Origin of the sequence: Herbaspirillum chlorophenolicum, from assembly GCF_001189955.1 — a bacterium.
Classification (GTDB): Bacteria; Pseudomonadota; Gammaproteobacteria; order Burkholderiales; family Burkholderiaceae_D; genus Herbaspirillum; species Herbaspirillum chlorophenolicum.
Genome location: NZ_LFLT01000032.1, coordinates 1 through 48,887, shown reverse-complemented (window position 1 = coordinate 48,887; position 48,887 = coordinate 1). Strand labels below are relative to the sequence as shown.

The window sequence follows — 48,887 nt, the reverse complement described above, 5'->3', positions numbered from 1 at the left end:
GGGCGGATGCGCTGGAGGCGTGAAGCGCCGGAGGTTGGCGCGCCTGCATCGGCCGTTGTACGACGCTGAGTCCTGACTTGCGTCAGGACGACAGTGTGACGAGGGAATGTTCGCCTCAGGCAAAATCCTTGATCGTCTCCGGTTCGATCAGCACCATGTTCTCATTGGCGCCCAGCCACACCTGGCCGTCCTGGATCGTGCATTGCAATTGCATCGAACGCTGCGCCAGCGCCGCCAGCGCCTGGCTGGCTTCAGCCGGGATATTCACCACCTTGAGGTTCTTGGCGCGCTCGACGCGGCTGCCGGTCTGGTTCCACCAGATGCTGGAAACGCTGCTGTAGCTGTATACCAGTACGCGTCCGGAACGGCCGCAAGCCTTGAGGATGGCGCGGTCGTCGGGCTGGCCGACTTCAATCCACAGTTCGATGGCGCCGGTCAGGTCCTTCTGCCACAGGTCGGGCTCGTCGGTATCGGACAGGCCCTTGCCAAAGGCCAGCGCTTCGCTGGCGTTGAGGGCGAAGGCCAGCACCCGGATCATCATGCGTTCATCGGTTTCGGACGGATGGCGCGCAATGGTCAGCGTATGGTTTTCGTAATAGTGCCGATCCATGTCGGAAATCTGCAGGTCGGCTTTGAAGATGGTGGATTTGAGCGCCATGAGGGAAATCTTGATGTATACGGATACGGATGGTGCAGCGGCCGCAATCGCCGCCGCCGAAGGTTGGCAAGCATAGCCCATCCGCGCCGCGAATGGGCGGCGACTTTCGCGCCACGGCGGCCATGCGACAATATCGTATGGACACCCCACCTTCCCCGCGCAGCGACGAAGACGTCGTCGCCCTCACCCAGGCCTGGCTGGAACAGGCCGTGATCGGCCTGAACCTGTGCCCGTTCGCCAAGGCCGTGCATGTCAAGCAACAGATCCGCTACAAGGTCAGCCACGCCACCGAATGGGATGCCTTATCCCTGGAGTTGGAGCAGGAACTTGAGTTGCTGGCCCAGGCCGATCCCGAACAGGTCGATACCACGCTGCTGATCATCCCACTCGCATTAACCGATTTTCTGGAGTACAACGACTTCCTGGATTGGGCCGACCGCATCCTGGAGCGCCTGGAGCTTGATGGAGAACTGCAGATCGCCAGTTTCCACCCGGCATACCAGTTTGCCGATGCACAGCCGGACGATATCGAGAACTACAGCAACCGCTCGCCTTTTCCCATCCTGCATCTGTTGCGAGAAAGCAGCATCGACCGCGCAGTCGCCGCTTACCCCGATGCCAGTGCAATTTTCGAGAAAAACATGACTACCTTGCACAAACTGGGCCTATCTGGCTGGAATGCGCTGCCGTTTGTCGTGTCAGATAAACAACACTAACAAATCCCGAAAAAATCCTGTTAATATCTGTTACAAATTCGAAATGAGTTTCTGCAACTATTGTGGAATAGTATTTTCTGACCTCATGAAATTTGTGCAATTATTTCTATATAGACATAGAATTAGTTCTATGACTGATAGGGATTAAATGCACCGGTCAGAGAACTCAATGCCCAGTATTGAAGTCGTTCTTTGATAAGACTAGTCTTTTATCTTGCAGAAAAAAGGTCCAAAGCCTTGGCCTCAGATAGAGTTAGTCGCGTTTTGCAGTTTTACCAACAATTAATGCTTAGGCGGTCAAGCCTTCACAAACATCTGCATAATGGAACGTCCCGATCATGACTACAACTACCGATACTGCTGAAACCAATTCTGTTTCCGACAACGTCAACTACGACCCGAACCATCTGCTGGATGCGTTGATCGAAAAGCTGCACCTCAAGAACGATGCTGCGTTGTCGCGCGCTCTGGAAGTGGCGCCGCCGGTCATCAGCAAGATCCGTCACCGCCGTCTGCCGGTGGGCGCTTCGCTGCTGATCCGCATGCACGAAGTCAGTGAACTGTCGATCCGCGAACTGCGTGAACTGATGGGCGACCGCCGCGAGAAATTCCGCATCAGCGACAAGCAATTCAAACCGAAGCCGGGTGCCTCTGCCCCGGTTTCCGGCGGCGCTGAATAAAACGCGCAGCTCTTAATCAAAATGCCGTTCAGTGTAGAACTGAACGGCATTTTTGTTTATACGAAGAAATTCTGGATCCATTCTCGCAATGCGGATCACATTGGTGAACGAGTGAGCTCGCCAGGCAATTGATATCAAATTTTGATACCATATTGCACATGAAAAGCGCGCATCAAAAAACACTAACCGCCATCTTCGCCAATCCGGTTCCGTCATCGATGGAGTGGCGCAAGATCGAAACGCTGTTCATGGCGCTGGGAGCCGACACCATCGAAGGCGATGGCTCCCGTGTACGTTTCATTCTCAATGGCGAAATCGGCACGTTTCACCGGCCACATCCGCACAAAGAAGCGAAGCCGTATCAGGTGCGCGATGCAAGGACTTTTCTGCAGAATGCCGGCATTGACCCGGGAAAGGAATAAGGGAATGGGAACAATGACTTACAAGGGCTATGCAGCCCGTATCGAATACAGCGATGAAGACGAAAGCTTCATCGGCCACATCGCCAGCATCCGTGACGTGGTTGGCTTTCACGGCGACTCCGTGGCCGAACTCAAGGCCGCGTTCGAAGAGGCGGTAGACGACTATCTTGCCGCCTGCAAGAAAGTCGGCAAAGCGCCGCAAAAGCCCTACTCTGGCAAATTCATGCTGCGGGTAGCCCCCGAAGTGCATGCGCATGCGGCGACGATGGCCGAAGCCCGCGGCCTCAGTCTGAACGCCTGGGCCGCAGAGGCTTTAGTGCATTATCGCTGATGTTTCTCCATCAAGCCGGGAACACGCCAGTCGACAGGTAGCGGTCGCCGCGGTCGCACACCACGAACACGATGGTGGCGTTCTCCACCTGGTGCGACAAGCGCACCGCCACCTCGCAAGCGCCGGCTGCCGATATTCCGCAGAACAGCCCTTCTGTCACCGCCAGCTTGCGCGCCATGTTCTCGGCGTCGGCCTGGCTGACCGATTCGGTCTGGTCCACGCGCGACTTGTCGAAGATCTTGGGGAGATAAGCTTCCGGCCATTTTCGGATACCGGGAATGGAAGAGCCTTCCGCCGGCTGCGCGCCAATGACTTGCACGCCGGAATTCTGCTCCTTCAGGTATTGCGACACCCCCATGATGGTGCCCGTCGTGCCCATGGCGCTGACGAAATGGGTGATCTTGCCCTGGGTATCGCGCCAGATTTCAGGACCGGTAGTTTCATAATGCGCCAACGGATTGTCCGGGTTGGCAAACTGGTCGAGGATCAGGCCCTGGCCCTCCTTCTCCATTTGCTCCGCCAGGTCGCGCGCGTATTCCATCCCGCCGCTCTTGGGCGTGAGCACGATCTTCGCGCCGTAGGCGGCCATGCTCTGGCGGCGTTCTTCGGAAAGGTTTTCCGGCATCAGCAGCACCATCTTGTAGCCGCGCATGGCAGCCACCATCGCCAGCGCGATGCCGGTGTTGCCGCTGGTGGCTTCGATCAGGGTGTCGCCCGGCTTGATCTGGCCGCGCGCCTCGGCGCGGGTGATCATCGAATAGGCGGCGCGATCCTTGACCGAACCGGCCGGGTTGTTGCCTTCCAGCTTGCCGAGGATGATGTTGTTGCGGCGCTTGGCTTCCTCGCCGCCGATACGCGGCAGCTGGATCAGCGGCGTATTGCCGATGGTGGACTCGATGGTCGGATAAGACATCTGCTTGGCTTTCCTTACGCGATCCCGGTGGGATCGGCCTTGGGTCGAAAGACTCATTTTAATATGACTCTTTATCATGTGCCGGCAAGCGAACCCAACAAGATGCTTATATAGATATAGCCAATTCATTTAAGCCCACGGGCCGCCTCCCACATGGCCTACACTGCGCAAAGGGATGCCCCGCAAACAAAAACGGCAAAAGGGACCCTCGGCCAACGACAAGAGATGAGGCACGGAGACAGCATGCACACCCACGAAATCGTCAACCAGGTCCCCGACCTGACGGATTACAACCTCTACACCACCGACGCTGCCTTAAGCGAAGGCGTCAGGCGCGAGGGTGCAGGCTGGCACGCCTTCGCCCTCACCAGCCACGGCGCCGAACTGGGCAGTGCCGAAGTGCTGGAACTGGCTGCACTGGCCAACCGCCACACGCCGGAACTGCAGACCCACGACCGCATCGGCCGCCGCATCGACGTGGTGAACTTCCATCCTTCCTGGCATGCGCTGCTGGAACTGCTGCGCCGTGCCGGCTTGCATGCCCTGCCCTGGATCCAGCCCGGCGATGGCGCCCATGTGGCGCGCGCCGCCGGCTACTTCATGCATGCGCAGGTGGAGGCCGGATCGCTCTGCCCCACCACCATGACCTTCGCCGCCATTCCGGTGCTGCAGCAGGAACCCGTGCTGTTCGAACAATTGCGCGCGCAGCTCCTGGCGCGCGAGCATGACGGACGCGACCTGCCCATCCGGCAAAAGCGCTCGATCCTGATCGGCATGGGCATGACCGAAAAACAGGGCGGCTCCGATGTGCGCAGCAATGCCTCGACCGCCATGCCGATGGACATGCAGGCACAAGGACGCGGCGCGTCTTACCTGCTGTCCGGCCACAAGTGGTTCTTCTCGGCGCCCATGTGCGATGCCCACATGATGCTGGCGCGCACCGAGAACGGCCTGTCCTGCTTCTTCGTGCCGCGCTGGCTGCCTGACGGCGGCAAGAACCCGATCCTGATCCAGCGCCTGAAAGACAAGCTGGGCAATCGCTCCAACTCCAGCAGCGAAGTCGAGTTCAACGAGGCGCTGGGCATCATGGTCGGCGACGAAGGACGCGGCATCCCCACCATCATCGAGATGGCCAATCACACGCGCCTGGATTGCGTCATCGGCAGCGCCGCGCTGATGCGCCAGGCGCTAGTGCAAGCCCTGCACCACGCGCGCCACCGCCGCGCCTTCGACCGCCACCTGGCGGAACAGCCGCTGATGCGCAACGTACTGGCCGACCTGGCGCTGGAAAGCGAAGCGGCCACACTGCTGATGCTCAAGCTGGCGCACGCCTTCGACGCGCCGGACGATCCGCTGGCGCGCGCCTGGAAACGCATCGTCACGCCCGCCGCCAAATTCTGGATCTGCAAGCGCGCACTCGAATTCACCGGCGAATGCATGGAGGTCTGGGGCGGCAACGGCTACGTCGAAACCGGCCCGATGGCACGCCTGTACCGAGAAGCGCCGGTCAACTCGATCTGGGAAGGATCGGGCAACGTGATGTGCCTGGACGTGCTGCGCGCCGTTGCGCGCGAAGCCCTGGGGTTTTCCCTGCTGATGGACAGCCTGGAACAAGCCGCCATCGGACATGCGCTGCTGCAAGAACGCGTGCATGCGTTAAAGGCGATGCTCTCGGCCCCGCCGGCACAACGGGAAGCCCTGGCGCGCCGCTTCGTGCAACAACTGGTGCTGGCGCTGCAAGGCATGCTGATGCTCCAGCACGCGCCCGCAGCCAGCGCCGACGCGTTCCTTGCCGGACGCGGCGAGGCCGATGGCGGCCGGGTGTACGGCACCCTGGGCGCATCGACGGTGGCAGCGCAGGAAGGCATCTTGCTGCGGGCATGGCCGCTGCCATAGCAAGCAGCGTTCAGCCGCTTCCCTTGGCCAGCAATTCGAACAAATCCGCCGTTCCCATCTGCCCGCCTTTCAGCATCAGCTCGATGCCGTCGAGATGGGCGGCATCGGCATGCGCGCGGCACAGCGCCACGCCCGCAGACAAATTGCCCAGATACGACAGCCCCCAGATATCGAGCGCCTTCAAGGCATAGCTGGACGTATCCCCGCCCGCCACCCCCACCCGCCCCAGCGGAGCAGCCAGCAACAGGCGGCGCAGCAATTCGCCGCAAGCCTGCGCCAGGCGCTGCGATGCCCCGGCATCGGCCAGCAGTTGCCGGTCGCCCTGATGTGCGGCGGTGCAGGCCAGCAGGTTGCGGCCTTCACGCAAACTGCCGGCGATACGCGCGACGGTCGTCTCCAGGTAGTGCGTGTCGCCTTCGAACAAACGCTGCGAATCGAGCAGCAGCTTGTCGTAGGAATGCGCCGCGCCGACCTGCAGCGCAGTCACCGGCGAGAGGCTGCCGGCCAGCACAAAGACCGGACCGGCTGCCGCTCCGATCCGCGCAGCATCGACCGGCGTCGCCGGCGGCAGCCATCCCTGGCTGCGCCACCATGCGGCGAGGCTTTGCACCACGCTGCTGGCGCCGATGGCCAGCAATTCCTGCTGCAAGGCGCGGCGCCAGATCACACTGCCGATCACGGCCAGGTCGCTCTCGCCCGCGACGTCGAACAGCAAGGCGTCGGCGCCGCCTGCAAGCGCGGCATCGACATGCACATCGAGCTTGTCTCCCTCGGCGTAGAGCGGATAGTGCAGCCCTGCCACATCCAACGCCTGCAACCCGAGATGGCTGCGCATGTCCGCCTCATGCATCGGCGTAACCGGATGGCGGCACATGGTTGGATGGCGGTCGATGCGCACCACCTCGCCACCGGCCTTCTCCGCGGCGTAGAGCTGGCTGAACAGGCAGAACCGCCTCAGGTTCGGCTGGCCGCCGACGACCGGTACAAAACGATTGGGAATACGCTGGCGCCAGATGCGCAAGGCGGCGCCGATGCTGCCGATGTGCGGCGCACTGTCGAAGGTGGAGCAGATCTTGTAATGCGTCACCGGCACGCGCAGTCCGCTGAAGAACGCGGCCACCGGTTCCAGTTCGGCGCGCATCTGCCTGGGGTCCATGGAACGCGCAGCGCCGGCGATACCCAGGCAGTCCAGTTCCCCCGCCGCACGCAACTGTGCGGCGCCCGGCACGCGCAAGAACAGCAGGCTGCGCAAGCCGGCCAGCGATGCCGTGGCCAGCGTGTCGGTGGCGCCGGTGAAATCGTCGCCGTAGAACGCGATCTTGGGCCGGCCGTCGAGGAAACGCATATTCACATCACGTCACTTCAGTTTCGCGCCGTAGAAGGCAATGGCGCGCCGCAGCTCCGGCGCATCCTTGGCGTACTCATCCAAGGCGATGCCGGCGCGCGCTGCCGCCCATGCCTGGCGCAGGCTGGCCACGCCGGCGGCGGCGCCGTCCGGATGCGCAAGGATGCCGCCGCCGGAAAGGAAGATCACATCGCTGCTGCCGATGGCATCGAAGGTGGGCCGCACGGTACCGGCCCATTGCCCGTTGGAGAACACCGGCATGACGGCATCGTCGCCGGCCATCGGCGCCAGGCAGGCGCGGGCCGATTCGATCACTTCATCATTGAACTCGGAGAACTTGCCGTTCAAGCCATGCACGTGCAGATGGTCGACGCCGGCCAGTCGCCACATCGCCTGATAGGCAGCAAACGACATGCCCAGCAGCGGCTCGCGCGACATCATGCCGAAGCCGTTGCGGTGCCCATGCAGCGCCAGCGGCGTACTGCGGCGCAGGCTTTGCACGGCGGAGAAGCCGCACCAGTTCAGGCCCACCATCACGCAGCTTCCGCCCTCGCGTTCGACCAGCTCGGCGTGGCGGCGCATGGCGTCCAGCTCGTCGGTGATGTTGAAGGCGACCATCACGCGGCGGCCGCTCTTGTCCTGGTAATCGCGCACACGGCGCATGACCGCACGCACCCGTTGCTCCAGCGGAGCATGGCTGGGGTTGGCACACACCTCATCATCCTTGATGAAATCGACGCCGGCTTCGCACAAGCGGCCTACCAGGGCAGCCGTTTCATCCACAGAGAGGCCGACGTTGGGCTTGATGATCGTGCCCAGCAGCGGCGCATCGGCGATGCCGGTCAGCCGGCGCGTGCCGGCGACACCATGCTTCGGCATGTCGAACTGGCGGCGGTAAGCGGCAGGCAATGCCACATCCAGCAAACGCAGGCCCGTCACCTCGCCCAGATCGAAAAGATTGCCGGCGACGGTGGCGGCCAAGGTCGGCAGGTTGGGGCCGACGTTTTCCACCGGGAAGGCAATGCGCACGCGCGCACGGTGATAAGGGCCGGCGATCTTCTGGCGCTGCTGCCACGCATTGGGCAGGCTGGGTTCGCCAACCGATTCCAGCACATCGATCCCCGTCACCACGGCGCGCGCACGTTCGCGCAACTGGTCGGTCTCGCCTTCGACGCGCACGAAGGTGCCGCAGGACTGCTCGCCCGCCATCACCTCCGCCACTTGCGCCGGATCCAGCGGCGTCTCGATCAGGTAGTCGGCGATGAAGCGACTGCCGTCGGCCGGCAGCGCCAGTTTTGCGGGGCCCATCGTCACATCTTGCTCAGGTCGGGGAAGGCGCGCACGGGTTCGCTGCCGTCCCAATGCTCGGCCGCCTCGCGGATGATGCGAAATACCTTGCCCTTGGGGCCGGCCACTTCCGACAGTTCGATCACGGTGCCGGGATGGAATTCGGTCTCGAAGTAGACGAAGCGGCCGCGCTCCCCCACTTCGCCGCTCATGCCGACCTTCCATCCCTTGTCGAGCAGGCTTTGCAGGTCGCGGTCGAAGTCTTCGGTCCAATACGCCAGGTGCTGCAGGCCGGTGCGCCCGCCCTGCATGAAATCGCGGTACATCGAGGGCGTATTGCTGCGCTGCTGGATCAGCTCGACCTGCACGCCGCCGGAGTTGGCCAGCGCCACCGAGTTGTGGATGTCGTAGGCCTGGCCCTTGTAGCGGTAGTTCTTCAGCGGCACGCGCTCCATGTAATAGAACGGCCCGACGCCCAGCGTCCCGGTCCAGTATTTCATCGCGGCCTCGATGTCTTCCACCACGTAGCCAAGCTGTTTGATCTCTCCGAGAAATCGGCTCATGTTTTTCCTTTTCCGTCTGGTTGGTGTTCAGCGCATCAAGCCAGTTTGCCGGTGTATTTTTCCAGCAGGCCCCAGGCCTCTTCGCCGAACTTCTTGTGCCACTCGGCATAGAAACCGGCGCTGCGCAGCTTGGCGCGGAAGGCGTCGTTATCGATGTTGTTGAACTGCAGCCCCTTGGCCTTCATGTCCGCCACCAGCGAATCGTTGAGCGCCTTGACATCGATACGCTGCTTCAGGCCCGCCTCATTGATGTTGCGCGCGACGATTTCCTGCAGCTCCTTGGGCATGCGCTCGAACGACTTCTTGTTGCCCATGAACCAGAAGCCGCTCCAGACATGGTTGGTCATCGAACAGAACTTCTGCACTTCATAGAACTTCACGGTGGAAATCACCGCCAGCGGGTTCTCCTGCCCCTCGACAATCTTGGTCTGCAGCGCCGAATACACCTCGGCAAAGTTGATGCTGGTTGGCGACGCGTCAAAGCCGCGGAACAGCGAGGTCGCCAGCGGGCTGGGCGGCACGCGCAGTTTCATTCCCTTGAAATCTTCCGGCCTGGCGATCGGTCGGGTGCTGGTGGTGACCTGGCGGTAGCCGTTGTCCCAGCACTTCTCGAAAGCGAACAGCGAGGTCTTGGCAGCCAGTTCGCGGCGTACATACGCGCCCAGGTCGCCGTCCATCGCGGCCCATACCTGGCTGTAGTCCCTGAAAGCGAAGCCGACGCCGCTGATCTGCCCGGCCGACACCAGCGTCCCCAGGACTTCGGGCGAAATGGTGAAGAAATCGATGGCGCCGGAACGCACCTGCGACAGCATGTCGGTATCGGTACCGAGCTGGCCGTTGGAGTAGACCTGCAAATCCACCCTGCCCTTCGACTCGGCGGCAATCTTTTCGGCCATCTCCTTGGCGCGCACATTCATCGGATGCGTCATCGGCAGGTTGTTGCCGTACTTCAGCGTGAACTCGGCGGCATGCGCCGACGTAGCGTACAAGCCGGTAGCCATGGCCGCGGAGGCGACCGAAGCGTGCTTCAGAAAATCGCGGCGGCTGGAACGGAAGTTCTCCTCGGGATTGCTCATCGTCGTCTCCTTGGTGTTGTGTACGGCGCATGGCCTTCCGCCGCTTGTTTTGATGATGTTTTTTGATTCGATTTGATTTAGACTTTCCTGCACGCCACTTTCAAAAAATCCTGTTGAATCAAGGCATGGTGAAGAATATCGCCGTCGAATCCAAGCGGTCAAAGCCGTTCTTTGATGGTTTTTGATGTAACCGAAAATTCCCAGGCAAACCATGTCCGACAAAACCCGCAGCACCTCATCGAACGCTACCCGCGCGCGCGTGACCGATATCGCTGCCGCTGCCGGCGTCTCCACCGCTACGGTCGACCGCGTGCTGAACCAGCGCCCCGGCGTGCGTGCGGCGACCATGCAAAAGGTCATGAAGGCCGCCGCCGCGCTCGACTACCTGCCCGAGTCCGACCTCTACAAGGTCATGCGGCCGCGTCCCATGCAACTGGTGTTCCTGCTGCCGCCCCGCAGCAACCGCTACATGCAGATGCTGGGCGACTACATCGGCTTCGCCGAAGACCATCTCGCGCCCTTCAACGTACGCTGCAAATGCCATCACATCGAAGGTTTCAACCCGCGCGTGCTGGCACAACGCCTGCTGCATTACGGACGGCAAGCCGATGGCGTGGCCTTCATGGCACTGGAACATCCGCTGGTGCGCGAAGCCGTCAACACGCTTGCCGGAGAAGGCGTACCTATCGTGACGCTGATTTCCGACCTCTCCAATTCGCGCCGCGCCGCCTATGTCGGCATGGACAACCGCGCGGCCGGCCGCACCGCCGGCTACCTGCTGGCGCGGTTCCTGAACCGGGACGTCACCCACCCGGGCAGCGGGCGCAAACCCGGCAAGATCGCCATGATTGCCGGCAGCCTCAGCTATCGCGGCCACGAGGAAAGGGAGATGGGATTCCAGCACGTGCTGGAAGAGATGTGCCCGCAAGTGCAGGTAGTCGGCCTGCGCGAAGGCCATGACGACGCCGACACCAACTACAAGCAGGCGCGTATCCTGCTGGAGCAGTATCCGGACCTGGCCGGCATGTATAACATCGGCGGCGCCTCCGATGGCGTAGGACGCGCATTGAAGGAATGCGGGCGCGACCAGAAGGTAGTGTTCATCGGCCACGGCCTCACACCCGACACCCGCGGCCTGCTGATCGACGGCACCATGGATGCGGTACTGACGCAGCATCCGCAAAACATGGTGATGAATTGCGTGCGCATCTTCACCAACCTGCGTGAGCGGCGCGATGCGCTGGCCGGCGTTGAGGCAGTGCGTATCAGCGTGATTCTGCGCGAGAACCTGCCATAAGAACCTGAAACTCAGGGAAACAACGGCGGCATCGAAGGACTGCGCTCACCCCATGCCACAAACAGTTTGCGGCGGCGCGGACGTATGCGGTGCTTGCGCAGGCGGGAATAAACCAGTTCGGAGAGTATGCGCTGCTCGACATCGCTCATCTTGAGCGAGAAGCGATACATCCTCAGCAGCATCAGTGCATTGTTCAAGAACGCCAGATCGGCCGCCTCGCTGCGCGCAAGGGAAACCAATTGCGCAGCCAATGCCAGCACGCGTGCGCCGATCGCATTATCGGACGACGGCGCGGCGGCCTTCAGTTCCGGCGATTCCTGCATATCCTGCAGGCTGATCCGATACAGCGCGTAGCGGTAGTCCGCTTCGAGCGACGCTTCGTCGCCGGCCCGTTCCCCGATGCTCACGCCGGCCAGGCCGGCAAGCAATTTTTCCAGCGCGGAGAACCCGACCGCGTGGCCGCTATCTTCCCCGGAACGCCATCCGCCGCCGCGCGGACTGAGCAGCCAGGCGATGAAGGAATGATCCAGCTTCGTCTCCCGCGCAGCCTGGCTGGCCAGAATGCGCTGGGCCAGCACCATGTCATCGCCGCTCATGCGGTAGTACTGCGGGCTACCGGCGCCGTTGGCAGGCGCTCCCGTATTCGTTTGCCCATCGCCACCATTGGCGCGGGAAAAACGATAGGTGGCCAAGTCGTCGGCCAGCGCGTCCACTTCTTCCAAGGCCAGCCCATTGGCCGCGGCGTAAGCATAGGCATCCGCCAGATAACGCCGGTCGCCGAAGGAGAGAAATTCGCGGTTCTGCATCGACAAGCCGGTGGTCCGCGCGACCGTCGGTTCGTCCTCGCGCCGGACCACGCCGAACACCCGCTGCAACAGCATCCGATAGGCATCGTCCTGCACTGCGCGCACGATGCTCGATACCGGCAGGATGTCCACCAGCTTGGGGGCTGCGGCGATCAGCGCCATGGCCGACGGCGTGACGCGCGGCAGCACCAGTCCACGGACGACTCCACCGGCCAGCGCCAGCGGGCCGGACGGCAGCACCAGCGATTCCAGCATGCGCACCAGGTCGGCTTGCTGCTGCGGCGGCAACGGCGCCCCGGGCCTGAGGCTGTCCAGCGCCAGGTATTGCTGCATCAGTTGTACGTAATTGGGCGGATACGCGGTGCGCTCCAGCAGCGACAGGCTGGCGTAGAACGCCAACCCGGCCTCGAGCACCGGACGCCAGTCGCCGGTCGTCATGGCGCGCTGGAATACCGGCGCCCAGAAGCGGTTGTCGAGTTCGGTACGCTGGTTGGCCGCGGCATAGCGCTCGTTGACGGTATAGGCGCCGCTTTCGTCGTAGATGATGGCGGAGAGTTCGGCACGGCTGCGGCCGGCGAAGGGATTGGCGGCGCGGCCATACAGCGACTCGGTCGCTTGTTCGGCTTGCTTGAGGCGAACCGGATCAGAAGAGTCCGGACGTTCGCGGTCGGCCTGCGCAATGGCATCGGCGCCGCGGCGTGCGGCCACCAGGCGCGCCTCGATCGCATAGAGCGTGGCGCGCGTGATGGGGAGCGGGTCGGAGGATGATGCGGCTTGCGCGTCCTGTGCCGGCTGTGCTGCCGGCGCCACGTCGGCGCGCGCGGCTGCCGCTGCGGCATCTAGCACACTGGCAAAAGCTGCCAGCAGGCGGCCCTGGGCCGACAGCGTCAGCGTGACGCCATCTTCCGGCGCCGCTTGCTCCGCGCTTGCGCCATTGCCGGGGCTGCCTCCACCGTTGTTCAGCGATGCTTGCGATGTAAAACGCGGCAACGCCTCTTGCGCCGCTACTGCTATATCCGTTTCGATAGCCATGTCATTTCCCTGATCGGGATTCTCATGACTTGATTACGGACGATGGCAAGCAATCTTTACAGTTGAAGAGATCGTGTGGAAAAAATATTAATGATTTTTCCAAAGGATGTTTCCCGCATGCATGTTCGATCCGTTACGTATCGGCACCAGACGTATCGGAACGCTGCGTTCAACGCGTGAATCAGTGCGAAAGAATCTTGGAAAGGAATTGCCGGCTGCGTTCCGAATGCCCGCTGCCGCCGCCGAAGAAATCTTCCTTGCTGCGGTCTTCCACGATGCTGCCCTGGTCCATGAAGATCACTCGGTTGGCGACCTTGCGGGCAAAACCCATCTCGTGCGTGACGCAAACCATGGTCATCCCTTCCTGCGCCAGCTCCACCATCACATCCAGCACCTCGTTGACCATCTCCGGGTCGAGCGCCGAAGTCGGTTCGTCGAACAGCATGCAGATGGGGTCCATGGCCAATGCCCGGGCAATCGCCACGCGCTGCTGCTGGCCGCCGGAAAGCTGGCCGGGGTGCTTCGCGGCATGCGCCTTGAGACCGACCCGCTCCAGGTATTTCATGCCGTGCTGGTGCGCCTGCTCCTTGCTGCGCCCCAGCACCCGGACCTGGGCCAGCGCCAGGTTCTCGGCAATGGTCAGGTGCGGGAACAGCTCGAAATGCTGGAACACCATGCCCACCCGCGAACGCAGCCTGGGCAGGTTGGTGCCGCGGTCGTTGACCTTGATGCCGTCGACGGTGATGCTGCCTTCCTGGATCGGCTCCAGCGCATTGATGGTCTTGATCAGCGTGGACTTGCCCGAGCCCGACGGGCCGCAGACCACCACCACTTCACCTTTTGCGATCGAGGCGCTGCAATTGGACAGCACCTTGAAACTGCCGTAGTACTTGGAGACGTTTTCCAGCAAGATCATGCTGCCACTTTCCTTCTATAGCGCTTCACCATGAGCGACATGGAAAAGCAGATGATGAAATACACCGCACCGGCCACGAACAGCAGCTCGATGATGCGGCCGTTACGCTCGCCAATGCTGTAGGCGCGCCCGAAGAAATCGGCCAGCGCGCTGACGTACACCAGGGAGGTGTCCTGGAACAGCACGATGCCTTGCGTGAGCAGCAGCGGCACCATGTTGCGGAAGGCCTGCGGCAACACCACCAGGCGCATTGCTTGCGGATAAGTGAGGCCCAGCGCATAGGCCGCGCCGAACTGGCCGCGCGCCACGCTGTTGATGCCGGCGCGGATGATCTCGGAATAGTAGGCCGCCTCGAACAGCGAGAACGCCACCAGCGCCGAGGTCATGCGCAGGTCGTTGGCCGGCGACAGGCCGAACAGCTTTTGCAGCAACTGCGGCACGATCAGGAAAAACCACAGCAGCACCATCACCAGCGGAATGGAACGGAACAGGTTGACGTAACCGGCCGCGAACCATTGCAGCGCGCGGTGGCGCGACAAGCGCATCATCGCCAGCAGCGTGCCCCACACCATGCCGAAGGCGATCGCCACCAGCGTGATCTTGAGCGATACCAGCATGCCGTCGCTCAATACCTTGACCGCAGCCGGCGTGATGGCGCTGAAATCGAATTCGTAGGCCATGATTCGGTCTCCTCCGTCTTATTTTCCGCCTGCCATGCCGGGCAGGCTGGATTTGCGTTCAAGCAGACGCATGAGCGCCATGACGCAGATATTGATCAGCATGTAAGCCAGCGTGACGGCAATGAACGCCTCATATGGCTGGGCGGTGTAATCGACCAGCTGGCGTCCTTGTGCGGCCAGCTCCAGCAAGCCGATGGTGGACGCCACCGCCGAGTTCTTGAAGATATTGAGGAACTCCGACGTCAACGGCGGCAGCACGATGCGAAACGACATCGGCAACAGTACGAAGCGGTAGGTCTTGCCCCAGCGTCAGGCCCAACGCTAACCCAGCGCCCTTCTGGCCGCGCGGCAGCGACTCGATGCCGGAGCGCACCTGTTCGCACACGCGGGCAGCGGTGAACATGCCCAGGCACAGCATGGCCATGGTGAATTGCTGCTCCATCGGCGGCATGGACTTGACCGCATCGCCGAACGGCAGCAATTCCGGCATGGCGAAATACCAGATGAAAATCTGCACCAGCAGCGGCACATTGCGGAACAGTTCCACATAGCAGGCAGCCAACCCCGACAACAAGCGGTTGGGCAAGGTGCGCATGATCCCGAGCAAGGTGCCCAGCGCCAGTGCCAGCACCCATGCCGACAGCCCCAGCGCCACCGTCACGCCCAGGCCGGACAGCAGCCAGTCGAGATAGGATTGGCCGGCGTTGGGCTCTTGCAGGAACACCGACCATTGCCATTGGTATGCCATCGATATTTTCCTTACTCTCTCGGTATCGCCCGACGCTCAGCGCGCCGGTTCCGCGAAGGGCAGGTCGCCCTCGCCTTGCCCTTCGGCGCGCATGCCGAAGGTGTTGAGTGTCATGGCCACCAGCGCGTAATACCCCAGCAAGCCGACCAGGTTGACCACCACCGGCAGGCCGAACAGTTCGCAGGCCTCGGCATAGGTAGCGTCGGACACGCGCTTGTCGCGATACAGTTCGCTGGCGAATTGCCACACCACGCGCTCGTCGCGCAACGTGAATTGCGGCGTCTCGCCCCGGCGGATCTGCTCGGCCGCTGCCGGCGCCAGCCCCGCTTCGATGGCAATCGGCAAATGGATATGCCACTCCGCCTGCGACTGCCAGCATGCCGCCGTGGCGAGGATGGCCAGCTCCGACAAGCGCAGCGGCAGGCCGGTGTCGTAGCGGCAGAACGCGCCCAGCCGTTGCGCCAGTTCGCCCAGTGGCGGGCTATGGATCCAGGCCACGAAAGGACCGTTGAGGTTCTTGCGCGGCCCGGCCAGGATGGCATCGAGCATGGCGGCCTGTTCGGGCGACATCTGTTCGCGGGCGATGGCGGGCAAACGCGGCTGGGTCATGGCGGGTCTCCTGGTGTGATTGAGCGCAACAGTCTGCACTCAATCCATCGGCTTGTCGCTGGGCGCGGCATACAGCGCCGACACGGGCTCGGACATCGGGAAATTGAAGCTGACGTTCTTGGGCGGAATCGGGAAGGTGAACCACTTGGCGTAGATCTTCTTGATCTCACCGCTCTTCATCAAGCCGCTCAAGGTATCGTCGACCAGTTGCTTGAACTGCGGGTCGTCGCGACGCACCATGAAGGCATAAGGCTCGGCGCCGAAAGGATTGCCGGTCAGTACCCAATCGCCCGGCTTTTGCGCGGTGGTGCGCGCGCCGGCCAGCAGCACGTCATCCATCACGTAGGCGGCCACGCGGCCGGACTGCAGGATCAGGAACGCTTCGCCGTAGTCCTTGGCGCTCTGGATCTGCATGTTCATCTTGCGGTGCTCGTTGAGGTTGCGCAGCAACTGCTCGGACGTGGTGCCGGCATTGGTCACGACGGCCTTGCCGGCGAGGTCCGGGAAGTCCTTGATGCCGCTGTCGCGCTTGGTCAGGATGCGGCTGCTGGCAACAAAGAAATTGGTCGCGAAGGATACCTGCTGCCAGCGGTTCTTGAGGTTGCTGGTGACGCCGCACTCCAGGTCGATGGTGCCGTTCTGCAGCAGCGGCGTGCGGTTCTGCGACGTCACCGGCACCATGCGCACTTCCAGCTTGGGAGCGCCGAGCTTGGCCTTGACCGCGTCGATCACCTTGTTGCACAGGTCTTGCGAATAGCCGATCACCTGCTGGTTTTCATCGTAATAGGAAAACGGGATCGAGCCGGTGCGATGGCCGATGGAAATCAGGTTGGCATCCTTGACCTTTTGCAAGGTCGGCCCGAGTGCGGCATCGGCGGCATGCGCTTGCAGCGGCAACACGGAAAACAGGACAGACAGCATGGCGACGGCCGGTGCGGCCAATGGTGCTAGACGTTTCATTGTTACCCCTCCTTGGAAAATTCAAACCCGGCATGGCCGGCTCACTTGCGCAATCAGGCTGTAGCCACTGCAGCCGCAACCGCTTCGGCAAGACGTCCGACGATGTCGTCGATGTCTTGCCGGGTGGCGATGAACGGCGGCGCCAGCAGGATATGGTCGCCGCGGCGGCCGTCGATGGTGCCGCCCATCGGGTAGACCAGCAGGCCGCGCTTCATCGCTTCGGCCTTGACGCGCGCATGGGTGCGCAGCGACGGATCGAGCGGCGCCTTGCTGGCGCGGTCGGCCACCAGTTCGACGCCGACGAACAGGCCGCGGCCGCGGATGTCGCCCACATGGGCCTGTTCCGCGAAATTCTCGCGCAGGGCGTCGCGCAGCTGTTCGCCGCGCTGGCGCACGTTGTCCAGCAGTTGGTCTTCACGGATGGCGTTTTGCACGGCGATGGCGGCGGCGCAGGCGGTGGCGTGGCCGATGTAGGTGTGGCCGTGCTGGAAGAAACCGGAGCCCTGCACGATGGCCTCGTAAATACGGTCGCTGCAGATCATCGCGCCGATGGGCTGGTAACCCGCGCCCAGTCCCTTGGCGATGGCAACGATGTCGGGCTGCACGCCGTCTTCCTCGCAAGCAAACAGGTAGCCGGTGCGGCCCATGCCGGACATCACTTCATCCAGGATCAGCAGCACGCCGTACTTGTCGCACACGGCGCGCATCTTGCGGAAGTAATCGGCAACCGGCGGCACTGCACCGGCGGTAGCGCCGACCACGGTTTCGGCGATGAAAGCGGCGACCTTGTCCGCACCCAGCGACAGGATCTTGTGCTCCAGCTCATCGGCCAGGCGCTGGACGTATTGCGCATCGCTCTCGCCATCCTTGCGCTCGCGGTAGGCGTAACAGGGCGAGACATGATGCGCCTCGATCAGCAGCGGCATGAACATCTCGCGGCGCCAGGCGTTGCCGCCGATGGCCAGCGCGCCCAGCGTGTTGCCATGGTAGCTCTGGCGGCGTGCGATGAAATACTGGCGCTGCGACTGGCCCGATTCCACGTGGTACTGGCGCGCCAGCTTGAGCGCGGCTTCCACCGCTTCGGAACCGCCGGAAAGGAAGTAGACGTGGTTCAGCGATCCCGGTGCGGCGGCGGCCAGCATCGCCGCCAACTCTTCTGCCGGCTCGGTGGTGAAGAAAGACGTGTGGGCGTAAGCCAGTTGGCCGACCTGCTTGCGGATCGCCTCGACCACGCGCGGATGGCCGTGCCCCAGGCAAGATACCGCCGCGCCGCCGGAAGCGTCGATGTAGCGCTTGCCCTCGTGGTCGATCAGCACCATGCCTTCGCCGGCGACGGCGACGGGCAGCTTGCCACGGGGATTACGGTGAAAAACATGCGTCATTCCTGATGTCCTTCCATTCATTGGCTGCTGCAACGGCGTGATTCATCGTCTCTCGCCACTGGCAACATTCGTTGCGAATTCAATTTGAAACGCAATATAAATGAACGAACTCATCAATGCAACATATGTTGCACTATATTTTTAAAATGATTTTTTTGGTGCGAACGCAGCATTTTTTCGGTGCATGGAGATGCGTATAGGCACGCTAATGGCGCACGGCTGCCGCCGCATACGGCATCGCTATGCAGCAAAGAATGAAAGGAACGGAGAGGTTGCGGCTTACTTGGCCACGTAAGCGCCGGTGCGATGCAATGCCTCTTCGGCTTGCTCGATGCGCTTGACGGCCTTGTCGTCGTCGATGGAAATGACCAGCTCGATCAGGCTTTCCGCCACAGCTGTCGCGGCTGCCATCGAGGGAAAGAAGGACGTGCTCTCGTGCGAGAACAGGATGCAGTGGTCGGCCTTGAGCGCGATCGGCGCCACCGCGCTGTCGGTCAGCGCGATCAGTTTGGCGCCGGCCTCCTTGGCGGCTTCGGCCACGCGCACCGCTTCGGCCGAATAGGGGGCGAAGCTGATGACCACTACCGCGTCCTGCGCGGCGAAGGCGCGCAGTTCCAGGTCGATCGATCCTTCGCTGCCGCGCACCAGCGAGACCGAGGTGCGGAACAACCGGTACAGGTAATGCAACAGGAGAATGCCGCCCGGAAGCCGGCGATGTGCACATGGCGCGCCTTGGCCATGGCGCGCGCGGCGGCCAGCATGCGGTCGGCGCTCTTGGGTTCGGAGGCATCGAGATTGGCCCGCTGCGCGGAGAACAGTTCGGCCACCAGGTTGTCGCTGTTGCTGCGGCGGACGATGCTCTTGGCCTTGAAGGCATAGGCCTTGGGGTCGCCCGCCAGGCGCTCGACGAACAGCGCGCGCAATTCGGCCCAGCCGGAAAATCCCAGGTATTGCGCCAGCCGCACGAAAGTCGACGGCTGCACTTGCGCCTTCTGCGACAGCGAACGCATGGTCGATACCGCGACCTCGCCCGGATTGTCCAGCAGGTAGGCCGCCCCGGCCTGGAACTGCGGCCGCATGTCGGTGAAACGTTCACGGATCAACGCTTCCAGCTCAGGGAAAGTGTGCGGCGGGGTAGCAGTGTTACGCATGAACGTTGACTGGATATCTGGATGAGAACCCGGCCGATGGTAGCAAAAAATCGACGTTCATATCGCAACATTTGTTGCAAACCCTGGGTGCGATGTCTTGCCTGATCCGATACGTGCACTCAATTCTGCTCCGCACCGGATACCATGCGCCGCTTTTCCTGGCGCTGCAGATATTGGTTGGGCGATGCACGCAGCGCCTTGCGGAACATGTTGCCAAAAGCGCTCTGGCTCTTGTAGCCAAGCGCCTGCGCTACCACGCCGACCGCCTCGCCGTTGGACAAGCGCACCAGCGCTTCGCTCAAATGCACTTGCTGCACCCAGTGCCTGAACTGCAACCCGGTCTCTTTCGGAAACAGCCGGATCACCGTGCGCACACTGGCGCCGCCCACACAAGCCCAGTCGGCCAATGAAAACTGCCGGCCCGGGTCGGCCAGGATGGCCTCGCAAATCGCCACCAGCCGCCGGTCGCCCGGCCAGGGAATCTCGATCGGGATAGCCGGCGCACGTGCCAGTTCGGACAGGATCAGTTCGGCCACATGGCCGCCGCGGCTGCCGGCCGGGTAATCAGTCGGCTCGGCCAGCAGCGCCAGGATCAGCTCCCGCAGCAGCACCGACACTTCCAGCAGCCGGCAGCGCTCGCCCAGGACGTCTGCCGGCCTGGGGTCGATATACAGCGTGCGCATGCTGACGTTGCTGAGCATGCGTATTTCATGTTCGACATGCGGCGGCACCCACAGCGCCCGCTGCGGCGGCACCACCCACACGCCCTGCGGCGTACGCACCTGCATGACGCCATCGACCGCGTAAAGCAGTTGCCCGCGCCGGTGCGAATGGGCAGTCAGCAAGTCGCGGTACGCCAGTTCACGGGAAAACGCCACCACCGGGCAAGGCACCGATTGCAGTCCATGGACTTCGCTGCTGGGGCTGACGGTGCGTAATTTGGCCACCATGGCATTTAATCGACAATAGTTGTCATGAGGAAGAATAGATGCCAATGATACGCTTACGCATCCTTCCTTCACAACCCGAACGTTCCTGCAATGACGACCGATACCACAACGGCGGCGCCGGCCAATACCGGCGCGACATCCTCGCCCCCTGCCAGCGCGGCCCAGCCGCTGGTGATGAGCATCATCCTGGCCGCCGGCGGCGCCCACCTGATCAACGACATGATCCAGGCGCTGCTGCCCTCGATCTACCCGATGCTCAAGGCCAACTACAACCTCAGCTTCACCCAGGTCGGCCTGATCACGCTGACCTTCCAGGTCACCGCCTCGCTGCTGCAGCCCTGGATCGGCATGGTCACCGACAAGCATCCCCAGCCCTGGCTGCTGCCCAGCGGCGCAGTCTCGACGCTGATCGGCATTGTGATGCTGTCGATGGTCGGCAGCTTTCCGGCCTTCCTGCTGGCGGCGGCGCTGATCGGCATCGGCTCGTCGACCTTCCACCCTGAAGCCTCGCGCATCGCGCGCATGGCTTCGGGCGGCCGCTTCGGGCTTGCACAGTCGACCTTCCAGGTCGGCGGCAATGCCGGTTCCGCATTCGGCCCGCTGCTGGCGGCCGCCATCGTGGTGCCCTACGGCCAGGGCAACGTCGCCTGGTTCGTGCTGCTGGCGTTGCTGGCCATCGTGGTGCTGTCGCGCGTGTCGGGCTGGTATCGCCGCCATCTTGCCGCGACCAAGGGCCGTGCCAAGCCGCGCACGGCCCAGACGCTGCCGGCCGCGACCGTGCGGCGCGCGTTGCTGGTGCTGGCGCTGCTGGTGTTTTCCAAGTACTTCTATATGGCCAGTTTCACCAGCTATTTCACCTTCTACCTGATCGACCGTTTCGATCTTTCGGTGGCCAGCTCGCAGCTCTACCTGTTCCTGTTCCTCGGTGCGGTGGCGGTCGGCACCTTCGTCGGCGGCCCCATCGGCGACAAGATTGGCCGCAAGCTGGTGATCTGGATCTCCATTCTCGGCGCCGCCCCGTTCGCGCTGATGCTGCCGCACGCCAACCTGTTCTGGACCGGCGTGCTGTCGGTGGTGATCGGCCTGGTGATCGCCTCTGCCTTCTCGGCCATCGTGGTGTATGCGCAGGAATTGGTGCCGGGCAAGGTGGGAATGATCGCCGGCGTATTCTTCGGCCTGATGTTCGGTTTCGGCGGCATCGGCGCCGCCTTGCTGGGCCACCTGGCCGACTTGTATGGCATCGCCTGGGTCTACGGCCTGTGCGCCTTCCTGCCGCTGGCGGGCCTGCTGACGGTGTTCCTGCCGAACCTCAAGGAACAGCGCGGGTAAACCAACCCGCAACCCGGCGCGCCCGCTCACTCGCGGGCGCCGCCCCGCTTCCCCATCACTCCCGGATGCTTGTGCTGTACCACGCGCTGCGCACGGTAAATGCCGGTATGGCCTGAGAACAAGTAGCTGACCACACATGCCAGCGCTGCGAAAGGCCCGATGTCGGCGCCGAACAGTTCGATCGCCATGATTGCCGAGGCCAACGGCGTATTGGCCGCGCCGGCGAACACCGCCACGAAGCCCAGCGCCGCCATCAGCTGGAACGGCAGATGCAGCAACGGTCCCAATATGTTGCCAAGCGTGGCCCCGATGTAAAACAGCGGGGTCACCTCCCCTCCCTTGAATCCGGTACCCAGCGAAGCTACGGTGAACGCGCCCTTGGCCAGGAAATCCCATGGCGCCACCGGCTGGTGGAAGGCTTCGACAATGGTGTCGATTCCCAGGCCGATGTAGCGGTGCGTGCCGCAAGCCCAGACCGCAACGGCCACGACCACGCCGCCGATGGCCGGGCGCAGCGGCGCATACGCTACCCATTTCTTCATGAAGGCCGACAGGCCATGCGTGCCGTGGGCGAAAGCCATGCCCGCCACGCCGAACACCACCCCGGCCGCGATCACCGCGATGGCGTTATACAAGGTCACGGGCGCCATCGCCGCGACCGCATAATGGGTGTGGTGCACGCCCCAGGCCAGGCCGACCTGGTCGGCGGCGATCGCGGCCACGAAGCACGGCAGGATGGCGTCGTAGCGCATCCGCCCTATGGCCAGCACTTCCAGCCCGAAGATCGCCCCCGCCATGGGGGTGCCGAACACCGATGAGAAACCGGCGCTGATGCCGGCCATCAGCAAGATGCGGCGGTCGTCGTGGCGCAGGCGCAGCAGGTGGGTCAACTGGTCGGCCAGTACGCCGCCCATCTGCACCGCAGTCCCTTCGCGTCCGACCGACGCGCCGAACAGGTGCGATACCACTGTCCCCATCAGCACCAGCGGCGCCATGCGCAGCGGCACCACCTTGGCCGGGTCATGGATTTCATCGATCAGCAGGTTGTTGCCGGCCTCGACCGATTTGCCGGTGTGCAGGTAGATCCAGCCGACGGCGAAACCGGCCACGGGCAGCAGCCACAACAGCCAGGGATGGGCCTCGCGCGTACGCGTGGCAAGGTCGAGCGAGAACAGGAAGAAAGCAGAGGCGCTACCGGCCAGGAAGGCCACCAGCGAGGCAATGAAGCACCATTTGCCGACATAGGGCAACAGGCGCAGCGGTTCAGGGAGCTTGGAAGTGTTCATGTCGCGGGCGTCAGGGATAAAACCAGCCTGGCCGACAGGAACGGGGAGGTGCGAAAGGTGCTTCAAGCGCGCGCCTACAGTCCCGGTCGTCCAGGTATCCGTAGGCATCATCAGCCCCGGCGTATGCCGGCGGCGGTTCGGGGAGGAATGCCATCTCCGGTGCGCATGGTAGCAAGTTTCGCTGCCCCCCGCAATCGTCCGGCCGGTGCGCCTCATTGTCTTTACAGATGTCAGGCGGCGGCCTGCCCGTTCCCTTCCCGGCTGCCATATGAGATGATTGGCGTGCAGCAATCTCGAGGAAGGGTCGCGCCAATTTCCCCTCCTGACACGATAAAAACCGAATATCTTTTCCTCCGGCACGCCGGAGGAAAGAAGCGCAGACATGCTGAAGAAAATCAAAGTGGAAGAACTGGTTCTCGGGATGTATTTCGCCGGCTTCGACGACGCCGCGTGGATGAATCACCCGTTCTGGAAAAACAAGTTCCTCATCAAGAATCCCAACGAACTGAAGCTGGCTCGCGCCAGCGGCATTGCCTGCTGCTGGATCGACACCGCCAAAGGCAAGGACCTTGCAGCAGAAGACGATGGCGCGCCGGATGCCCCCGAACCCGAAGCCGTTGCTGCCGCTCCCGAACCGGCAGCGCCGGCGCTGGATCCGACGCTGATCGATGCGCAAAGGCTGTGCGAAACCGCCAAGAAGGCGACCCAGGCCATGTTTGCCGAAGTACGCATGGGCAAGGTGCTGGACATGGACCGTTGCGTCTCCGTGGTCGAGGAGATCGCCACTTCGGTCATGCAAAGTCCCAATGCGCTGATGAGCGTGGTGCGCCTGAAGCTGGCCGACGAATATACCTACCTGCACTCGGTGGCGGTGTGCGCGCTGATGGTGGCGCTGGGCCGCACCCTGGGCATGGACGAGACCGCCTGCCGCGAAGCCGGCCTGGGCGGATTCCTGCACGACATCGGCAAGGCCTTCATCCCGCACGAGATCCTGAACAAGCCCGGCAAGCTGACCGAGGAAGAATTCGCGATCGTGCGCAAGCACCCGGAGCTGGGCTACAAGTACCTGAGCCAGGATCCCAACGTGCCCGACTACGCGCGCGACGTTTGCCTGCATCACCATGAAAAGATCGACGGCAACGGCTATCCGAAGGGCCTGCGCGGCGGCGCCATCTCGCTTTACGCGCGCATGGCGGCGATCTGCGACGTGTACGACGCGCTCACCTCCGAGCGCCGCTACAAGCATGCCTGGGATCCGGCCGAAACAATCTCCACCATGGCGGCCTGGACCGGCCACTTCGACCGCGCCATGTTCCTGGCTTTCGTCAAGACGCTGGGCATCTACCCGGTGGGCTCCATCGTCAAGCTGGAGTCGGGCCGCTCAGGCTTCGTGATCCGGCAGAATGACAAGGATCTGACGCGTCCGGTGCTCAAGGTGTTCAGCTACAACGACAACATGCAAATCAGCGACACCGAGATCCTCGACTTGCTGGCCACGCCGGAAGCCGACAGCATCGTCGCCCGCGGTGGCGAGGAGTGGGCGCGCGTGAGCTATCTCGACTCCATGCATCTGCTGAGCACGCGCGCACTGTCCTGAACCGGAACGCACTGCGGCTGCAAATGAAAAAGCCCGCTGCCTGCGGGCTTTTTCCTGGCTGCCATGCTTACCGGATGCGTATCTCGACGAATCGGTTGCGCGGCTCCGGCACGCCCTTCTTTTGCGGTACGCGCGGTTCGCGCGCACCCTTGCCGACTACCTCGATGCTCAAGGGCGCGATCTTGGCGCGGACCAGCTCGCGCTCCACCAGTTTCGCACGCCGTACCGACAGGTTGTCGTTGAAGGCATCGTTGCCGATATTGTCGGCATGCCCGACCAGGATGAATTCGCCGGCGGGGAATTTGCGGAACTCCACGATAGCTTCTTCCAGCAGCTTGCGCGAAGAAGGCGTCAGGCGGTCGCTGCCCAATTCGAACAGGAGCTCATAAGTACGCGGCCGCAATGGCAGGCTCTGCATCACCGGCGCGTAGCGCGCCTGCACTTCGGCGTCGCTCAGGGTCGCAGCTTTGCCGATCTTGCCGGCCTCGCTCTCCACCGAGGCATAAGGCGTCGCCAGCGCCGTCTCGCCGGCCGCAGTCTTCACGACAATGCTGCTGGCAGAACCATCAGGCTGCGGCAGCAGCACGAAGCGCTCCTTGGGGCCGGCGCAACCGGCCAGCGCCAGCACGGCAAGGCACAGGGCCAACAACTTATTCATCGCCCACCTCCACGATGAAGTCGGTGCCGCGGATACCGATGGTGGCAGTCGGCGTGGCGACCTGCTGGCGGTCCGGCGCATGCTTGCCGATCAGGCCCGACACATAGCGCAAGGTGCCCTTGGCCACCCGCACGGCAACGTTGCCCTCGCCGGAACTCTCGTTGAATTTGAAATCTTCCAGTACAAAACTGGTCTTGGGGCCGAGCGACATCAGCGTGTCATCGCGCAAGGTGATGCCGGCCGCCGCATCGGCGGCGGTAACGATACGGTCACCGGAATACAATTTGTCGCCGACCTGGGCGGACAGCTTCTGGTCCTGCCGCTGCACCTGCACGTCGCCACGCACGACTTTCATGATGCCGGCGAAACGGCTGTCCTGCGCCTGCGCACTTGATGCGATGCAGACAAGCAGCGATGCCGCAACCGTCACGGCAACGGCTGACAGACGGCAAACGAATCCCGGAACAAGCCGCGACCACATGGAATGCTCTCTCCTGATGGCTTATTGATTGATGACGCTGTGCACCGCCATCCAATCCCAAGCCCATCATGGCGGAAGCGGCCATTATAGACATAATTCCATATGGAAATTATTCAACCGGGCAATATTATGCGTAGCGGAAATGGGCGAAGGAATGAAAGATCCAACGCGCAACTCCTGGACATCGCCGAATCGGATTGAATACCCGGGCTCAGCAATATTGCCTTCCCAACAATGTCCATTGTCCCCGCTATTTACACTTGCAAATCCGAACGGATGACCCGCGCCGGATTGCCACCGACAAGCGTATTCGGAGGAACGTCCCTGGTGACGACCGCTGCCGCCCCAATGACGGAATTTTCACCCACAGTCACGCCACCGATGATCGTTGCGCCAGCCCCAATCCATACGTTTCTTTCGATCCTGACGGGCTTTGCAACGACGGCGGCATGCCGCTGAGAAGGTTCGAGGGGATGGCCGCTCGTGATGATGCTGACATTCGGCCCGATCAACACATCATCGCCAATGTCGACCCCGCCGAGATCGTAGATGGTGCAGTTCTGGTTGATGAAAACATTGCGGCCAATCGCAAGATCGCTCCCGCCTGTCGTATAGAAAGGGGGAATCAATACAAAACCGTCATCGACCTTCTTGCCGATAAGATCGCTGAAGACTGCACGGATTTCGTCCGTGTCGTTGAACGTCAGCCGGTTAAGCATCGCGGTGATCGTCATCGCCCTCTTGACGCTTTCCACCATCGCCGCCGATTCCGGTGTCCTCCGCGGGATTACCTTGATGCGGCCATCATTTTCCATTCGCTCTTTCCTCCAAGCGCTTCTGATGCAATGTGCGGTGTCTGGCGGCAGTGACAACCGGATCTATTCAACCGGCCGGTATAACTCCTGAAAAATCTGCTCGGCCAGGTAATCGCATGGCGGCCGGCTTGAGTCGGAGCTTCTGGCCAGCACGATCTCCAGCGGCTCCAGATCGGGCAAGCCCTCATCGCGCCCCAGCTTGATCAGCCGGTCGGGCACACTGCATTCGGCAAGTGCGGCGATCGCCAACGATGCATCGACCATCGTAATCAATCCAAGCAGGCTCTGGCTGCTGTAGTGCGTACGGAATTTGATGCCGGCGTTTTTCAGCGCATTCATCGCGTTATTGCGCGCAACGCTGCGCTCGAACATGGCGATGGGAAGCGGACGCTGCTTCCACAAGGCCGGATTGGATTGGGAGCAAACCCAGTTCATCGGTTCCTGGCGGATGAAATCGCCGCTGAGTTCCTTGTCCTTGGTCACGCATGCCAGGTCGATCTTGTTGTCCTTGAGCAGGGGCATCATCGACATGCTGGGGACGCAAACCACCTGAATCTGCACCTTGGGATAGGTCCCCGAAAACTTCCTCAATACCGGCGGCAGCAAGGATGAAACGAAATCCTCGGGTACGCCGATGGTCACCTTCCCCGTCACGTCAGGACGAACGATCGATGCCCAGGCCTCATCGTTGAGCGCCAGCATGCGCCTGGCATAAGCCAGCAGCTTCCGTCCTTCAGAGGTGAGCGAGACCTTGCGCGTATCCCGGATGAAGAGCGGCTTGCCTAAAGCCTCCTCCAGTTCCTTGATCTGCATGCTCACCGCCGACTGGGTGCGATGCACCAAATTTGCCGCTTTCGTGAAGCTGCCGGCATCTGCCACGGCAGTCAATGTGCGCAAGACGTTCAGGTCAAAATGGGCCATGTCGATTAATCAAATAACCTTATTAATTATATAAATTTAATTTGATTGTCTGATCATGGCAAGTCCTACACACTTGATTGCGTCAGTGCCGTATCAAGTTGTCAGCCCCCACGTGCAACGCAATCTGAACGAAATCCACCAGCAATCAGCCCTGCACGAGGGAACCTCATCACCCAAAGGAAATGATTGTGAACGATATCCCCCAGATTCCCCTGTTGATTGATGGCCGGTTGGTGCCCTCCAAGACCAAAGAATGGCACGACGTCATCAATCCATCGACCCAAGAAATCGTCGCCCGCGTGCCCATCGCTACGCCTGAAGAAGTGGCGCTGGCCATCTCGACGGCGAAGGCCGCATTCGCCTCATGGCGCAATGCAGCGCAATCCACCCGTGTCCGCGTGATGTTCCGTCTACAGCAACTGGTCCGCGAGCATGCTGCGGAACTCGCGCAACTGATCAGCCGCGAACACGGCAAGACGGTGCCCGACGCCGAAGGCGAAGTGGGACGCTGCCAGGAGCTGATCGAACATGCCTGTGCAGTCAATTCGATCCAGCTGGGCGAATATGCCGAGAACGCCTCTTCCGGCATCGATGTGTATACCGTGGTGCAACCGCTGGGCGTGTGCGCCGGCATCACCGCCTTCAACTTCCCCATCATGCTGGCTGCCAACATGTTTCCCACGGCGATCGCCTGCGGCAACAGCTTCGTCCTCAAGCCTTCCGAACAGGCGCCCAGCGCACCGCTGTTGCTGGCCAGGCTGGCGCTGGAGGCAGGCTTGCCGCCGGGCGTGCTCAACGTGATATTCGGCACCGCCGATGCCGCCAACACCCTGTGCGACCATCCGGATGTCAAGGCGATTTCCTTCATCGGCTCCACGCGGGTGGGCACCCTGATCTACCGCCGCGCCTCCGAAGCCGGCAAGCGCTGCCAGTCGATGCTGGGCGCCAAGAACCACTGCGTGGTCATGCCCGACGCGCAAGCCGACCAGGCCATCGAACATCTGCTGGGCGCCTCGTTCGGCGCCGCCGGCCAGCGCTGCATGGCGACGACCGTGGCGGTGTTCGTCGGCGAGGCCTCGAAGTGGCTGCCCGACCTGGTCGAAGGCGCCAGGAAAATGAAGATCGGCGCCAGCGACGACCGCACGGCCGAGGTCGGCCCGCTCAACAGCAAGCAGGCGCTGGAACGGGTACGCGGCCTGATCCAGAGCGGCGTGGAGGAAGGCGCCGAGCTGCTGCTGGATGGCCGCGATGTCCGGGTGGCCGCAGCGCCCAAGGGCAACTTCGTGGGACCGACCATCCTGACCAAGGTCAGCGATGAGATGCGCGTGTACCGCGAAGAAGTATTCGGTCCGGTGCTTTGCGTCATGCAAGCCGATACGCTGGACGATGCCATTGCCATCGTCAATCGCAACCCCAATGGAAATGGCGTGTCGATCTACACCCAGGACGGCGGCGTGGCCCGCAAATTCCAGAACGAGATCGATGTCGGGCAAGTGGGCCTGAATGTCCCGATCCCGGTGCCCGTTTCGTGGTTCAGCTTCACCGGCTCGCGCGGCTCCAAGCTGGGCGACCTGGGGACGGCCGGCAAGCAAGGCGTGCAGTTCTGGACCCAGGTCAAGACCCTGACCGCACGCTGGCGCATGGCAAGCGCCGCACCGGCAGCGCTCCATAGCAGCATCAACCTGAAATAAGGAGCGCGGCATGGCACGCAAGATTGCATTTATCGGATTGGGCAACATGGGCGGCCCGATGGCCGCCAACCTGGTGCGCAAAGGTTTCGACGTCACCGGCTTCGACATCTTCCAGGAAGCGCTGGCGCGGCTGGCGCAAGCCGGCGGCAAGACGGCCGGTTCGGCGGGCGAGGCGGCGCGGGGAGCCGATGTGGTCATTACCATGCTGCCCACGGGCGAGCACGTACACGCTGCCTACGCCGGGGAAAAAGGCATCCTGGCCATGGCGCACGACGCCGCGGTTCTGGTCGACTGCAGTACCGTCGCCCCGGATGTGCCGCGCAACATCGCTGAAGCCGCGGCCGCGCAAGGCCGCGGCCTGGCCATGCTGGATGCGCCGGTTTCAGGAGGGACCTCGGGAGCGGCGGCCGGCACGCTGACCTTCATCGTCGGCGGCGAAGCCGGCGCTCTGGAAAAGACCCGCGGGGTATTCGATGCCATGGGGCGCAAGGTATTCCATGCCGGCGCCATTGGCGCCGGCCAACTGGTCAAGCTGTGCAACAACATGCTGCTGGGCGTGCTGACCATCGGCACCTGCGAAGCATTGCGCCTGGGGATCAAGAACGGACTGGATCCCAAGGTCCTCACCGAGATCATGTGCCAAAGCTCGGGACAGAACGTCGTCCTGCAGACGTACAGTCCATGCCCTGGCGTGATGGAAAACGTCCCGTCCGCACGCGGCTATGCCGGCGGTTTCGCGACCGACCTGATGCTCAAGGACCTGCGCCTGGCTTCCGACCTGGCGCAACAAAGCGAGGTCCGCGCCCCGCTGGGGCAAATCGTTAAAGCCTTGTACGAGCTGCACCAATCGCGTGGAAGCGGACCGCTCGACCATTCCAGCGTGTTCAACCTGTCGGCAACGCTGGATGAATTGCCGTCGCTCGCATCCAACCAACGGCGTCAGGCAGGAACAGCGCCAGTCATCTGAAACAATGGCGGCAGGGCTGCCTAAACAGTGAGGAGAATAGCCATGCAGAATAAAAAACGATTCGTCCCAATGAACGGTCATGCTCAACAAACCGGACGGTCCGCAGGGAAAAAACACCGCATCCTTTCATTCGTGACAGCCATTGCCGGGTCCCTGCTGCTGTATTGCGCCGCCCAGGCCCAGACGCTGGTGGCCGTGATGCAGTCGCCCTTGCGCGTGCTGGATCCGATGATCACCACGGCCCACATCACCGCCGACCACGGCTACATGATCTACGACACGCTGCTGGCAATCGATGCGCAGAACAAGATCCAGCCGCAGATGCTGGAAAAGTGGCAAGTCTCCGCCGACGGCAAGACCTATACGTTCACGCTGCGGCCCGGCCTGAAATGGCATAACGGGAAGCGGGTGAATGCGGAGGATTGCGTGGCATCGATCAAGCGCTGGGCAGAGAAGGACCAGACCGGCCAGGTCATGATGGGGCTGGCGACGGAAGTGAAGGTACTCGATGAAAACACCTTCTCGATGTCCTTCAAGCTCGCCACCGACATCGCGCTGCGGGCACTGTCCCGAACCGGTTCGGCGCCGGCCTTCATGATGCCCAAGTCGATTGCGGAAACGCCTTCGAGCCAGGCCATCACGGAATTCATCGGGTCGGGGCCGTTCAAGTTCGTGGCTGCCGAGTTCAAGCCCGGTGTGAAGGCGGTGTACGTCAAGAACGGGGACTATGTTCCGCGCAAGGAACCCGCAAGCGGCAGCGCCGGGGGCAAGGTGGTCAACCTGGAACGCGTGGAATGGGTCACGATGCCCGATGCGATGACCGCGGTCAACGCGCTGGTGAAAAAGGAAATCGACTTCTACGAAGCGGTTCCGTACGACCTGGTCCCGATGCTGAAAAACCAGGCCGCCATCAAGGTCGACACCATCAGCAAGGTCGGCTTCCAGTACATCTACCGCTTCAACTTCCTGTATCCCCCGTTCAACAATCGCGCGCTGCGCCAGGCCGCGATGTATGCGGTCAGCCAGGATGATGTGCTCAAGGCCATCGTCGGCAAGACCGGCCTGTACAAGAAATGCGCTTCCGTGTTCGGCTGCGGCATGCCTTATGAGAGCAGCTACGGCATGGACATCCTCGGCAAGCCGAACCTGGACAAGGCCAGGCAGCTGCTCAAGGAAGGCAACTACGACGGCACCCCCGTGGTCATCATGAACCCGACCGATTTCCCCGACCTGGCCGTGCCGCCGGTGGTGATCGCGCAAGCGCTGCGCAAGGTCGGTTTCAAGGTGGACCTGCAGGCGATGGACTGGCAAACCCTGCTGACCCGCCGCGCCTCCCAGGAGCCGCCGGCCAAGGGTGGCTGGAATATCCTGGCGACATTCAACCTGGTCAGCGACAGCCAGAACCCGATCACCAACTACCAGATGGGCGCCAATGGGCGCAAGGCCTGGCCGGGCTGGCCCGACTTCCCGCGCGTAGAGGAAATCCGCAAGGAGTTCGCTGAAACCGCCGATCCCGAGAAGCTCAAGAAGCTGGCCGAAGAAGCCCAGCACATCGCCATCGACGAGGGCATCGTAGTGCCGCTGGGCCAGGCGCTGCGCCCCACCGCGTACCGCACCAGCTTGCAAGGGATCCTGGATGCGCCGCTGCCATTCTTCTGGAACATCAAGAAGAACGAGAAATAAGGTGTACATATGGTGACCTATGTAGCGCGTCGCTTGCTGGCGACCATTCCGGTGCTGCTCATGGTAATCGTGGTCGTCTTCCTGATCCTTAGGCTGACGCCCGGCGACCCGGCGGCAATCATCGCGGGCGACAACGCCAATGCCGAGCAATTGGCCGCCATCCGCGCACAGATGGGCCTTGACCAGCCGATCTATGTGCAGTTCGCCACCTGGGCCGGACATCTCCTGCAGGGCAACTTCGGTATCTCCCTGATTTCAGGCAAGGCGGTCACCGAGCTGATCGGCCAGCGCATGTGGCCGTCGCTGGCCCTGGGCACGATCACGATCGTGCTGTCGGTCGCCATCGCCATTCCCCTCGGGATCTTCGCGGCCTGGAAACAGGGCAAGACCGCCGACCGGCTGGTCATGGCCGGTTCGGTGCTGGGGTTTTCCATGCCGACCTTCGTCATCGGGTACTGCCTGATCTGGCTCTTCTCGGTGAAACTGGACTGGCTGCCTGTGCAAGGCTACAAACCCATGGCCGATGGCCTCGGCCAGTTCGTCGGCCATCTGGTATTGCCCAGCCTGGCCCTCAGCACCGCGTATATCGCGCTGATCGGGCGCATCACCCGCACCAGCATTGTGGAAGTAATGGGAGATGACTTTATCCGCACGGCCCGCGCCAAGGGCCTGCGCGAATGGTCGGTGCTGTCGCGGCATGCCCTGGGCAACGCCGCCATCCCGATCATCACCATCATCGGGGTCGGCATCGCGCTGCTCATCGGCGGCGTGGTAATCACGGAATCCGTCTTCAACATCCCCGGTGTGGGGCGGCTGGTCGTCGAGTCAGTGCTGGCCCGCGACTATCCGGTGATCCAGGGCTTGATCCTGGTTTTCTCATTCCTCTATGTCCTGGTGAACCTGGCGGTGGATCTGACCTATATGGTCTTCGATCCGCGTATTCGGTATTGATGCAACGGGAGAAGATCTGAACATGGCAATCCTGGAATCGAACCAACTTCCCCTCTCGGCCCGCGATGGGCAATGGCGGCGGCGCTGGGACAGCGCACGCCGCTTCGCCGGGACAACCCCGGTGGCGCTGTCGGTGGCCGTACTGGCGCTTATCGTGCTGGCGGCCTTGCTGGCGCCGTGGCTGCACACCACGGATCCGATGCAGCTGGACCCGGCGGAGCGGCTCTCGGACTTCTCCGCCGACCACTGGTTCGGCACCGACGCACTGGGGCGTGACCTCTACTCGCGCGTGGTGTATGGCGCGCGCATATCGCTGGTTGTCGGTGTGGGCGTGTCGCTGGCCAGTGTGGCTTGCGGGCTCCTGATCGGCGTGGTGGCCGGCTACTTCAGGACGGCCGATGCCATCATCATGCGCATGATGGATGGCCTGATGGCGATCCCCGGCATCTTGCTGGCCATCGCCCTGGTGTCGCTCTCGGGCGCCAGCCTGATGACCGTGCTGGTCGCCATTGCGGTTCCCGAGGTTCCCCGGGTGGTGCGGCTGGTGCGCAGCATCATCCTGGCTACCCGCCATGAATCGTATGTGGAGGCCGCGCTCACGCTGGGTACGCGTACCCCGAAGCTGCTTTGGCGCCACGTCATCCCCAACACCGTCGCGCCCCTGGTGGTACAGGGCACCTATATCTGCGCGTCGGCGATGCTGACCGAGGCGGTGCTGAGTTTCCTCGGCGTCGGCATCTCTCCTGAAATCCCGAGCTGGGGAAACATCATGGCCGAGGGGCGCATGTACTTCCAGCTATTCCCCAGCCTGATCCTGTGCCCGGGGGTATTCCTTTCAATGGTCGTGCTGGCCGTCAACGTGCTGGGAGACGCCATGCGCGACCACCTCGATCCAAAAATGGCGGAACGACTATGAATATGACCGATCTCCAGCGAGAAACCAGCCGTGACGCGGTGCTATCGATCCGCGACCTGACGGTAATCAACCGCAAGAGCGGCCGCAACATAGTCGAGCGCATCAATGTCGATATCCGTCCCGGCGAGACCGTTTGCGTGGTCGGCGAATCCGGCTCGGGCAAGTCGGTGACATCGCTGGCAGTCATGGGCCTGCTGCCCCAGCATTCGCTGGCAATCGGCGGCGGCGAGATCTGGCTCGCCGGCGAAAACATTGCGCAGGCAAGCGCATCCCGCCTGCGCCAGCTGCGCGCCTGCAAGATGGCGATGGTCTTTCAGGAGCCGATGACCGCGCTCAACCCCGTCATGACGATCGGCGCACAGCTCGACGAGGTTCTGCGCATCCACTCGCGGCTGCCCTTGTCCAAACGCCGCGAGAAGGTGATGGGGATACTGGAAGCCGTCCATTTGCCGGATGTGCCGCGCATCGTCGCCTCCTACCCGCACCAGCTCTCGGGCGGGCAGCGCCAGCGGGTAGTAATCGCCATGGCCCTGGTGCTGGAACCGCAATTGCTGATCGCCGACGAGCCGACCACGGCCCTGGATGTGACGACGCAAAAGCAGATCCTGCGCCTGATCGATGAACTGCGCGCCAAGCACAATACGGCGGTGCTCTTCATCACCCACGATTTCGGCACGGTCTCTGAAATCGCCGACCGTGTGGTCGTCATGAATAGCGGCAAGGTCGTGGAAACCGGCAACCGCGCCCAGATCCTCGCGGAACCGCGGGAACGGTACACGCGCCTGCTCATTTCGTCGGTGCCCAGCCTGATCCCGAAACCCGAGGAAGCCTTGAGCGACGAGGTCGTGCTGCAAGTAAGCGGCCTGGACAAGCAGTATGGGAAAAAGACATTTTTCTCCCGCAAGGAACCGACACTGGCAGTCAGCAATGTCGACCTCGCCCTTCGCAAGGGGGAAGTCCTTGGCATCGTCGGCGAATCCGGCTCGGGGAAATCGACGGTGGCGAGATGCATCATGCGCCTCATCGAACCCAGCGGCGGCCAGGTCCTGCTCAATGGCGAAAACATGGCCGCCTTGCGGGGCGAACCCCTGCGCCAGCTCCGCCGGCGCATCCAGATCGTGTTCCAGGACCCATATCGCTCGTTGAACCCGCGGCAGCCGGTAGGCGAGTCCATCATCGAAGGGCCGTTGAACTTCGGCACAGAGCGGGCCGTCGCATGGCGCAAAGCGGCCGACCTGATGCGTACCGTGGGCCTGAGCGAAGAAGTGATGAACCGCTACCCGCACCAGTTTTCAGGCGGACAACGGCAGCGTATCTGCATCGCCCGAGCACTGGCCATGGAACCGTCGCTGCTGGTCGCCGACGAAGCCGTGTCGGCACTGGATGTCTCGGTGCAGGCGGAAGTCCTGAAACTGCTGCGCGAGATTCGTGAACGCACCGGCATCGCCATCCTCTTCATCACCCACGACTTGCGCGTCGCCGCACAGATCTGCGACACGATTGCGGTCATGCAACGCGGGCGCGTGGTCGAATTCGGCGCAGCCCATCAGGTGCTCGCCAATCCGGCCGACAGCTATACCCGGAAACTGATCGACGCGGCGCCCGGGAGAGATTGGGATTTCCAGAACTTCCGCCCCTATGCCAATCAGTTGGTTTCGTCATGGCCGTAACCGGCGCCTCCTCCGTCAAACACCGAACAGCCAGGGGAGGCGCGCACTGACCTCGATGGCAAGTCCGGTTCTCGCCGAAGCAGCAGGCAAGAACAGGCACTTGCATCGATTCCATATTTCAATAATAATTGAAATATGGAATCAAAGAACCCCACCATGGAAACGAAAGCCGTCATCACCGCACTGGCTGCGCTGGCCCAGGAGTCGCGCCTGGCCATCTTCCGCTATCTGGTACAGATCGGGCCTGAAGGCAGTGCCGCCAGCAAGATCGGCGAACACCTCGACATTGCGCCGTCGTCGCTCTCGTTCCATCTGAAAGAACTGGCCCACGCTTCACTGGTGACTTCGCGGCAAGAAGGCCGGTTTGTCATCTATACCGCCAACTACCCGGCCATGAACCAGGTGCTCGGTTTCCTCACCGAAAACTGCTGCGGCGGCAATGCCTGCGCGCCCGTGGACGCGTGCTGCGAACCTGCAACCTCATCGAACTGACCAACATCCCCCTCCCTATCAAGGACCTGGCGTGCTTCCGGCATTTCTCATTTTCCTGCTTACCCTGATATTCGTGATCTGGCAGCCCAAGGGGCTGGGCATCGGCTGGAGCGCATGTACCGGCGCCATTGTGGCGCTGATCTTCGGGGTCATCCATTGGTCTGATATCCCGGTGGTGTGGCATATCGTCTGGAACGCCACCGGCACCTTCATCGCCATCATCATCTACAGCTTGCTGCTGGACAAGGCCGGCTTCTTTGAATGGGCAGCGTTGCACGTGGCCCGCTGGGGCGGCGGCCGAGGCCGGGTCCTGTTCTGCTTGCTGGTCTTGCTGGGCGCCGCCGTCTCCGCCCTGTTCGCCAACGATGGCGCGGCCCTCATCCTGACGCCCATCGTCATCGCCATGCTGCTGGCATTGCGCTTCCCGCCCCGTGCGACCCTGGCCTTCGTCATGGCGGCCGGCTTCATCGCCGATACGGCCAGCTTGCCGCTGGTGGTATCGAACCTGGTCAATATCGTCTCGGCCGACTTCTTCAAGATCAGTTTCGCGGAGTACGCGTCCATCATGATCCCGGTCGACATCGTGTCGGTGCTGGCCACGCTGCTGGTTCTGTTCGCCTGTTTCCGGCGCGACATCCCCGCCAGCTATGACCTGGCGCAGCTCCAGTTGCCGGCCGACGCCATCCGCGACCGCGCCACGTTCATTGCCGGCTGGTGGGTGCTGGCGCTGCTGCTGGTCGGCTTCTTCTGGCTGGAAGGCCTGGGCGTGCCGATCAGCGCCGTGGCCGCCGTTGGGGCGCTGATCCTGCTGGCCGTGGCCGGCCGCGGCCACATCATCTCCACGCGCGAAGTCATCAAAGGCGCGCCCTGGCAGATCGTCTTTTTCTCGCTGGGGATGTACCTGGTGGTGTATGGGCTGCGCAATGCAGGCCTGACGGACTATCTCACTGGCGTCTTGGACGGCTTCGCCCGGCATGGCGTCTGGAGCGCCGCCATCGGCACCGGCTTGCTGACCGCCTTCCTCTCGTCCATCATGAACAATATGCCCACCGTGCTGGTTGGCGCCTTGTCGATCGACGCCACCACCGCCCAGGGCGTCGTGAAGGAAGCCATGATCTACGCCAACGTCATCGGCAGCGACCTCGGCCCCAAGATTACGCCGATCAGCAGCCTGGCCACCCTGCTCTGGCTGCACGTGCTCGACAAGAAGAGCATCCACATCTCCTGGGGCTATTACTTCCGCATCGGCGCCATGCTGACGCTCCCGGTGCTGCTGGTGACGCTATCCGCCCTGGCGCTCCGATTGGGGGCTTGAGATGCCCTTTATTTCATTTCGCCGCACTTCCTAACCGACCGCCATTTCATATCAGGATTCCACCATGACCACGATCTACCATAACCCGGCCTGCGGGACTTCCCGCAACACCCTGGCGATGATCCGCAACAGCGGCGAAGAACCGATCGTCATTGAATATCTCCAGCATCCCCCTTCACGCGACACCCTGGTCAAGCTGATCCAGGATGCAGGCCTGGCCGTGCGCGAAGCAATTCGCCAAAAGGGAACACCCTATGCCGAGCTGGGCCTCGACAACCCGGCACTGACCGACGAGCAATTGCTGGACGCCATGCTGGCCCATCCGATCCTGATCAACCGGCCGTTTGTGGCGACATCGAAGGGAACGCGCCTGTGCCGGCCATCCGAAGTCGTGCTGGAAATTCTTCCGCATCCTCAAAAGGGCCCCTTCACAAAAGAAGACGGCGAACTCGTCATCAATACGGAGGGGCAACGTGTCGCATCAGGCAAGTAATCTGCCCAATATCGATCCGGGCTTGTTCCGGATTCCATCGATTGCCGATTTTTCGGTGCCCCGCACATCCAGCCATGCCCCAAGATTTCTCCTGCTCTATGGGTCCGTTCGCGAGCGTTCTTACAGCCGCTTGCTGACCATGGAAGCGGCCAGATTGCTGGAGGCGATGGGCGGCGAGGTCGCCATCTTCGATCCGCGCGGATTGCCCTTGCCGGACAGCGAACCCGATACCCATCCCAAGGTGAAAGAGCTGCGCGACCTGGCCAACTGGGCTGAAGGCATGGCCTGGTGCTCGCCGGAGCGGCACGGCGCCATGACCGGCATCATGAAAGCCCAGATCGATTGGATTCCACTGGCACAAGGAGCTATCCGGCCGACGCAGGGAAAGACGCTTGCCGTCATGGAAGTCTCCGGCGGCTCGCAGTCTTTCAATGCGGTCAACCAGATGCGCGTGCTGGGGCGCTGGATGCGCATGCTCACCATCCCGAATCAATCGTCGGTTGCCAAGGCCTACCAGGAATTCGACGATGCCGGCCGCATGAAACCTTCGGCCTACTATGACCGGGTAGTCGATGTCATGGAGGAGCTGTTCAAATTCACGCTGTTGACCCGGGACATTTCCCCTTTCCTGGTGGATCGCTACAGCGAGCGCAAAGAAAGCGCGGCAGAACTGGGCAAGCGGATGAATCAGAAATCCATCTAAATCCGGTTTTCTGCGACCTGGTCTATAATCGGCGCGATGAAAATGCTGCGCACATTTCTGATCCTGCTGTTGGCCATTGCCATTCCCCTTGAGGGATTGGCGGCGGTACGCATGGGCGAAATGATGCACACAAACTCTGTCCCCATGGAGATGGCGGCGTCCGCGAGTACCGCAGATGACGCTTGCATGATGAACATGTCGGATTCCGGCAAATCTTCCAAATCGACGGCTCCATGCAAAATGGGCGACGCCTGCAAGATTTGCCAGGTTTTCCCGTCGACAACATCCGCCGTCAACGCCAATCCATTGATCCTGCCGCTGATCGAAACCGTTTCCCTGCTGCCCGAGTCGCTGCTGCCTTCTCACGACCCGTCCGGGTTGTGGCGCCCTCCCCGTTCGCTCTAACTCCTCATTGATCCGTTGATACGTCCGGCCTGAATGCCGGGCGGTTGTTTGCGCGCCTTTCGCACGCGCCGTCACGCTATGGAGTGAACAATATGTCCCTTCGCAGGATATCCAGCACCTTGCTTGCTTTGCTTGCCGGGATGTCCGGCCTTGCCCAAGCCGGCCCCCTTTCCTTTAACGCCGCGCTCGACATTGCCGAGCGCCAGTCCCCCAATCTCGCCTCCAACAGGGCGCAAATCCAGGCCGCCCAATCGGCCGCAATACCTGCCGGTGCCTTGCCCGATCCAAAAATTTTCGCCGGCATCGACAACTATCCGGTATCCGGGCCGGATCGCGGCCAGCTCAATGGCGACTCGATGACGATGCAAAAAATCGGCGTCATGCAGGAGTTTCCCAATGCGGCAAAACGCCAGGCGCGCGTTGCGGTAGCCGAGGCTTCCATCGAAACCGCCGAAGCGCAACGGCAGGTCGAACGCCTGAAATTGCGCCGGGCCACTGCCCTGGCATGGCTCAATCGCTACTACCTGGAACGCAAGGTCTCCCTGTTCGCTAGCCTGGACAAGGAGAACCTGCTTTGGGCGGATGCCGTACGCGCCCAGGTCGCGTCCGGCCGCACCCAGATTGCCGATAGCCTCATCCCCAAACAAGAGGCGGCCCAGCTTGCCGACCGCCGCGACGACCTGATTCGCGACCTGGTCAAATCAAAGGCCAATTTGCGCCGTTATATCGGCGGCGAAGCGGACGAGCCGCTGGTCGACGCCTTGCCTGCCCTGGATATCGATGCCGACCATTTGCGGCAGCATTTGCATCGGCATCCGGAACTGCAGGCGTTTGCCGCCGCAACGCAGAAGGCGCAAGCCGAGGTCCGCGAAGCGCAAGCGATGAAGAAGTCCGACTGGGGTGTCGAACTTGCCTACCAGCGGCGCGATCCGCGATTCGGCAATATGGTTTCCGTGCAATTCACGTTCGACATTCCCGTGTCGCCGTCGACCCGGCAGGATCCCCGCATTGCCGCCAAACAGCAGGAGTTGTATCGCATCGATGCAGACCGCGAAGCCATGCTGCGCGATCACACCAACGAACTGGAAAACGACCTGGCCGACTACCAGTCCTTGACCCGCCAGCTCGAGCGCGCCAACCAGACCGCCTTGCCCCTGGCGCAGCAGAAAGTCGACCTTCAGTACGCCGGCTATCGCGCAGGCAAAAGCGACTTGACGGCGGTACTGGCCGCACGCCGTGAAATCATCGACCAGCGCCTGAAAATCATCGATATGGAGGCGCAACGCGCGGCTGTGGCCGCCCAGCTTTATTTCGCTTATGGGGGAGACCAGCAATGAACAAAAATACTTACCAGATCGCCGTACTGATCGCAGCGGTTGCCGCCGTGAGCGGCATGGGCGGATATTGGATCGCCCATCGCGCCGCCGGCGTCGCAGCAATGCATGCCGAGACAGCAAACCCAGCCACGCAAGTGGAGCGCAAGGTACTGTATTGGTACGACCCGATGATGCCGAACCAGCGTTTCGACAAGCCGGGCAAGTCGCCTTTCATGGATATGCAACTGGTGGCGAAATACGCCGACGGGCAAGCGGAAGGCGCTGGCGTCATGATCGATGCCGGCATTGCCCAGAATCTGGGGATGCGCACCGCGAAAGTCGAACGCGGCAGTTTGTCGGCAACGGTCAACGCCGTCGCCAGCGTGCAACTCAATGACCGCCAGGTTGCGATTGTCCAGTCCCGCAGCAACGGTTTTGTCAAACGCGTCTATGCGCGCGCGCCCGGCGACGTCGTTGCACGCGGCGCTCCGCTGGTGGATTTGCTGATTCCGGAATGGGCCGGCGCCCAGGCGGAATTCCTGGCGGTACTCAATACACACGATGCGGCCCTGCTCCAGGCTGCCCGCGCACGCCTGCAACTGCTCGGGATGCCTGGCGACCTGATCAGCCGCGTCGAAAAGAGCGGCCGCCCTCAAGCAGTTGTGACCATCGTTGCGCCCATCGCAGGCTTGATTCAGGCACTGGATATCAGAAGCGGGATGACCGTATCGGCAGGCGCCCCTTTGGCCAGGATCAATGGCCTGGATACCATGTGGCTGGAAGCGGCCATTCCTGAAGCGCAGGCTGCACAAGTCAATGTCGGCAGCAAGCTGGAAGCGCATTTCTCTGCTTATCCAGGCGAAAACTTTACCGGCAAGATCCTTGCCGTTCTGCCGGAAACCAATGCCGACAGCCGCACACTCCGGGTACGCGCCGAATTGCCCAATCGCGACGGCAAATTGAAGCCGGGCATGTATGCGCAAATCAGTCTGGGTAGCGGCAAGGCAGCGCCAAGCCTGCTGGTTCCGTCCGAAGCGGTCATCCGCACCGGTGCACGCAATGTCCTGCTGGTCACAACGGGCGATGGACGCTATCAGCCGGTCGAAGTGCAGCTTGGCCAGGAAGCCGATGGCAAGAGCATCGTACTGGGCGGCGTCGCCGAAGGGCAGCAGGTTGTCACGTCCGGCCAATTCCTGATCGATTCGGAAGCCAGCCTGAAAGGCGTGCTGGCGCGGCTGAACACCGCGCCGCCCCCTGCCGCCGATACCGCCCAGGCAGCACTCAATGACGCCACCGGGAAAATCGAATCGCTGCAGGGGCCCGATATCACGCTCTCGCATGGCCCGGTCCAATCGCTGGGCTGGGGAGCGATGACGATGTCCTTCAAACTGGCGCGGCCCGATATGGCGTCCGGCCTCAAGACCGGCGACAACGTGCATTTCAGCTTCCATGAAAAAAATGGCGACTACGTGATCGAGAAACTGGATCGGAGCGCGCCATGATAGAAAAACTCATCAAATGGTCAATCGCGAGCCGCTTCCTGGTCTTGCTTGCGGTTTTCTTTCTGGGAGCATGGGGATTCTGGGCACTCAAGACGACGCCCGTGGATGCGTTGCCGGACCTGTCGGATGTCCAGGTCATCATCCGCACCAGCTACGCCGGCCAGGCGCCGCAGATTGTCGAGAACCAGGTTACCTATCCGCTGGCGACCACCATGCTGTCGGTGCCGGGGGCAAAGACCGTGCGCGGCTACTCGTTCTTCGGCGACTCCTTCGTCTATGTCTTGTTTGAAGACGGCACCGACATGTACTGGGCGCGCTCCCGGGTGCTGGAGTATCTCAACCAGGTGCAGGGCCGCCTTCCCGCTTCGGCCAAGGCATCGCTGGGGCCGGACGCCACCGGCGTCGGCTGGATCTACGAGTACACGCTGGTCGACAAGACCGGGCAACACGACCTGGCCCAGTTGCGCAGCCTGCAAGACTGGTTCCTGAAGTATGAACTCAAGAGCCTGCCCAACGTCGCCGAAGTCGCAACCGTCGGCGGCATGGTCAAGCAATATCAGGTCGTGCTCGATCCGGTGAAACTGGCGGCCTACAACATCACGCAAGACAAGGTCATCGACGCGATCAGGAAAGCCAACCAGGAAACCGGCGGCTCGGTGCTGGAGATGGCGGAAACCGAATACATGGTACGCGCCTCCGGCTATCTGAAGACGCTGGCGGACTTCCGCAATATCCCGCTGGCGACGGGGAAGAACAGCGTGCCGGTCAAACTGGGCGACGTGGCGACCATCCAGCTGGGGCCGGAGATGCGGCGGGGTATTGCGGAGCTCAACGGCGAGGGCGAGACCGTCGGCGGCGTCATCGTCCTGCGCTCCGGCAAGAATGCGCGCGACACCATTGCCGCCGTCAAGACCAGGCTGGAAGAACTCAAGAAGAGCCTTCCAGCCGGCGTCGAGGTCGTGCCCGTCTACGACCGCAGCCAATTGATCGACCGCGCCATCGACAACCTGTCGCACAAGCTGCTCGAGGAGTTCATCGTCGTCGCGGTGGTTTGCGGCCTGTTCCTGTGGCATCTCCGTTCAGCGCTGGTGGCAATCGTCTCCTTGCCGCTCGGCATCATGATTGCCTTCATCGTGATGCGCTACCAGGGCGTCAATGCCAACATCATGTCGCTGGGGGGCATCGCCATCGCGATCGGCGCCATGGTCGATGCCGCCGTTGTCATGATCGAGAATGCCCACAAGCATATCGAGGAGTGGAAGCATCGGCATCCCGGGCAATCCCTGCAGGGCGAAACCCATTGGGAAGTCATCGGCGAAGCGGCGGCGGAAGTCGGGCCAACGCTGTTCTTCTGTCTGCTGATCATCACCTTGTCGTTCATCCCGGTGTTCACGCTGGAGGCGCAGGAAGGACGCCTGTTCGGGCCATTGGCGTTCACCAAGACCTATGCGATGGCCGGCGCCGCGGGCTTATCCGTCACGCTGATCCCGATCCTGATGGGCTACATGATCCGCGGGAATATCCCCTCGGAAAACAGCAATCCGCTCAATCGATGGCTGATTCGTTGCTATCGGCCGTTACTGGAAGCCGTCTTGCGCCGGCCGAAAACGACGCTGATCGTTGCCGCTCTTGCGCTGCTGACGACGCTGTGGCCGATCAGCCGGTTGGGCGGCGAATTCCTGCCGCAGATGGATGAGGGGGATTTGCTCTACATGCCGTCCGCCTTGCCAGGTTTGTCTGCGTCCAAGGCTGCCGAGTTGCTGCAACAAACCGATCGCCTGATCAAGACCGTCCCGGAAGTGGCCAGCGTTTTCGGCAAAGCCGGCCGCGCCGAAAGCGCCACCGATCCGGCGCCGCTGGAGATGTTCGAGACCACCATCCAGTTCAAGCCACGCGATCAATGGCGCCCCGGCATGACGCCGGCGAAATTGATCGATGAGCTGGACCGGGTCGTCAAAGTGCCGGGCCTGTCGAACATCTGGGTCCCTCCGATCCGCAACCGGCTGGACATGCTGGCCACCGGGATCAAAAGCCCGATCGGCGTCAAAGTGTCCGGCACCAGTCTTGCCGATATCGACAAGACGGCGCAGCAGATCGAACAGGTTGCCAAACAGGTTCCCGGGGTGAGTTCCGCGCTCGCCGAACGTCTCAGTGGCGGGCGTTACGTGGACGTCGATATCGACCGGCTTGCCGCCGCCGGCTACGGGCTCAATATCGCCGACGTGCAAAGTATCGTGTCGTCGGCCATCGGCGGCGAGAACGTTGGCGAAACGGTCGAGGGGCTGGCGCGCTATCCGATCAGCGTTCGCTACCCGAGAGAAAGCCGGGACTCGCTGGAGAAGCTGCGTGACCTGCCGATCCTGACCGGCAGCGGCCAGCAGATCACGCTGGGCACCGTCGCCAAACTGAAGGTCAGCGATGGGCCCCCGATGCTCAAAAGCGAGAACGCCCGGCCAAGCGGCTGGATCTACGTCGATGTCCGGGATCGGGATTTGGCTTCCGTCGTCGCCGACTTGCGCGCCGCCGTCGCTTCCCAGGTGAAACTGGCGCCGGGACTCAGCATCGCCTACTCGGGACAATTTGAATACCTGGAACGGGCAAACGCACGCCTGAAGCTGGTGGTGCCGGCAACGCTGCTGATCATCTTTGTGCTGCTGTACCTGACGTTCCGGCGTTTCGACGAGGCGGCTCTGATCATGGCGTCGTTGCCGTTTGCCTTGATCGGCGGTATCTGGTTCCTCTATCTGCAAGGCTACAACCTGTCGGTTGCCACCGGCGTGGGATTCATTGCCCTGGCGGGCGTGTCCGCTGAATTTGGGGTGGTCATGCTGCTGTACCTGAAACAGGCTGTCGCTGCCCGGCAAAGACAGGGGGTGGAATTGACTACGTCCATGCTTGAGGACGCGATTCGGGAAGGCGCCGTGCTTCGCGTTCGCCCCAAAGCAATGACTGTCGCCGTCATTCTTGCCGGCCTGGTTCCTATTTTGTGGGGGAGCGGCACCGGCTCCGAAGTCATGAGCCGCATTGCCGCACCCATGGTCGGCGGCATGATCACCGCCCCATTGCTCTCCATGTTTGTTATCCCGGCTGCGTATCGCTTGATGCATGGCCGCCAACCCAAAGCCGCACGGGCTTGATTTATCTTTAACCCGAAAGGAAATTCACCATGAAAAACCGTTTTATCGTTGCTGCATTCGCTACCTTTGCCTTCATTGGCGCTCCGTCTGTTTTTGCCGCCGACATGGATAACATGAGCAATATGGGCAAGAGCGGCTCGACCGAGAAAGTCTCCCACGGCGTTGGCATCGTCAAGGCGATGGACGCCAAGCAGAACACCATCACGCTTGCCCACCAGCCGATCAAGGAACTGAACTGGTCCGCGATGACGATGACCTTCAAAGTATCGGATGGGAAATTGCTCAAGGACGTCAAGGCAGGCGACCAAGTGTCGTTCGACCTGAAAGGAAGCGGGATGGCGCCTGTGGTGACGGCAATCCGCCCAGCCAAATAGTAGAAGCCGGTTTGGCTTGCAATCGGCTTCGTTGATATCCGACTAAGCCGATACCCGCCCCGGCCACATACCGGGGCGGGTATCGCGATTGCCGAAGATATTTCCAATGCAACAACAAATGACAAAACCATCCTGTACTTTTGGATGATGGCACCAGGCCATATGGCCTGTAAAATTCGCCCCCTCAAGGTGTAAGTTCATCCTTACAATCAGCTCTTTACCCTGGCGGCGGATTCAAATTGTTGTTCAAGCGATTGCAAACCTGGTGGCATGGACGAAAGCGGCTCGGCATGTTCTGGCGCTTCCTGTTCGCCATGATGCTGGCGACCTTGATTGGCATGGAATTACTTGCAATTGGGCTGACTCTTTTCAAAGAGTATCGCATCGTCAGGGACCTGGAATCGCCGCTGTTTTCCCAAGGTCTTGATAGCGAACTTCTAAAAATAGTGCCAACCCTTGAATCGGCACAGAATAACCAGGAGCTTTTCGCCCTGGTTCTGGGCGCGTTTATCAACAAGGGCAAATCGCTGGACGTGCTGGCTGACAACGGCACCAGTTCCAGGGCGGTCATGGTGACCTCCGGGAGGCTGAGCGTTGCCTTCATTTCAAATGGGCAGACAATCTGCAGCTATCCCAATGTAGCGGCCAGCCAGGCAGATACCGGCGCATGGTCAACGGCAACACCTCAAGAGTTTCACTTTCGCACGTCATTTTCGACCGATAAAAATGTTCAAGGCGAGCTGAATATGAAGCTCGCCCTGTTCCGGTCACCTGCATTGATATGGATGGCAACAAAAGACATTTCATGGAACTTCATCTTCGTCTTCCTTGCGTTCCTGAACATCTGCTCCGCCATCGCGCTGGCCCCCATTCTGGTACGGCGAATCAAGCGCGCCGAGAAAGTTGCCCGAAGCTGGACGGAGGGAAACCTGCATGCGCGGATCAACGATTCGCGCAAGGATGAATTCGGCGACCTCATCCGGTCGTTTAATACCCTCGCCGATTCATTTCTAGAAGTCATCCGAGTCAAGCAAGAATTGGCCGCGGTTGAAGAAAGAAACCGCCTTGCACGCGACCTGCACGATACGGCAAAACAGCGCGCCTTCGCGCTGAATCTTCAACTCACCGCCTTGAGCACCCTTGGCGACCGGCATCCAGGTGAAGCATCACGCATCACCAGCAGCGCTTCCACTTTGGCCCAGCATCTGCAAAATGATTTGTCGAATGTCATCAGGCGCTTGTCGGCGTCCACCGTGGCCGAGCTTGGAATGCGCGAAGTGCTGCGACAAGAAATAGGGAGCTTGTTTGATGGCTCCCGGATCAGATGGAAAATTTCCATTTCCGATGAAATCGATTCGATGATGCGCGACGCGCCCCATCTCGCCCAGCAGATTCTGCTCATCGTCATGGAGGCCTCCGCCAACGCACTCAGGCACTCGGGAGCTGAGCTGCTTGCCGTTGAATTTTCCGAGTCGAACGATAGATATACCCTGGTCATCGAGGATGATGGAAAAGGCTTCGATGCCATAGATACCTCTGTCCTGGGAATGGGGCTGGCAAATATGCGCCTTAGAGCGAAAAGCCTTCCCCAGGGAGAATTTTCGATTGTCAATCGCAGCGAAGGCGGTGTAGCCATCACTGTCCGCTTCCAGTTTTGAGGCAAATGAAATGGGCGTGACAGTGCTGCTGGTTGACGATCATGCCGTCGTTAGAGAGGGACTGGCGAGCCTGTTGGCCATCGCTGGAGAATTCGGACGCATCGAGCAAGCAGGCGATGGGATTCAGGCTGTCTCCTTGGCCAAAGAACTGCAACCCGGACTCATCGTCATCGATCTGCTGATGCCGGCCATGTCTGGCCCGGAGGCCATCAAACTGCTACGCGAAGCGTGCCCGACAGCAAAAATAACGGTGCTGACGTCTTCGGAAGATGACGCGCTTGCCTTCTCCGCTTTAAAAGCGGGGGCGAATTCCTTCTTGCTCAAGTCCATGTCGGGCGGCGAAGTCCTTTCCTCACTCAAAAAGATCGCAGATGGTGAGGAAATCATCCATCCAACCGTGAGCAAAGGCATTCTCAAAATGTCGTTGAGGAATGCCAACCAGAACGCTCCTTTCGATAACCTGACCCCTCGCGAGCTTGATGTCCTGACCGAGCTGGCCAGGGGAGCAAGCAATGCCCGGATCGCACTTGCCCTGAACATCACTGAAAGAACGGTGAAGTCTCACATCGGGAACGTGCTCTCGAAATTGAATCTGTCCGACAGAACCGAGGCAGTAGCATTCGCCTGGCGAAATGGCCTCATGAAGGAATAAAGCGCAAAAGAAACGGTTCCGCCCCGCTATTGAGCCGTTAAGCCTGCGATGGCATTTACCTTCGGATTCTGCACACCCTCATCCTGTTGACCGCAGACGCTATCGCCCAACTCTCGAAGTATGGCCTCCATTCTGGCCTGCCTCTCAGGCGAACCCGGCTGCGCCCACAATTCATCAAACTCCCTGAAAGCAGCGGATAGTTTTTGACCGTTCCCCGTGAGTCTTTTCACGACCAAAGCATCACCTTTCATCTGAATATCATCGGCACGGAAGAACGCCAATCACTCACACCTCATGCAGAAGCAACGGCAACATCCGGTTGAGCGATTTTAAAGCGCAGCGATATGCTTCGCCTCGTACAAAAGTACAGTGCCACCGGGGCACTTTGTACGATTCGCAAGGCAAACCGTTCTTCTACAATCCCTCTCGCGATGAATATCCGCATTCATCAACCAAAAATCGATCCCGCAGAACGGAACGGTTGAATTGCCTGAGGGGTTTTCGTGAAGTGATGGCGTTCCCTTCCCGTCCTCATGACATCCGCGGACTTGTCGCTCGTTTGAAGAAATCGCAGTGAAAGCTCGCGAGAACCTGGAAGGTCACCCATCGTCCTTCCTGCCTGGTTCCGTCAGGCTGTCTTTCGTTAAATGCACCACACTACCAACTCTATATGCCATGAAGACATTCAAACTAGCCTTAGTGTCCGCCACCGTTATTTCCGCGCTCGCCCCTACCCTTGTCTTTGCACAAGCCCAGAATGGAGACGAATGGAAATATACCGTTGGCGTCGGCGCGATGAGCGGGCCTAAGTATCCCGGTTCGAGTGATACAAAAATCCAGGGGTTCCCCGTGTTGGGTGCGACCTACGGCCGATTCTTCTTTGGGGCGGCAGACTCTGGAGTCACGATCCCTGTCGGGATCGGCTACAACTTCTTCCAAAACAAAAACTGGAAAGCAGGCATTGGCATTGGCTACGACATGTTTAGCGTACGCAAAGAATCCGATAACGAGCAAAAGCTTCATGGACTTGGCGACATCGAGCGCACGACGAGAACCGCAATCTTTACGAAGTACACCAATCATGGATTTTCGGCGTTCGGGGCGGTGGTCAACTCCGCAAAAGGACAAGGGATTCAGCTCAAGGGCGGTGTAGATTTATCCACCAACGTCACCCCTCGCCTTCTGGCCAACGCCGGCCCCAGTTTCACATGGGGCAATGAAAAGTCAAACAAGACATTCTTTGGCGTCAACGAAGTACAAAGTGCCAACTCCGGAAAACGCCAGTATTCCCCATCGGCAGGTTTTACCGATGTGAGCCTCTCGGCCGGCCTCACCTATCTGGTTTCTTCCAGCTGGAGCATTGGTTCAAAGGTCAGCGTTTCCTATCTTCCGGATACCGCCAGCGACAGCCCGATTGTGGATAAGGATGTCACCACGAGCTACACCATCTTTACTGC

The 48,887-nt window shown here is 61.5% G+C and carries 44 protein-coding genes, 2 pseudogenes and 1 riboswitch; of the genes and pseudogenes, 26 read left to right on the top strand and 20 right to left on the bottom strand.

All coding sequences use genetic code 11. The annotated features are described in order from the left end of the window. Positions 1 to 115: 115 nt before the first annotated feature. Positions 116 to 658: a YaeQ family protein gene (locus AKL28_RS17645; protein ID WP_050469468.1), complete on the bottom strand. Its 543-nt coding sequence runs from the start codon at positions 656 to 658 to the stop codon at positions 116 to 118. Between the two features lie 137 nt (positions 659 to 795). On the opposite strand from AKL28_RS17645, the gene AKL28_RS17640 reads away from it, so the two are divergent. The 4 genes from AKL28_RS17640 to AKL28_RS17625 all read left to right on the top strand — a co-directional run bounded on the left by AKL28_RS17640 (position 796) and on the right by AKL28_RS17625 (position 2,807). Further along, positions 796 to 1,374, top strand: a complete 579-nt coding sequence (locus tag AKL28_RS17640) for a DUF1415 domain-containing protein (RefSeq protein ID WP_050469467.1) — start codon at positions 796 to 798, stop codon at positions 1,372 to 1,374. 338 nt (positions 1,375 to 1,712) lie between these two features. Then, entirely contained in the window at positions 1,713 to 2,054 is a 342-nt protein-coding gene (locus AKL28_RS17635) for a hypothetical protein (RefSeq protein ID WP_050469464.1), read from the top strand. A gap of 158 nt (positions 2,055 to 2,212) precedes the next feature. Next, positions 2,213 to 2,476 (top strand): type II toxin-antitoxin system HicA family toxin, encoded by a 264-nt coding sequence (locus tag AKL28_RS17630; RefSeq protein WP_050469463.1) that lies wholly within the window; start codon positions 2,213 to 2,215, stop codon positions 2,474 to 2,476. Positions 2,477 to 2,489: 13 nt separating this feature from the next. Continuing rightward, positions 2,490 to 2,807, top strand: a complete 318-nt coding sequence (locus AKL28_RS17625) for a type II toxin-antitoxin system HicB family antitoxin (protein WP_231602476.1) — start codon at positions 2,490 to 2,492, stop codon at positions 2,805 to 2,807. A 10-nt stretch (positions 2,808 to 2,817) separates the two neighbouring features. On the opposite strand, the gene cysM is transcribed toward AKL28_RS17625, so the two are convergent. Next, positions 2,818 to 3,720, bottom strand: a complete 903-nt coding sequence (gene cysM, locus AKL28_RS17620; RefSeq protein ID WP_050469461.1) for a cysteine synthase CysM — start codon at positions 3,718 to 3,720, stop codon at positions 2,818 to 2,820. A 243-nt stretch (positions 3,721 to 3,963) separates the two neighbouring features. On the opposite strand from cysM, the gene AKL28_RS17615 reads away from it, so the two are divergent. Beyond that, positions 3,964 to 5,616: an isovaleryl-CoA dehydrogenase gene (locus AKL28_RS17615; RefSeq protein ID WP_050469460.1), complete on the top strand. Its 1,653-nt coding sequence runs from the start codon at positions 3,964 to 3,966 to the stop codon at positions 5,614 to 5,616. A gap of 10 nt (positions 5,617 to 5,626) precedes the next feature. On the opposite strand, the gene AKL28_RS17610 is transcribed toward AKL28_RS17615, so the two are convergent. The 4 genes from AKL28_RS17610 to AKL28_RS17595 are packed head-to-tail and all read right to left on the bottom strand — an operon-like array spanning position 5,627 to position 9,887. Then, positions 5,627 to 6,961 (bottom strand): four-carbon acid sugar kinase family protein, encoded by a 1,335-nt coding sequence (locus tag AKL28_RS17610; RefSeq protein WP_050469459.1) that lies wholly within the window; start codon positions 6,959 to 6,961, stop codon positions 5,627 to 5,629. Positions 6,962 to 6,973: 12 nt separating this feature from the next. After that, positions 6,974 to 8,269, bottom strand: coding sequence for a ribulose-bisphosphate carboxylase large subunit family protein (locus AKL28_RS17605; protein ID WP_050469458.1), 1,296 nt, complete (start codon positions 8,267 to 8,269; stop codon positions 6,974 to 6,976). Positions 8,270 to 8,271: 2 nt separating this feature from the next. Next, positions 8,272 to 8,811, bottom strand: coding sequence for a VOC family protein (locus AKL28_RS17600; RefSeq protein WP_050469457.1), 540 nt, complete (start codon positions 8,809 to 8,811; stop codon positions 8,272 to 8,274). Positions 8,812 to 8,846: 35 nt separating this feature from the next. Continuing rightward, positions 8,847 to 9,887, bottom strand: a complete 1,041-nt coding sequence (locus tag AKL28_RS17595; protein WP_050469456.1) for a TRAP transporter substrate-binding protein — start codon at positions 9,885 to 9,887, stop codon at positions 8,847 to 8,849. 211 nt (positions 9,888 to 10,098) lie between these two features. Here AKL28_RS17595 and AKL28_RS17590 point away from each other — a divergent pair, with 211 nt between their 5' ends. Beyond that, positions 10,099 to 11,184: a LacI family DNA-binding transcriptional regulator gene (locus AKL28_RS17590; protein WP_050469455.1), complete on the top strand. Its 1,086-nt coding sequence runs from the start codon at positions 10,099 to 10,101 to the stop codon at positions 11,182 to 11,184. 11 nt (positions 11,185 to 11,195) lie between these two features. Here AKL28_RS17590 and AKL28_RS17585 read toward each other — a convergent pair whose 3' ends face one another. From AKL28_RS17585 to AKL28_RS17545, 9 genes and pseudogenes are all read right to left on the bottom strand, one after another. Beyond that, a complete protein-coding gene (locus tag AKL28_RS17585) occupies positions 11,196 to 13,022 on the bottom strand; it encodes a hypothetical protein (protein ID WP_050469454.1) in 1,827 nt (608 codons plus the stop codon). A gap of 181 nt (positions 13,023 to 13,203) precedes the next feature. Continuing rightward, complete coding sequence (locus AKL28_RS17580) at positions 13,204 to 13,938, bottom strand: amino acid ABC transporter ATP-binding protein (protein WP_050469453.1); 735 nt, start codon at positions 13,936 to 13,938, stop codon at positions 13,204 to 13,206. Beyond that, the gene (gene gltK / locus AKL28_RS17575; RefSeq protein ID WP_050469452.1) at positions 13,935 to 14,618 is read right to left on the bottom strand and encodes a glutamate/aspartate ABC transporter permease GltK; all 684 of its coding nucleotides are present in this window, start codon (positions 14,616 to 14,618) and stop codon (positions 13,935 to 13,937) included. Before gltK ends, AKL28_RS17580 begins: the two co-directional genes overlap by 4 nt. 18 nt (positions 14,619 to 14,636) lie before the next feature. Further along, positions 14,637 to 15,366 (bottom strand): annotated as a pseudogene (locus AKL28_RS17570) (amino acid ABC transporter permease). A gap of 36 nt (positions 15,367 to 15,402) precedes the next feature. Beyond that, positions 15,403 to 15,975: a carboxymuconolactone decarboxylase family protein gene (locus AKL28_RS17565; RefSeq protein ID WP_050469451.1), complete on the bottom strand. Its 573-nt coding sequence runs from the start codon at positions 15,973 to 15,975 to the stop codon at positions 15,403 to 15,405. Between the two features lie 39 nt (positions 15,976 to 16,014). Further along, the gene (locus AKL28_RS17560; protein ID WP_050469450.1) at positions 16,015 to 16,935 is read right to left on the bottom strand and encodes a transporter substrate-binding domain-containing protein; all 921 of its coding nucleotides are present in this window, start codon (positions 16,933 to 16,935) and stop codon (positions 16,015 to 16,017) included. 53 nt (positions 16,936 to 16,988) lie between these two features. Next, complete coding sequence (locus AKL28_RS17555) at positions 16,989 to 18,317, bottom strand: aspartate aminotransferase family protein (protein WP_050469449.1); 1,329 nt, start codon at positions 18,315 to 18,317, stop codon at positions 16,989 to 16,991. Between the two features lie 279 nt (positions 18,318 to 18,596). Further along, positions 18,597 to 19,468: pseudogene (locus tag AKL28_RS17550) on the bottom strand (MurR/RpiR family transcriptional regulator). A 119-nt stretch (positions 19,469 to 19,587) separates the two neighbouring features. Continuing rightward, positions 19,588 to 20,418, bottom strand: a complete 831-nt coding sequence (locus AKL28_RS17545; RefSeq protein WP_050469448.1) for an AraC family transcriptional regulator — start codon at positions 20,416 to 20,418, stop codon at positions 19,588 to 19,590. Positions 20,419 to 20,508: 90 nt separating this feature from the next. Here AKL28_RS17545 and AKL28_RS17540 point away from each other — a divergent pair, with 90 nt between their 5' ends. Next, positions 20,509 to 21,747, top strand: a complete 1,239-nt coding sequence (locus AKL28_RS17540; RefSeq protein WP_050469447.1) for an MFS transporter — start codon at positions 20,509 to 20,511, stop codon at positions 21,745 to 21,747. Between the two features lie 26 nt (positions 21,748 to 21,773). On the opposite strand, the gene AKL28_RS17535 is transcribed toward AKL28_RS17540, so the two are convergent. Then, positions 21,774 to 23,033, bottom strand: coding sequence for a voltage-gated chloride channel family protein (locus AKL28_RS17535; protein ID WP_050469446.1), 1,260 nt, complete (start codon positions 23,031 to 23,033; stop codon positions 21,774 to 21,776). 94 nt (positions 23,034 to 23,127) lie between these two features. Beyond that, a riboswitch (Fluoride riboswitch) is annotated at positions 23,128 to 23,200 on the bottom strand. A gap of 215 nt (positions 23,201 to 23,415) precedes the next feature. On the opposite strand from AKL28_RS17535, the gene AKL28_RS17530 reads away from it, so the two are divergent. Then, on the top strand, positions 23,416 to 24,630 hold the full coding sequence (locus AKL28_RS17530) for an HD-GYP domain-containing protein (protein ID WP_050469445.1): 1,215 nt from the start codon (positions 23,416 to 23,418) through the stop codon (positions 24,628 to 24,630). Between the two features lie 67 nt (positions 24,631 to 24,697). On the opposite strand, the gene AKL28_RS17525 is transcribed toward AKL28_RS17530, so the two are convergent. The 4 genes from AKL28_RS17525 to AKL28_RS17510 form a co-directional block, all read right to left on the bottom strand. Next, entirely contained in the window at positions 24,698 to 25,288 is a 591-nt protein-coding gene (locus AKL28_RS17525; protein ID WP_050469444.1) for an OmpA family protein, read from the bottom strand. Further along, positions 25,281 to 25,718, bottom strand: coding sequence for a FecR family protein (locus AKL28_RS17520; RefSeq protein ID WP_331456569.1), 438 nt, complete (start codon positions 25,716 to 25,718; stop codon positions 25,281 to 25,283). Before AKL28_RS17520 ends, AKL28_RS17525 begins: the two co-directional genes overlap by 8 nt. Before the next feature lie 305 nt (positions 25,719 to 26,023). Continuing rightward, positions 26,024 to 26,584 (bottom strand): sugar O-acetyltransferase, encoded by a 561-nt coding sequence (locus AKL28_RS17515; RefSeq protein WP_050469442.1) that lies wholly within the window; start codon positions 26,582 to 26,584, stop codon positions 26,024 to 26,026. A gap of 63 nt (positions 26,585 to 26,647) precedes the next feature. Further along, positions 26,648 to 27,505, bottom strand: a complete 858-nt coding sequence (locus tag AKL28_RS17510; protein ID WP_050469441.1) for a LysR family transcriptional regulator — start codon at positions 27,503 to 27,505, stop codon at positions 26,648 to 26,650. Positions 27,506 to 27,693: 188 nt separating this feature from the next. Here AKL28_RS17510 and AKL28_RS17505 point away from each other — a divergent pair, with 188 nt between their 5' ends. The 18 genes from AKL28_RS17505 to AKL28_RS17415 form a co-directional block, all read left to right on the top strand. Next, a complete protein-coding gene (locus tag AKL28_RS17505; RefSeq protein WP_050469440.1) occupies positions 27,694 to 29,196 on the top strand; it encodes a CoA-acylating methylmalonate-semialdehyde dehydrogenase in 1,503 nt (500 codons plus the stop codon). Positions 29,197 to 29,206: 10 nt separating this feature from the next. Beyond that, positions 29,207 to 30,163 carry a 3-hydroxyisobutyrate dehydrogenase gene (gene mmsB, locus AKL28_RS17500; protein ID WP_050469439.1) on the top strand — a complete coding sequence of 319 codons (957 nt, stop codon included), beginning with the start codon at positions 29,207 to 29,209 and terminating at the stop codon, positions 30,161 to 30,163. Positions 30,164 to 30,283: 120 nt separating this feature from the next. After that, on the top strand, positions 30,284 to 31,846 hold the full coding sequence (locus tag AKL28_RS17495) for an ABC transporter substrate-binding protein (RefSeq protein WP_050469466.1): 1,563 nt from the start codon (positions 30,284 to 30,286) through the stop codon (positions 31,844 to 31,846). 9 nt (positions 31,847 to 31,855) lie between these two features. Next, positions 31,856 to 32,797: an ABC transporter permease gene (locus tag AKL28_RS17490; RefSeq protein WP_050469438.1), complete on the top strand. Its 942-nt coding sequence runs from the start codon at positions 31,856 to 31,858 to the stop codon at positions 32,795 to 32,797. A gap of 22 nt (positions 32,798 to 32,819) precedes the next feature. After that, positions 32,820 to 33,713, top strand: a complete 894-nt coding sequence (locus AKL28_RS17485; protein ID WP_050469437.1) for an ABC transporter permease — start codon at positions 32,820 to 32,822, stop codon at positions 33,711 to 33,713. Then, on the top strand, positions 33,710 to 35,383 hold the full coding sequence (locus tag AKL28_RS17480; protein WP_050469436.1) for a dipeptide ABC transporter ATP-binding protein: 1,674 nt from the start codon (positions 33,710 to 33,712) through the stop codon (positions 35,381 to 35,383). The genes AKL28_RS17485 and AKL28_RS17480 overlap by 4 nt, the downstream gene beginning before the upstream one ends. A gap of 156 nt (positions 35,384 to 35,539) precedes the next feature. Continuing rightward, a complete protein-coding gene (locus AKL28_RS17475; RefSeq protein ID WP_050469465.1) occupies positions 35,540 to 35,875 on the top strand; it encodes an ArsR/SmtB family transcription factor in 336 nt (111 codons plus the stop codon). Positions 35,876 to 35,906: 31 nt separating this feature from the next. Then, positions 35,907 to 37,190: an arsenic transporter gene (locus tag AKL28_RS17470; protein ID WP_050469435.1), complete on the top strand. Its 1,284-nt coding sequence runs from the start codon at positions 35,907 to 35,909 to the stop codon at positions 37,188 to 37,190. Between the two features lie 64 nt (positions 37,191 to 37,254). Further along, a complete protein-coding gene (gene arsC / locus AKL28_RS17465) occupies positions 37,255 to 37,683 on the top strand; it encodes an arsenate reductase (glutaredoxin) (protein ID WP_050469434.1) in 429 nt (142 codons plus the stop codon). Continuing rightward, positions 37,664 to 38,386, top strand: a complete 723-nt coding sequence (gene arsH / locus AKL28_RS17460; protein WP_050469433.1) for an arsenical resistance protein ArsH — start codon at positions 37,664 to 37,666, stop codon at positions 38,384 to 38,386. The genes arsC and arsH overlap by 20 nt, the downstream gene beginning before the upstream one ends. Before the next feature lie 36 nt (positions 38,387 to 38,422). Continuing rightward, entirely contained in the window at positions 38,423 to 38,791 is a 369-nt protein-coding gene (locus AKL28_RS24550) for a hypothetical protein (protein WP_156226389.1), read from the top strand. A gap of 119 nt (positions 38,792 to 38,910) precedes the next feature. After that, entirely contained in the window at positions 38,911 to 40,128 is a 1,218-nt protein-coding gene (locus AKL28_RS17450) for a TolC family protein (RefSeq protein ID WP_231602474.1), read from the top strand. Further along, positions 40,125 to 41,609: an efflux RND transporter periplasmic adaptor subunit gene (locus AKL28_RS17445; RefSeq protein ID WP_050469430.1), complete on the top strand. Its 1,485-nt coding sequence runs from the start codon at positions 40,125 to 40,127 to the stop codon at positions 41,607 to 41,609. Before AKL28_RS17450 ends, AKL28_RS17445 begins: the two co-directional genes overlap by 4 nt. Further along, positions 41,606 to 44,746 (top strand): efflux RND transporter permease subunit, encoded by a 3,141-nt coding sequence (locus tag AKL28_RS17440; protein WP_050469429.1) that lies wholly within the window; start codon positions 41,606 to 41,608, stop codon positions 44,744 to 44,746. The genes AKL28_RS17445 and AKL28_RS17440 overlap by 4 nt, the downstream gene beginning before the upstream one ends. 29 nt (positions 44,747 to 44,775) lie before the next feature. Further along, entirely contained in the window at positions 44,776 to 45,120 is a 345-nt protein-coding gene (locus AKL28_RS17435; protein WP_050469428.1) for a copper-binding protein, read from the top strand. Between the two features lie 242 nt (positions 45,121 to 45,362). Then, positions 45,363 to 46,778 carry a HAMP domain-containing sensor histidine kinase gene (locus AKL28_RS17430; RefSeq protein WP_156226388.1) on the top strand — a complete coding sequence of 472 codons (1,416 nt, stop codon included), beginning with the start codon at positions 45,363 to 45,365 and terminating at the stop codon, positions 46,776 to 46,778. 10 nt (positions 46,779 to 46,788) lie between these two features. After that, positions 46,789 to 47,430, top strand: a complete 642-nt coding sequence (locus AKL28_RS17425; RefSeq protein WP_050469426.1) for a response regulator — start codon at positions 46,789 to 46,791, stop codon at positions 47,428 to 47,430. Between the two features lie 675 nt (positions 47,431 to 48,105). Continuing rightward, the coding region (locus AKL28_RS17415) for a MipA/OmpV family protein (RefSeq protein WP_050469424.1) at positions 48,106 to 48,887 on the top strand (782 nt) is incomplete at its 3' end.

Excerpts from the sequence above, each read along its gene's own strand:
- AKL28_RS17645 (WP_050469468.1), bottom strand. The coding sequence starts at position 658 with ATGGCGCTCAAATCCACCATCTTCAAAGCCGACCTGCAGATTTCCGAC.
- AKL28_RS17640 (WP_050469467.1), top strand. The coding sequence starts at position 796 with ATGGACACCCCACCTTCCCCGCGCAGCGACGAAGACGTCGTCGCCCTC.
- AKL28_RS17635 (WP_050469464.1), top strand. The coding sequence starts at position 1,713 with ATGACTACAACTACCGATACTGCTGAAACCAATTCTGTTTCCGACAAC.
- AKL28_RS17630 (WP_050469463.1), top strand. The coding sequence starts at position 2,213 with ATGAAAAGCGCGCATCAAAAAACACTAACCGCCATCTTCGCCAATCCG.
- AKL28_RS17625 (WP_231602476.1), top strand. The coding sequence starts at position 2,490 with ATGACTTACAAGGGCTATGCAGCCCGTATCGAATACAGCGATGAAGAC.
- cysM (WP_050469461.1), bottom strand. The coding sequence starts at position 3,720 with ATGTCTTATCCGACCATCGAGTCCACCATCGGCAATACGCCGCTGATC.
- AKL28_RS17615 (WP_050469460.1), top strand. The coding sequence starts at position 3,964 with ATGCACACCCACGAAATCGTCAACCAGGTCCCCGACCTGACGGATTAC.
- AKL28_RS17610 (WP_050469459.1), bottom strand. The coding sequence starts at position 6,961 with ATGCGTTTCCTCGACGGCCGGCCCAAGATCGCGTTCTACGGCGACGAT.
- AKL28_RS17605 (WP_050469458.1), bottom strand. The coding sequence starts at position 8,269 with ATGGGCCCCGCAAAACTGGCGCTGCCGGCCGACGGCAGTCGCTTCATC.
- AKL28_RS17600 (WP_050469457.1), bottom strand. The coding sequence starts at position 8,811 with ATGAGCCGATTTCTCGGAGAGATCAAACAGCTTGGCTACGTGGTGGAA.
- AKL28_RS17595 (WP_050469456.1), bottom strand. The coding sequence starts at position 9,887 with ATGAGCAATCCCGAGGAGAACTTCCGTTCCAGCCGCCGCGATTTTCTG.
- AKL28_RS17590 (WP_050469455.1), top strand. The coding sequence starts at position 10,099 with ATGTCCGACAAAACCCGCAGCACCTCATCGAACGCTACCCGCGCGCGC.
- AKL28_RS17585 (WP_050469454.1), bottom strand. The coding sequence starts at position 13,022 with ATGGCTATCGAAACGGATATAGCAGTAGCGGCGCAAGAGGCGTTGCCG.
- AKL28_RS17580 (WP_050469453.1), bottom strand. The coding sequence starts at position 13,938 with ATGATCTTGCTGGAAAACGTCTCCAAGTACTACGGCAGTTTCAAGGTG.
- gltK (WP_050469452.1), bottom strand. The coding sequence starts at position 14,618 with ATGGCCTACGAATTCGATTTCAGCGCCATCACGCCGGCTGCGGTCAAG.
- AKL28_RS17565 (WP_050469451.1), bottom strand. The coding sequence starts at position 15,975 with ATGACCCAGCCGCGTTTGCCCGCCATCGCCCGCGAACAGATGTCGCCC.
- AKL28_RS17560 (WP_050469450.1), bottom strand. The coding sequence starts at position 16,935 with ATGAAACGTCTAGCACCATTGGCCGCACCGGCCGTCGCCATGCTGTCT.
- AKL28_RS17555 (WP_050469449.1), bottom strand. The coding sequence starts at position 18,317 with ATGACGCATGTTTTTCACCGTAATCCCCGTGGCAAGCTGCCCGTCGCC.
- AKL28_RS17545 (WP_050469448.1), bottom strand. The coding sequence starts at position 20,418 with ATGGTGGCCAAATTACGCACCGTCAGCCCCAGCAGCGAAGTCCATGGA.
- AKL28_RS17540 (WP_050469447.1), top strand. The coding sequence starts at position 20,509 with ATGACGACCGATACCACAACGGCGGCGCCGGCCAATACCGGCGCGACA.
- AKL28_RS17535 (WP_050469446.1), bottom strand. The coding sequence starts at position 23,033 with ATGAACACTTCCAAGCTCCCTGAACCGCTGCGCCTGTTGCCCTATGTC.
- AKL28_RS17530 (WP_050469445.1), top strand. The coding sequence starts at position 23,416 with ATGCTGAAGAAAATCAAAGTGGAAGAACTGGTTCTCGGGATGTATTTC.
- AKL28_RS17525 (WP_050469444.1), bottom strand. The coding sequence starts at position 25,288 with ATGAATAAGTTGTTGGCCCTGTGCCTTGCCGTGCTGGCGCTGGCCGGT.
- AKL28_RS17515 (WP_050469442.1), bottom strand. The coding sequence starts at position 26,584 with ATGGAAAATGATGGCCGCATCAAGGTAATCCCGCGGAGGACACCGGAA.
- AKL28_RS17510 (WP_050469441.1), bottom strand. The coding sequence starts at position 27,505 with ATGGCCCATTTTGACCTGAACGTCTTGCGCACATTGACTGCCGTGGCA.
- mmsB (WP_050469439.1), top strand. The coding sequence starts at position 29,207 with ATGGCACGCAAGATTGCATTTATCGGATTGGGCAACATGGGCGGCCCG.
- AKL28_RS17490 (WP_050469438.1), top strand. The coding sequence starts at position 31,856 with ATGGTGACCTATGTAGCGCGTCGCTTGCTGGCGACCATTCCGGTGCTG.
- AKL28_RS17485 (WP_050469437.1), top strand. The coding sequence starts at position 32,820 with ATGGCAATCCTGGAATCGAACCAACTTCCCCTCTCGGCCCGCGATGGG.
- AKL28_RS17480 (WP_050469436.1), top strand. The coding sequence starts at position 33,710 with ATGAATATGACCGATCTCCAGCGAGAAACCAGCCGTGACGCGGTGCTA.
- AKL28_RS17475 (WP_050469465.1), top strand. The coding sequence starts at position 35,540 with ATGGAAACGAAAGCCGTCATCACCGCACTGGCTGCGCTGGCCCAGGAG.
- arsC (WP_050469434.1), top strand. The coding sequence starts at position 37,255 with ATGACCACGATCTACCATAACCCGGCCTGCGGGACTTCCCGCAACACC.
- AKL28_RS24550 (WP_156226389.1), top strand. The coding sequence starts at position 38,423 with ATGAAAATGCTGCGCACATTTCTGATCCTGCTGTTGGCCATTGCCATT.
- AKL28_RS17445 (WP_050469430.1), top strand. The coding sequence starts at position 40,125 with ATGAACAAAAATACTTACCAGATCGCCGTACTGATCGCAGCGGTTGCC.
- AKL28_RS17440 (WP_050469429.1), top strand. The coding sequence starts at position 41,606 with ATGATAGAAAAACTCATCAAATGGTCAATCGCGAGCCGCTTCCTGGTC.
- AKL28_RS17435 (WP_050469428.1), top strand. The coding sequence starts at position 44,776 with ATGAAAAACCGTTTTATCGTTGCTGCATTCGCTACCTTTGCCTTCATT.
- AKL28_RS17425 (WP_050469426.1), top strand. The coding sequence starts at position 46,789 with ATGGGCGTGACAGTGCTGCTGGTTGACGATCATGCCGTCGTTAGAGAG.